52 protein-coding genes, 3 tRNA genes and 1 pseudogene (1 of these 56 only partly in view) are annotated in these 55,932 nt (G+C 63.0%); 29 read left to right on the forward strand and 27 right to left on the reverse strand.

Features of this window, described 5'->3' with window-relative positions:
* The 3 genes and pseudogenes from C1A35_RS36400 to C1A35_RS17990 all read right to left on the reverse strand — a co-directional run.
* A pseudogene (locus C1A35_RS36400) lies at positions 1–77 on the reverse strand (GTP-binding protein); the annotation flags it as partial.
* Between the two features lie 277 nt (positions 78–354).
* Positions 355–428 (reverse strand) — tRNA-Gly (locus C1A35_RS17985).
* A gap of 23 nt (positions 429–451) precedes the next feature.
* A tRNA-Tyr gene (locus C1A35_RS17990) sits at positions 452–536 on the reverse strand.
* Between the two features lie 217 nt (positions 537–753).
* Here C1A35_RS17990 and C1A35_RS17995 point away from each other — a divergent pair.
* Positions 754–1,629 (forward strand): TrmH family RNA methyltransferase, encoded by an 876-nt coding sequence (locus tag C1A35_RS17995; protein WP_104665895.1) that lies wholly within the window; start codon positions 754–756, stop codon positions 1,627–1,629.
* Between the two features lie 59 nt (positions 1,630–1,688).
* Here the strand turns inward: C1A35_RS17995 and C1A35_RS18000 are convergent, their stop codons facing one another.
* On the reverse strand, positions 1,689–1,949 hold the full coding sequence (locus tag C1A35_RS18000; RefSeq protein ID WP_440271540.1) for a hypothetical protein: 261 nt from the start codon (positions 1,947–1,949) through the stop codon (positions 1,689–1,691).
* A 134-nt stretch (positions 1,950–2,083) separates the two neighbouring features.
* Positions 2,084–2,704 carry an FMN-dependent NADH-azoreductase gene (locus C1A35_RS18005; protein WP_104665657.1) on the reverse strand — a complete coding sequence of 207 codons (621 nt, stop codon included), beginning with the start codon at positions 2,702–2,704 and terminating at the stop codon, positions 2,084–2,086.
* A 136-nt stretch (positions 2,705–2,840) separates the two neighbouring features.
* Here C1A35_RS18005 and C1A35_RS18010 point away from each other — a divergent pair, with 136 nt between their 5' ends.
* Positions 2,841–3,782 (forward strand): LysR family transcriptional regulator, encoded by a 942-nt coding sequence (locus tag C1A35_RS18010; protein ID WP_104665658.1) that lies wholly within the window; start codon positions 2,841–2,843, stop codon positions 3,780–3,782.
* A 184-nt stretch (positions 3,783–3,966) separates the two neighbouring features.
* On the opposite strand, the gene C1A35_RS18015 is transcribed toward C1A35_RS18010, so the two are convergent.
* Complete coding sequence (locus C1A35_RS18015; protein WP_199772967.1) at positions 3,967–4,446, reverse strand: hypothetical protein; 480 nt, start codon at positions 4,444–4,446, stop codon at positions 3,967–3,969.
* A gap of 24 nt (positions 4,447–4,470) precedes the next feature.
* Here C1A35_RS18015 and C1A35_RS18020 point away from each other — a divergent pair, with 24 nt between their 5' ends.
* Positions 4,471–4,791 carry a hypothetical protein gene (locus C1A35_RS18020; protein WP_199772968.1) on the forward strand — a complete coding sequence of 107 codons (321 nt, stop codon included), beginning with the start codon at positions 4,471–4,473 and terminating at the stop codon, positions 4,789–4,791.
* A 126-nt stretch (positions 4,792–4,917) separates the two neighbouring features.
* Here the strand turns inward: C1A35_RS18020 and C1A35_RS18025 are convergent.
* A tRNA-Thr gene (locus C1A35_RS18025) sits at positions 4,918–4,993 on the reverse strand.
* Positions 4,994–5,149: 156 nt separating this feature from the next.
* Between C1A35_RS18025 and C1A35_RS18030 the strand changes: the two genes are divergently transcribed.
* Together C1A35_RS18030 and C1A35_RS18035 are read left to right on the forward strand one after the other, a co-directional pair.
* A complete protein-coding gene (locus tag C1A35_RS18030) occupies positions 5,150–5,923 on the forward strand; it encodes an NAD kinase (RefSeq protein WP_104665659.1) in 774 nt (257 codons plus the stop codon).
* 99 nt (positions 5,924–6,022) lie between these two features.
* Positions 6,023–6,511, forward strand: coding sequence for a hypothetical protein (locus tag C1A35_RS18035; protein ID WP_104665660.1), 489 nt, complete (start codon positions 6,023–6,025; stop codon positions 6,509–6,511).
* A gap of 66 nt (positions 6,512–6,577) precedes the next feature.
* Here C1A35_RS18035 and prfB read toward each other — a convergent pair.
* The 3 genes from prfB to C1A35_RS18050 form a co-directional block, all read right to left on the reverse strand.
* Positions 6,578–7,709 (reverse strand): peptide chain release factor 2 gene (gene prfB / locus C1A35_RS18040; protein WP_104665661.1). Its coding sequence is split into 2 segments (ribosomal slippage): positions 6,578–7,639 and positions 7,641–7,709, totalling 1,131 coding nucleotides; the frame shifts between segments, so codons are not numbered across the junction.
* A gap of 96 nt (positions 7,710–7,805) precedes the next feature.
* Positions 7,806–10,259, reverse strand: coding sequence for a penicillin-binding protein 1A (locus C1A35_RS18045; RefSeq protein WP_104665662.1), 2,454 nt, complete (start codon positions 10,257–10,259; stop codon positions 7,806–7,808).
* A gap of 338 nt (positions 10,260–10,597) precedes the next feature.
* The gene (locus C1A35_RS18050; protein ID WP_104665663.1) at positions 10,598–11,839 is read right to left on the reverse strand and encodes an N-acetylmuramoyl-L-alanine amidase; all 1,242 of its coding nucleotides are present in this window, start codon (positions 11,837–11,839) and stop codon (positions 10,598–10,600) included.
* Positions 11,840–12,587: 748 nt separating this feature from the next.
* On the opposite strand from C1A35_RS18050, the gene C1A35_RS18060 reads away from it, so the two are divergent.
* The gene (locus C1A35_RS18060) at positions 12,588–15,386 is read left to right on the forward strand and encodes an Rne/Rng family ribonuclease (protein WP_104665664.1); all 2,799 of its coding nucleotides are present in this window, start codon (positions 12,588–12,590) and stop codon (positions 15,384–15,386) included.
* A gap of 116 nt (positions 15,387–15,502) precedes the next feature.
* Here C1A35_RS18060 and C1A35_RS18065 read toward each other — a convergent pair whose 3' ends face one another.
* The gene (locus tag C1A35_RS18065) at positions 15,503–16,660 is read right to left on the reverse strand and encodes a pyridoxal phosphate-dependent aminotransferase (RefSeq protein WP_104665665.1); all 1,158 of its coding nucleotides are present in this window, start codon (positions 16,658–16,660) and stop codon (positions 15,503–15,505) included.
* 233 nt (positions 16,661–16,893) lie between these two features.
* Between C1A35_RS18065 and C1A35_RS18070 the strand changes: the two genes are divergently transcribed.
* From C1A35_RS18070 to aat, 5 genes are all read left to right on the forward strand, one after another.
* Positions 16,894–17,661 (forward strand): DsbA family protein, encoded by a 768-nt coding sequence (locus C1A35_RS18070; protein WP_104665666.1) that lies wholly within the window; start codon positions 16,894–16,896, stop codon positions 17,659–17,661.
* 106 nt (positions 17,662–17,767) lie between these two features.
* Positions 17,768–18,214 carry a type II 3-dehydroquinate dehydratase gene (aroQ, locus tag C1A35_RS18075; RefSeq protein WP_104665667.1) on the forward strand — a complete coding sequence of 149 codons (447 nt, stop codon included), beginning with the start codon at positions 17,768–17,770 and terminating at the stop codon, positions 18,212–18,214.
* A gap of 26 nt (positions 18,215–18,240) precedes the next feature.
* On the forward strand, positions 18,241–18,720 hold the full coding sequence (accB, locus tag C1A35_RS18080; RefSeq protein WP_104665668.1) for an acetyl-CoA carboxylase biotin carboxyl carrier protein: 480 nt from the start codon (positions 18,241–18,243) through the stop codon (positions 18,718–18,720).
* Positions 18,721–18,732: 12 nt separating this feature from the next.
* A complete protein-coding gene (gene accC, locus C1A35_RS18085; RefSeq protein ID WP_104665669.1) occupies positions 18,733–20,076 on the forward strand; it encodes an acetyl-CoA carboxylase biotin carboxylase subunit in 1,344 nt (447 codons plus the stop codon).
* A gap of 10 nt (positions 20,077–20,086) precedes the next feature.
* A complete protein-coding gene (gene aat, locus C1A35_RS18090; RefSeq protein ID WP_104665670.1) occupies positions 20,087–20,701 on the forward strand; it encodes a leucyl/phenylalanyl-tRNA--protein transferase in 615 nt (204 codons plus the stop codon).
* A 49-nt stretch (positions 20,702–20,750) separates the two neighbouring features.
* Here the strand turns inward: aat and C1A35_RS18095 are convergent, their stop codons facing one another.
* The 5 genes from C1A35_RS18095 to gatB all read right to left on the reverse strand — a co-directional run bounded on the left by C1A35_RS18095 (position 20,751) and on the right by gatB (position 24,537).
* Positions 20,751–21,203 carry a DUF2155 domain-containing protein gene (locus C1A35_RS18095; protein WP_034795441.1) on the reverse strand — a complete coding sequence of 151 codons (453 nt, stop codon included), beginning with the start codon at positions 21,201–21,203 and terminating at the stop codon, positions 20,751–20,753.
* A gap of 124 nt (positions 21,204–21,327) precedes the next feature.
* Entirely contained in the window at positions 21,328–21,723 is a 396-nt protein-coding gene (locus C1A35_RS18100; protein ID WP_104665671.1) for an NADH:ubiquinone oxidoreductase subunit NDUFA12, read from the reverse strand.
* Between the two features lie 108 nt (positions 21,724–21,831).
* Positions 21,832–22,302, reverse strand: a complete 471-nt coding sequence (locus C1A35_RS18105) for a GNAT family N-acetyltransferase (protein ID WP_104665899.1) — start codon at positions 22,300–22,302, stop codon at positions 21,832–21,834.
* 229 nt (positions 22,303–22,531) lie between these two features.
* Positions 22,532–23,032 (reverse strand): GNAT family N-acetyltransferase, encoded by a 501-nt coding sequence (locus C1A35_RS18110; protein WP_104665672.1) that lies wholly within the window; start codon positions 23,030–23,032, stop codon positions 22,532–22,534.
* Between the two features lie 2 nt (positions 23,033–23,034).
* A complete protein-coding gene (gene gatB, locus C1A35_RS18115; RefSeq protein WP_104665900.1) occupies positions 23,035–24,537 on the reverse strand; it encodes an Asp-tRNA(Asn)/Glu-tRNA(Gln) amidotransferase subunit GatB in 1,503 nt (500 codons plus the stop codon).
* A gap of 159 nt (positions 24,538–24,696) precedes the next feature.
* On the opposite strand from gatB, the gene C1A35_RS18120 reads away from it, so the two are divergent.
* Both C1A35_RS18120 and C1A35_RS18125 read left to right on the forward strand, forming a co-directional pair.
* The gene (locus tag C1A35_RS18120; protein ID WP_104665673.1) at positions 24,697–24,975 is read left to right on the forward strand and encodes a DUF1294 domain-containing protein; all 279 of its coding nucleotides are present in this window, start codon (positions 24,697–24,699) and stop codon (positions 24,973–24,975) included.
* 206 nt (positions 24,976–25,181) lie between these two features.
* Positions 25,182–25,436 carry a YjhX family toxin gene (locus tag C1A35_RS18125; RefSeq protein WP_104665674.1) on the forward strand — a complete coding sequence of 85 codons (255 nt, stop codon included), beginning with the start codon at positions 25,182–25,184 and terminating at the stop codon, positions 25,434–25,436.
* Positions 25,437–25,523: 87 nt separating this feature from the next.
* On the opposite strand, the gene C1A35_RS18130 is transcribed toward C1A35_RS18125, so the two are convergent.
* The 5 genes from C1A35_RS18130 to C1A35_RS18150 all read right to left on the reverse strand — a co-directional run bounded on the left by C1A35_RS18130 (position 25,524) and on the right by C1A35_RS18150 (position 30,294).
* A complete protein-coding gene (locus C1A35_RS18130) occupies positions 25,524–26,960 on the reverse strand; it encodes a GGDEF domain-containing protein (RefSeq protein WP_104665675.1) in 1,437 nt (478 codons plus the stop codon).
* A gap of 125 nt (positions 26,961–27,085) precedes the next feature.
* Entirely contained in the window at positions 27,086–27,577 is a 492-nt protein-coding gene (locus C1A35_RS18135) for a GNAT family N-acetyltransferase (protein WP_104665676.1), read from the reverse strand.
* An 82-nt stretch (positions 27,578–27,659) separates the two neighbouring features.
* The gene (gatA, locus tag C1A35_RS18140) at positions 27,660–29,141 is read right to left on the reverse strand and encodes an Asp-tRNA(Asn)/Glu-tRNA(Gln) amidotransferase subunit GatA (protein WP_104665677.1); all 1,482 of its coding nucleotides are present in this window, start codon (positions 29,139–29,141) and stop codon (positions 27,660–27,662) included.
* A 50-nt stretch (positions 29,142–29,191) separates the two neighbouring features.
* Positions 29,192–29,479 (reverse strand): Asp-tRNA(Asn)/Glu-tRNA(Gln) amidotransferase subunit GatC, encoded by a 288-nt coding sequence (gene gatC / locus C1A35_RS18145; protein WP_077961532.1) that lies wholly within the window; start codon positions 29,477–29,479, stop codon positions 29,192–29,194.
* Between the two features lie 110 nt (positions 29,480–29,589).
* A complete protein-coding gene (locus tag C1A35_RS18150; protein ID WP_104665678.1) occupies positions 29,590–30,294 on the reverse strand; it encodes a metal-dependent hydrolase in 705 nt (234 codons plus the stop codon).
* A gap of 81 nt (positions 30,295–30,375) precedes the next feature.
* Between C1A35_RS18150 and ruvX the strand changes: the two genes are divergently transcribed.
* Positions 30,376–30,861: a Holliday junction resolvase RuvX gene (ruvX, locus tag C1A35_RS18155; RefSeq protein ID WP_104665679.1), complete on the forward strand. Its 486-nt coding sequence runs from the start codon at positions 30,376–30,378 to the stop codon at positions 30,859–30,861.
* Here the strand turns inward: ruvX and C1A35_RS18160 are convergent.
* On the reverse strand, positions 30,807–31,148 hold the full coding sequence (locus C1A35_RS18160; RefSeq protein ID WP_104665680.1) for a DUF6105 family protein: 342 nt from the start codon (positions 31,146–31,148) through the stop codon (positions 30,807–30,809). The genes ruvX and C1A35_RS18160 overlap by 55 nt on opposite strands.
* The gene (locus C1A35_RS36405) at positions 31,145–31,285 is read right to left on the reverse strand and encodes a hypothetical protein (RefSeq protein WP_089045732.1); all 141 of its coding nucleotides are present in this window, start codon (positions 31,283–31,285) and stop codon (positions 31,145–31,147) included. Before C1A35_RS36405 ends, C1A35_RS18160 begins: the two co-directional genes overlap by 4 nt.
* Positions 31,286–31,525: 240 nt before the next feature.
* Here C1A35_RS36405 and C1A35_RS18165 point away from each other — a divergent pair, with 240 nt between their 5' ends.
* Positions 31,526–32,461 carry an AEC family transporter gene (locus C1A35_RS18165; protein ID WP_104665681.1) on the forward strand — a complete coding sequence of 312 codons (936 nt, stop codon included), beginning with the start codon at positions 31,526–31,528 and terminating at the stop codon, positions 32,459–32,461.
* Between the two features lie 41 nt (positions 32,462–32,502).
* Here C1A35_RS18165 and C1A35_RS18170 read toward each other — a convergent pair whose 3' ends face one another.
* Positions 32,503–34,155 carry an acyl-CoA dehydrogenase family protein gene (locus C1A35_RS18170; RefSeq protein ID WP_104665682.1) on the reverse strand — a complete coding sequence of 551 codons (1,653 nt, stop codon included), beginning with the start codon at positions 34,153–34,155 and terminating at the stop codon, positions 32,503–32,505.
* Between the two features lie 157 nt (positions 34,156–34,312).
* Between C1A35_RS18170 and C1A35_RS18175 the strand changes: the two genes are divergently transcribed.
* From C1A35_RS18175 to rpmG, 10 genes are all read left to right on the forward strand, one after another.
* Positions 34,313–35,254 carry an aspartate carbamoyltransferase catalytic subunit gene (locus C1A35_RS18175; RefSeq protein WP_104665683.1) on the forward strand — a complete coding sequence of 314 codons (942 nt, stop codon included), beginning with the start codon at positions 34,313–34,315 and terminating at the stop codon, positions 35,252–35,254.
* Positions 35,251–36,543, forward strand: a complete 1,293-nt coding sequence (locus tag C1A35_RS18180) for a dihydroorotase (RefSeq protein WP_104665684.1) — start codon at positions 35,251–35,253, stop codon at positions 36,541–36,543. Before C1A35_RS18175 ends, C1A35_RS18180 begins: the two co-directional genes overlap by 4 nt.
* Before the next feature lie 29 nt (positions 36,544–36,572).
* Complete coding sequence (plsY, locus tag C1A35_RS18185) at positions 36,573–37,184, forward strand: glycerol-3-phosphate 1-O-acyltransferase PlsY (protein WP_104665685.1); 612 nt, start codon at positions 36,573–36,575, stop codon at positions 37,182–37,184.
* Positions 37,184–38,332 carry a DNA-processing protein DprA gene (dprA, locus tag C1A35_RS18190; RefSeq protein WP_104665686.1) on the forward strand — a complete coding sequence of 383 codons (1,149 nt, stop codon included), beginning with the start codon at positions 37,184–37,186 and terminating at the stop codon, positions 38,330–38,332. Before plsY ends, dprA begins: the two co-directional genes overlap by 1 nt.
* 227 nt (positions 38,333–38,559) lie before the next feature.
* Positions 38,560–41,229 (forward strand): type I DNA topoisomerase, encoded by a 2,670-nt coding sequence (topA, locus tag C1A35_RS18195; RefSeq protein ID WP_104665687.1) that lies wholly within the window; start codon positions 38,560–38,562, stop codon positions 41,227–41,229.
* Positions 41,230–41,231: 2 nt separating this feature from the next.
* Complete coding sequence (rnr, locus tag C1A35_RS18200; RefSeq protein WP_104665688.1) at positions 41,232–43,604, forward strand: ribonuclease R; 2,373 nt, start codon at positions 41,232–41,234, stop codon at positions 43,602–43,604.
* Between the two features lie 25 nt (positions 43,605–43,629).
* Positions 43,630–44,085 (forward strand): DUF983 domain-containing protein, encoded by a 456-nt coding sequence (locus C1A35_RS18205; protein ID WP_104665689.1) that lies wholly within the window; start codon positions 43,630–43,632, stop codon positions 44,083–44,085.
* Positions 44,082–44,786, forward strand: a complete 705-nt coding sequence (locus C1A35_RS18210; protein ID WP_104665690.1) for an NUDIX hydrolase — start codon at positions 44,082–44,084, stop codon at positions 44,784–44,786. The genes C1A35_RS18205 and C1A35_RS18210 overlap by 4 nt, the downstream gene beginning before the upstream one ends.
* A gap of 13 nt (positions 44,787–44,799) precedes the next feature.
* Positions 44,800–45,984, forward strand: a complete 1,185-nt coding sequence (locus C1A35_RS18215) for an MFS transporter (protein WP_104665691.1) — start codon at positions 44,800–44,802, stop codon at positions 45,982–45,984.
* Positions 45,985–46,077: 93 nt separating this feature from the next.
* Positions 46,078–46,245, forward strand: coding sequence for a 50S ribosomal protein L33 (rpmG, locus tag C1A35_RS18220; RefSeq protein ID WP_034795357.1), 168 nt, complete (start codon positions 46,078–46,080; stop codon positions 46,243–46,245).
* A 563-nt stretch (positions 46,246–46,808) separates the two neighbouring features.
* Here the strand turns inward: rpmG and C1A35_RS18225 are convergent.
* Both C1A35_RS18225 and C1A35_RS18230 read right to left on the reverse strand, forming a co-directional pair.
* A complete protein-coding gene (locus C1A35_RS18225) occupies positions 46,809–48,176 on the reverse strand; it encodes a PleD family two-component system response regulator (protein WP_104665692.1) in 1,368 nt (455 codons plus the stop codon).
* A 17-nt stretch (positions 48,177–48,193) separates the two neighbouring features.
* Positions 48,194–48,565 carry a response regulator gene (locus C1A35_RS18230; protein ID WP_003537642.1) on the reverse strand — a complete coding sequence of 124 codons (372 nt, stop codon included), beginning with the start codon at positions 48,563–48,565 and terminating at the stop codon, positions 48,194–48,196.
* Positions 48,566–48,721: 156 nt separating this feature from the next.
* On the opposite strand from C1A35_RS18230, the gene C1A35_RS18235 reads away from it, so the two are divergent.
* The 4 genes from C1A35_RS18235 to C1A35_RS18250 all read left to right on the forward strand — a co-directional run bounded on the left by C1A35_RS18235 (position 48,722) and on the right by C1A35_RS18250 (position 52,461).
* Positions 48,722–48,991, forward strand: a complete 270-nt coding sequence (locus C1A35_RS18235) for a DUF3572 domain-containing protein (RefSeq protein WP_104665693.1) — start codon at positions 48,722–48,724, stop codon at positions 48,989–48,991.
* Positions 48,992–48,993: 2 nt separating this feature from the next.
* Positions 48,994–49,635: a hypothetical protein gene (locus tag C1A35_RS18240; RefSeq protein ID WP_104665694.1), complete on the forward strand. Its 642-nt coding sequence runs from the start codon at positions 48,994–48,996 to the stop codon at positions 49,633–49,635.
* A gap of 168 nt (positions 49,636–49,803) precedes the next feature.
* Positions 49,804–51,096, forward strand: coding sequence for a DNA polymerase IV (locus C1A35_RS18245; RefSeq protein ID WP_104665695.1), 1,293 nt, complete (start codon positions 49,804–49,806; stop codon positions 51,094–51,096).
* 135 nt (positions 51,097–51,231) lie between these two features.
* Positions 51,232–52,461, forward strand: coding sequence for a L,D-transpeptidase family protein (locus C1A35_RS18250; protein ID WP_104665696.1), 1,230 nt, complete (start codon positions 51,232–51,234; stop codon positions 52,459–52,461).
* 107 nt (positions 52,462–52,568) lie between these two features.
* On the opposite strand, the gene dnaE is transcribed toward C1A35_RS18250, so the two are convergent.
* Positions 52,569–55,932, reverse strand: the 3' portion of a protein-coding gene (dnaE, locus tag C1A35_RS18255) for a DNA polymerase III subunit alpha (protein ID WP_104665697.1). 134 nt of this gene lie beyond the right edge of the window; the window shows 3,364 of its 3,498 coding nt (coding positions 135–3,498); its start codon lies beyond the right edge, outside the window; its stop codon occupies positions 52,569–52,571.

Raw genomic sequence — 55,932 nt, forward strand, 5'->3', positions numbered from 1 at the left:
GTCTTGCCATGGTCAACGTGGCCAATCGTGCCAATGTTAACGTGCGGCTTGTTGCGCTCAAATTTGCTCTTTGCCATGGGTACGTTTCCTGTGGTCAAGTATGAATAATGATCAGCCGGCAGGGCCGGTTTGTGGAGCCGTTTAAGGGTTTCAGGGGATTTGCGCAAGACTTAATTGCGCGCGCCCGGACCGGCCGCCGCTGGCCTTTTCCTGCCGATATATAAGTCGCGCCACGCGCCGCTGCAAGAACGGGCAGAATCGACTTGCGATTCGCCTGCGCGCCAAGACAATCAAATGCTTAGCGCGGAGCGTTGACCGATTGCTTTAATCTGATAGGGAGAAGAAAGCCGCTGCTGGAGCGGGTAGCGGGAATCGAACCCGCGTATTCAGCTTGGAAGGCTGCTGCTCTACCATTGAGCTATACCCGCGGGCCTTCGATCCAGAAGCAGAATGGTGGAGGGAGTTGGATTTGAACCAACGTAGGCTGAGCCAACGGATTTACAGTCCGTCCCCTTTAACCACTCGGGCATCCCTCCATTATTCTGTCGGGATCTTTCGACCAAGCAATTGAGATCGTGAGACAACCAGCGACTTGTCGTTGCCGCTCTCGATCTGTGGCCGGGTATATGACTGCCCCGTTTCGTCCTGTCAACACGGCTTGGTGCAAAAATTCCGATTTTCTCCACAGCCGCAATTTTACGCCTCGTGCGGAAAAGCGTTTCGCCGGACATGCAACCTCTCTATAAGACGCGCATGAGCAAAGATCGCACCGGCGACAAGAGCGCCAAGGACACCCATTACGCCAACCTGCGGCGCGCGCACCGCGACGCCAAGCGCGAACGCGGCGAAATCCCGACACCGAAGCAGGACAAACGCCGCAAGGCGCCCGCCGACTGGAAGGCTCCACAGTTGGCGCCCGAGCAGGTGCTGCTCTATGGCCTGCACACCGTGCGGGCGGCACTCGACAATCCGGCGCGCCAGATCATTCGGCTCAGCGTCACGCAGAATGCGGCGGCAAGGTTGGAACTCGGCGAGCTTTCTGCCCTTCCCTTCCCGGTCGAAACCGTTTCGCCGCAGGATCTGGACAAGGTTCTCGGACCCGATGCGATCCACCAGGGCGTCATGCTCGAAACGCGGCCGCTGCCGCATCGCAGGCTCGAAGCGCTACGCGACTGCCCGCTGATTCTGGTGCTCGATCAAGTAACCGACCCGCACAATGTCGGCGCGATCATGCGCTCGGCGGTCGCCTTCGACGCCGGAGCGTTGATCACCACCATGCGCCACAGCCCGACCGAATCGGGCGTGCTTGCCAAGTCGGCTTCCGGCGCGCTGGAAATGATCCCCTACATCCAGATCACCAACCTTGCCGATACGATCGAGGAACTGCATCGGCTGGGCTTCCAGTCGATCGGGCTCGATTCGGAAGGACCGCAGCCGCTGGAAGGAACGTTCAGCGGCGAGAAGATCGCGCTCGTTCTCGGCTCCGAGGGCAAGGGGCTGCGGCAAAAGACCCGGACGATCGTGAACGACCTTGCCCGGCTCGACATGCCCGGCGCGATCAAGTCGCTGAACGTGTCGAACGCGGCGGCGATCGCCATGTATGCGGCACGCCAGCATCTGAAGCGCTGATCGCGCCACGAAGCCCTCTCTCGGCAATGAGCCCGGCGTGCTCACGATCGGGATTTTGCTCAGCGTACGGTGAGCGCCGCGCCGCTGCGCGCCGCCGTCGGGCAGCCGTCACTCAGCTTCTTCCAGGTGGAGACATTGAGGTTCATTTCGCAGCGCGCCATATAGACGTTGCCGTCGACCCTTAGGCAGGCGATCTGTCCGAGCTGATATTTCGAACCGTCGCGGTTTCGGCACGTGCAATTGTGCGCGCGCGCAAGGTCGGCGGCGAGCAACGCAGCCACCGTGGCGATCATGCCCAACAGAAGTGTCCGCCGGTTCATCATGACTGCATTATAAAGCAGATTGTGAAATCCCAAAACGGACAATGCCGGCTGCATTCGCAACCGGCACCGTCCGCACGCAGGGCGTTAAGCCCCTCCACCGGATCACCTCGGTGACCCGCTGAACTTATGTACTAGCTCGCCAGGCGAAGGACGCTGCCATCCGCGATGGTCTTTTCGGCCTCGGCGATCGCGAACTGCTTGGAGTCGGCGCTGAGGTTGAGGCCTTCGGCACGAACGAATTCGACATCGGTGACGCCGAGGAAACCGAAGACCGTCTTCAGGTAGGATTCCTGGTGATCCATGACGGCAGCCGGACCGGCGGAGTAATGGCCGCCACGGGTCGAGGCGACGATGATCTTCTTGTCCTTGGCAAGGCCTTCCGGACCGTTCTCGGTGTAGCGGAACGTCTTGCCGGAGACGGCGATGCGGTCGATCCAGGCCTTCAGCTGGCTCGGGATGCCGAAGTTGTACATCGGGGCGCCGATGATGACCGTGTCAGCTGCCAGGAATTCTTCGAGCATGTCGCGGCCGAGCTTGACGTCGGCGGCAAGGGCAGCGTCTACACCTTCGAGATCGGCAGGAGCCATGATCTGGGCGCCGGTCAGGTGCGGGAGCGAGCTGGCGGCGAGATCGCGATAGGTCACGGTGGCATCCGGGCGGTCAGCCTTGACCTGAGCAGCGAGAGCGGCCGTCAGGCGGCGGGAAACCGAGTGATCGCCAAGGATACCGGAATCGATATGAAGAACGTTCATGGGAACACCTTTGTGTTTGCGTTGCGGTGATCCACATATGAGGGGAAAACAATGACCCGATAAGCCAGCGGATATTTGACATACTGTTTCCAGAGGGAAACAATCGGGCAAACATCCGGACCTCGGAGACAGGACAATGCAGGATCTGAACGATCTCGGCCTTTTTGCCGCCGTCGTGCGAAACAACGGCTTCAGCGCCGCCGCGCGCGACCTCAATATACCAAAATCCAAGCTGAGCAAACATGTGGCCCGCCTCGAGGAGCAACTCGGCGTAAGACTGCTGGAGCGCTCGACCCGCAAGCTGCGCGTCACCGACATCGGTCGGGTATTCTATGAACATTGCCAGGCGCTGCTTGACGGCGTAGCCGCCGCCGAAGCCGAAATTGCCGCCGTTCGCGCCGAACCATCTGGCACGGTCAGGCTCGCCTGCCCGCTCGGCTTCACCCCCATGCTCGCCGATATCCTGCCGGCATTTCACCGCCGCTACCCCGGCGTACGCCTGCTGATCACCGCCACCAACCGCCGCATCGATCTGATCGAGGAGCGTGTCGACGTGGCGCTGCGTGCCCGCGGCCAGCTCGATACCGACAACCAATTGATCATCCGCAAGTTCGGCGAGGTGCGCGAGCGGCTTGCCGCCAGCCCGACCTTCCTTGCCCGCTCGGGCGAGATCACCATCGACAACCTCAGCCAGCAGGCGACGCTGTCGATGAACGAACAGCACCCGACCGACGTCTGGAGGTTGGTTTCGGCCGATGGCAACACGACGGAAATCTCCCACCGTCCGATCGTCGGCTGCAGCGACTTCCTGATTCTCGAACGCGCGGCGATTGAAGGCATGGGGGTTGCGCTTTTGCCCGATCATATCTGCGAGCGCGCCTTCCGCGCCGGTGTCCTGGCACCGGTGCTGCCGGAATGGACCTCGAACGACGTCGTCGTCCATCTCGTCTTCCCGTCGCGTCAAGGCATGCTGCCGGCGACCCGGGCGCTGATCGACTATCTCGCCGAAAACCTGCTCAACGCCCTGCAGAAATGCCGGGAGGTTCCGGTTCGCCTGGGGCCGTCATTCGAGATCTGATGCCGCAGCACTGCGACTTTTCCGGTCAGCAGCGGCAGGCCATCAGCACGATAAGCCAGAACTGAACCGAATCACCGTTCAATCGAGATCCGACGAAGGTCCGGCTGCGCTTTGCCGACCCGCGGAGAGAAAGGCCGGCTACGCCGCCCCTTGAATCCGTCCTCGGGCGGGCGGCTCCGCACGTTTATCGACGGCAGAGCCCCTCGCCGATTGCAAGCTCCGCAAAGGACTTGGCCGCGGCATCATAGCGATAGGCGATCGTCTGCGCAGTGCAGGCATCCTCGTATCGCGCGCAAGCCTCCATCGAAACGCAGAGATAGCCGTAAATGCCCCAGACCTTTGCGGGAGGCCGATCGTAAATGCCGTCGTAGATCGTTTGCGTCCGATCGGTGCCGTCGCGCCATTGCACCACGATCTCCGAACGAAAGTGATCATACCCGATGCTGCTGTACCCGACGGAATAGTGGACCGCTCCCACACCGGGGACGTCGGTGGCGCCTGAACTCACTTCGGCCCAATCGGATCCGTCCTGAGAACCGGCGGAACCGGCGACAAGCGCGACGAGACCGCAAAGCAGAGCGGCAACCGATCTGATCGGCAGCAACTGCGGGCACTCGCACAAGGTGCTTGTAGACGTTGCGGAGGAGAAGCGTTTGATCGCCATGACCTTTCTTCGGAAACAGAATGCTTGTTCGGGCCCGCCGACCTCGCGTGGCAATCGGGGCTGGCCGGAACCAGGAGTTGTCTATATGCCAGCAATATGAGGACTCTTGGAACCCTGATCGTCTCTGCCATCCTGGCATTCGTTGTCAGCCTGCTCGTCGCGGGGCTGTTTCTGCCCGTCTACGGCATTTTCCAGGGCGGATCGTACAACTGCCTGAAGGACGGCATTCAGGAATGTACTTCGATGATACCCCTCAGCGCGCTGATCTACGGGCCGCTGTTTTCCATCATCGGGACCCTGGTCGGCACGCCTGTATTTATGGTGATCTTAGCGATGCGTGATTGACTGGATGATTTGCACCGATGGGCGCATCGGCGGCGAGGCAAACCCGCGAGTTGCCCCGGCAGCTCAAATCCCGGCGCGAGAAACACTCGCCAAAAACACGGCAAAATCAATGTAAAGGAAGTGAAATGGTGCCCCCAGAGAGACTCGAACTCCCGACCTACTGATTACAAATCAGCCGCTCTACCAACTGAGCTATAAGGGCACTTGCTTCGGTCGGAGTTACCATAATCTCGTGCGGTGTAAAGCAAAATTGCGAATTCTCCCAATTTTTCAGATGCGTTCGGTTGCACGCCATGCCAGAAACGATGATGAGAGATCGCCGTAAGCGGCAAGCAACGCATCGAACGGACTAGAGTTCATGGCCCGAACGTTCAATTCCTTCGCCTTCCTCGCCTCGTCTGCAGAGGAGGCGCAAAAGGCTGCGGCTGATCTCAAGGCGATCTATGGCGACCATGACCCGGCAAAGGCCGATGTGATCGTCGCCCTCGGCGGCGACGGCTTCATGCTGCAGACGCTGCATCAGACCATGAACAGCGGCAAGCTGGTCTATGGCATGAACCGTGGCTCAGTCGGGTTCCTGATGAACCGCTACAGCACCGAGAACCTGGCAGACCGGATCTGCCAGGCGGTCGAGAACGCATTCCATCCGCTGGAGATGCAGACGACCGACGTCTATGGCGAAAGCTTCACGGCACTTGCCATCAACGAAGTCTATCTCTTCCGCCAATCCTACCAGGCCGCAAAGCTGCGCGTCCTGATCGACGGAAAGACAAGACTCGAGGAACTGACCTGCGACGGGTTGCTGGTCGCCACCCCCGCCGGATCCACCGCCTACAATCTCTCCGCCCACGGGCCGATCCTGCCGCTTGAGGCACCGCTTCTCGCCTTGACGCCGGTCAGCGCCTTCCGTCCACGCCGTTGGCGCGGAGCGCTCTTGCCGAACCATGTGACCGTCGAGATCGAGATCCTCGAGGCCGACAAGCGGCCGGTCAATGCGGTGGCGGACCATCAGGAGGTCAAGTCGGTGGTGAAGGTTCGGATCGCCGAATCGGAAAACATGACGGCGCGCATTCTGTCCGATCCCGATCATTCCTGGTCGGACCGCATCCTGGCCGAGCAGTTTTCGAACTGAGCGCAGGTCTCGGCGCGACCTATGTTATCATCCACCCGGCCAGGTTTCCGCCACCCGCAGCAAACGGCAGCCGAGCCGCCGCCTCAAGGACGACGCCCAATGCACAGACCCGCCCTCCTCGCGCTGCTCCTGTTTTTCAGCAGTGCCGGCGCCAAGGCTCAGGACGCCAACATCGTGCCGCCTGAGGCGACCTTCGTGACGAGCACCGGCTACTGGGAGGAAAGCGGGGAGCCGCTTTCATCACTCGATCCTAACGCAGCCACAGAAAAGCCGGGCGATGCCCGGCGCGGCTACTACAAGCTGATCGCGCTCCGCCAGGCTGACGGAACCGCCCAGATCCATCTGCAGCAGGTCGAAGCCACATCGGCCGGACCCGTGGTGATTTCGTCGGCAGAACTCGAAGAGTTCTCCGCGCTCAAGGCCTATGTCACCGACATCCGTCCCGAGACCTCGACCGGCGTTACCGCACAGCCGGGCATGTTTGCGACCGTCTATCTGAAGACCGACCCGGCCGCGCGCGAGCCTGAAAGCTGGACCGTGCTCATCGATGATCTCGGCGACATCAAGATCGAGCGCGCCTCCAACTGAACGAAGAAAGGGCCGGATGCGAACACCCGGCCCTTCGAATTTCCAGTTCCTCAGACCGCCGCGGCCTCAGTTCAGATCATCGACGACGGCATCCGCGCCACCGCTGACGCGGTGCGCAAGCGCTGCTTCCATGAACTCGTTGAGTTCGCCGTCGAGAACGTCGCCCGGTGCCGTGCTTTCGACGCCCGTTCTGAGATCCTTGACCAGCTGGTAGGGCTGCAGGACGTAGGAACGGATCTGATGGCCCCAGCCGATGTCGGTCTTCGACGCGGCTTCGGCACTCGCGGCATCTTCCCGCTTTTTCAGCTCCGCTTCGTAAAGGCGGGCGCGCAGCATGTCCCAGGCCTTTGCCCGGTTCTTGTGCTGCGAGCGTTCCTGCTGGCACTGCACGACGATGCCCGAGGGGATGTGCGTGATGCGCACCGCCGAGTCCGTCGTGTTGACGTGCTGGCCGCCGGCGCCCGACGACCGGTAGGTGTCGATGCGGCAGTCGCTCTCGTTGATGTCGATCTGGATCGAATCGTCGACGACCGGATAGACCCAGATAGAGGAGAACGAGGTGTGACGGCGCGCATTGCTGTCATAGGGCGAAATGCGAACAAGGCGATGCACGCCCGATTCGGTCTTCAACCAGCCATAGGCATTGTGGCCCTTGACGAGCAACGTCGCGGACTTGATGCCGGCCTCTTCGCCGTCCTGGATTTCCAGAAGCTCGACCTTGTATCCCTGGCGCTCGGACCAGCGGGTGTACATGCGCAGAAGCATGTTGGCCCAGTCTTGGCTTTCCGTGCCGCCGGCGCCCGAATGCACTTCGAGATAGGTGTCGTTCTGATCGGCCTCGCCCGAGAGCATGGCCTCGACCTGCTTCTTGGCCGCTTCCGCCTGCAGATCGCGCAGCGCCTGTTCGGCATCGGCGATGATCGCCGCGTCGCCCTCTTCCTCACCGAGTTCGATGAGTTCGATGTTGTCGTTGAGCTGTTGCTCGAAACGGCGAAGGCCGTTGATGCCGTCGTCAAGCTGCTGGCGCTCGCGCATCAGCTTCTGTGCTTCCGAAGCATCGTTCCACAAGGTCGGATCTTCCGCCTTGTTGTTCAACCAGTCCAGTCGTCTTACCGCCTGATCCCAGTCAAAGATGCCTCCTCAGCAGGCTTATGGCCTGCTTGATTTCGTCGACAATATTCTCGATTTCGCTGCGCATGATCCTGCTTCTTGTGAACCCGATATGAAGGTGAGCGTCAAATAGCGATGCCCGCCGCTGATGTAAAGGCGGCGGGCATCGCGAGAAGGGAAAGGCTTAGAACAGGCCGTTGGAACCGGAGGTCACCGCCTGGTTTGCCTGCGGCGAGTTCTTCAGGATCTCTTCCGGCGGCACGTACTGATCGAGACCGCCGATGACCGAGAAGGTGTCGGCCGGCCCGGTGCCAGGCTTGAAGGCCTCGATGATCGTGTCCGGCTCGCCTTCCTGGGCGGCCATGCCGGTCTTGCGGTTGACGGCGACCATGCTCATGCCTTCGGGGACGACGAACTTGCTCGGGCGCGTGCCCTTCACTGCTTCAGTCATGAAGTCGTTGAAAATCGGCACCGCAAGGCTGCCGCCGGTCGCGCCGCGGCCGAGCGGGGCCGGGTTGTCGAAGCCGAGGTAGAGGCCAGCGACCATGTCCGGCGTGTAGCCGACGAACCAGGCATCCTTTTCGTCGTTGGTGGTGCCGGTCTTGCCGGCGACCGGGCGATCAAGCTTGATCTTGCCGGCAGCGGTGCCGCGCAGCACCACGCCCTCCATCATCGACGTGATCTGGAAGGAGGTCATCGGATCGAGAACCTGCTCGCGATTGTCGGTCAGAACCGGCTCTTCCTGGCTTTGCCAATCGCCGGCGTTGCAGTTGTCGCAGGTGCGGTCCTCGTGACGGAAGATCGTCTTGCCGTAACGGTCCTGAATGCGGTCGATCAGCGACGGCTTGATCTGCTTGCCGCCGTTGGCGAGCACCGAATAGGCCGAGACCATGCGCAGCACCGTCGTCTCGCCCGAGCCCAGCGACATCGCCAGGAGCGGCGGCATCTTGTCGTAGATGCCGAAGCGCTCGGCATATTCCGCAACAAGGTTCATGCCCATGTCGTTGGCAAGGCGGACGGTCATCAGGTTGCGCGACTTTTCGATGCCGAGGCGCAGCGTCGACGGACCGGCTGAGCCGCCGCCGTAGTTTTCCGGGCGCCAGACCTGGCCGCCCGCGACGATTTCGATCGGCGCGTCGAGAATGACCGATGCCGGCGTATAACCGTTGTCGAGTGCGGCGGCGTAGACGAAGGGCTTGAAGGACGAGCCCGGCTGGCGCATCGCCTGCGTCGCGCGGTTGAATTCCGACTGGCCATAGGAGAAGCCGCCGACCATCGCCAGCACGCGGCCGGTCTGCGGGTCCATGGCGACGAGGCCGCCTTGAACCTTAGGCGGCTGGCGCAGGCGGTACTCGCCCTTTTCGGCGAGCGGCTCGACATAGACGACGTCGCCGGCGCCGAAGACGCCTTCCGGGGACTTCGCCGACTTGCGGTCGCCGGTGGCGGAACGATAGGCCCACTGCATGTTCTTGGCGGAGATGTGCCCGGTGACGCGCTCGGCGACGATCTTGCCCGAGGCTTCCTTCTCCGGCTGGATGCCGATCTCGGCGCCTTGCGCGTCGACGGAGAGAACGACGGCGAGCTTCCATTCGGGCACGTCGCTGAAGGAAACGACGGCACCCAGCGGCTCGCCCCAGTCGCCACCGATCTCGATCGACTTGACCGGACCGTGGAAGCCGCGGCGCTCGTCGTAGCTCAGGAGACCCGCCTGCAGCGCCTTGCGCGCGGCGATCTGCAGGCGCGGATCGAGCGATGTGCGGACCGACAGGCCGCCCTCATAGAGCGCGTTGTCGCCGTATTTCTGGATGATCTGCCGGCGGACTTCCTCGGCGAAGAAGTCGGATGCGAAGAGATGCGCCCCGCCACGGCGCGGGTTGACGCCGAGCGGCTGCTTCTTGGCCTCTTCGCCGTCAGCCTTGGTGACGTAGCCGTTCTCGACCATGCGGTCGATCACCCAGTTGCGGCGCTCGAGCGCCGCTTCGGTCTTGCGGAACGGATGGTAGTTGGCCGGGCCCTTCGGAAGGGCCGCGAGATAGGCGGTCTCGGCAATGGTAAGCTCGGTGACCGACTTGTCGAAATAGGTGAGCGCCGCGCCGGCGATGCCGTAGGAGTTCAGGCCAAAGAAGATCTCGTTGAGGTAGAGTTCGAGAATGCGATCCTTGCTGTAGGCCTGCTCGATGCGGAAGGAGAGGATCGCTTCCTTGACCTTGCGGTCGATCGTCTGGTCGGACGAGAGCAGGAAGTTCTTCGCCACCTGCTGCGTGATCGTCGATGCGCCGACCGGGCGACGGCCGGAACCGAAATTCTGCAGGTTCACCGCGATGGCGCGCGCCAGGCCGGTGATGTCGACGCCCGGATGCTGGTAGAAGTTCTTGTCTTCCGCCGAGATGAAGGCCGCCTTGACGCGGTCGGGAATGGCCTGGATCGGCAGATAAAGGCGCCGCTCGCGAGCGTATTCCGCCATCAGCGCGCCGTTGCCGGCGTGGAAGCGCGTGGTCACCGGCGGCGAGTACTTCGCCAGCACCTCATAGTCCGGCAGGTCCTTGGTGACGACACCAAGATAGAGCGCCACGGCTCCGGCCACACCAAGCAGCAGAAACGCGCCAATCCCGAAGAAATATCCAATCAGCCTGATCATCAGTCAGATACCGGTACCTTAATTATCGTCCAATTGCCGAACCGCCCGACTGACAGTCCATACTCAGTCCTGCCGGCCTGCATGGCGACGGCCCGGCCAAACTCTTTCGCAAGAAATCGCCTGGCATCGCAGCGCCCCGCCAGCCCGGCTCCTCATATGGCGGGGAACTCCGGGCTTCAACTCGTTTCTCAACAAATCCGGGCGCAATTCCGGTTACGTCCCGGATTGTGCGTAAAATAGGGCTGTTTTTCGATAATCACGTGCGCATCCCGTTGAAAACCATAGCGCTGTTACCGGGGCGACACAAATCACTTCGTCGCCGCGCCTGCCTTCAAGCGTCATCCGCCGCTGGCGACCGCCTGCTCTCGGTAGCGCTGAACCGCAACCGCAAGGCGCTCGGAAACCTTCTTGCGCCATTCCGGATCGAGCAGCAGCTTCTCGTCCTCCTTGTTCGACAGGAAGCCCAGTTCGAGCAGGATCGACGGCACGTCCGGTGCCTGCAGCACCCGGAAGCCGGCGAAACGGTGCGGATTGTTGATGAGATTGATCTGGCCCTCGAAGGACGAGACGACGGCACGCGCCATGTTGACGGAGAAGGCCTGGGTTTCGCGGCGCGTCAGATCGATCAAAATGTCGGCCACTTCCGCCGGCTCGCTCTGCAGCGGCACGCCGGCGATTTCGTCGGACAGGTTTTCGCGGGCGGCGAGGCTTGCGGCCAGATGGTCGGATGCCTTGTCGGATATCGTGTAGACGGTCGCGCCGCGGATGTCCTTCTGGCGGAGCGCGTCCGCATGCAGCGAGATGAAGAGATGGGCGCCCTTGTTGCGGGCGATCTGCACGCGCTGGGGCAGCGAGAGGAAGACGTCCTTGTCGCGGGTGAGAAAAGCCTCGATCCCGGCACCCTTGTTCAGGGCCTCGACGAGGTCCTTCGCGAAGGCAAGCGTGACGTGCTTTTCCTCCGTCTTCGTTTCGCTGGCGAGCGCACCGGTATCGATGCCGCCATGGCCCGCATCGATTGCTATGATGAACGGGCCGCCATCCCTGGTGGGAGCGACGGCAACAGGCCTGTCGGTCTTGGCGGCGGCAACCGATCCGGTCCACTGCTGTTCGCCGAGAAGCGCATCGAAGCGCGCCTGGTCGACGCGCTCGGCATCGAGCACCAGCCGGTAGCCCTTGCCCCCCTCTTCCGCGATCACTTCCGCATGGGTTACCGCGACGGGTCCTTTGGCAGAAAGGACGATGCGGGAACTGCCCGCTCCCATGCCGCCGTAGCGGATGGCATCAAACAGGCCGCGCGGCTCAAGGCTGTCCGTCTTCAGGCCGAAGGCCGTCTCCGGCAGGTCGACCACGACCCGTACTGGGTCGGAGACGTAGTGAAGGGAAAAATCGGGCTTGCGGTCGAACTCGACAACGACGCGCGTCCGCGCATCGTCTCCCGCAACGCGCGCGCCGAAGGCCAGCAATGGACCCTGATCGGCTGCCTGAGCAGCGGGAACGGCCATAAGCAGGCCGCCAGCCAGAAGCGACGCCCCGAGCAGGCGCCTGTTCAGGCGCAACAACGACAACAGCGAACCACGCATACAAACCGCCAAAGGCCTCACCTTGGGCTCTCCGCCACTTTCTCAGAAAACCAACCAGCAGCCGACGCACAGCCACTGGACGCACAGGTTGATCAATGAACCCTCATGGTTAACCAATGCTTGACAATGATCATCTTCGCCTGCCCGCCGGCACAATCGATTTACCGTTTATCGACCTACTGCACGTGGACAAGCGAATCGATCATTATTGTGGCGGCACGGGCTTTTCCCTTGCCAATGTGACATAGAAAACATAAAAGCGTCACAAGGAGAAAGTGTTGACGGGATAGAACAGTCGACCGGGCAGCCGGAGCTTCTCCAAAGCTTGGCGCTAGGGTGCGATCGAACCGGATTGACCGGTTAACAGTTCGCATTTCCGCGGTCGCAAGGTGTTCATCCGCCGTCGCTGCATTTCCTCCCCGTACACTGGATCGCAAATTTCCGGCGGTGGCCGGAGTTCTTGATGGTGATTTTTCACCGACGCCCGCAAGCGGGCGCATTCATCGGGTCTTCATGAGACCTTGGACATTGGCATTCTTGTTTGGTCATTGATGTTGACTCAGCAGTATCGGTCAGAAGTAGCGCGGCCCCGGGACAGACATGTTCCGGCTGTCGTCTGGCTGCTGCACCATCGCCTGCGCCAAACAGGAACTTTCATATCCGGCGCACCTTCCGACGTGTTTGGCAGTCTTCCCAAGGAAGCAGGTCTGTCTCCCGTTCCGCTGGCGCGCCGAGGAGCACAGCTTAGATGGCAGAGAAAATGCTTATCGATGCGTCTCATTCCGAAGAGACGCGCGTCGTTGTCGTTCGCGGGAACCGCATAGAAGAGTTCGACTTCGAGTCGGAACACAAAAAGCAGATCCGCGGCAATATCTATCTGGCGAAGGTCACCCGGGTGGAGCCCTCGCTCCAGGCCGCCTTCGTCGATTACGGCGGCAACCGCCACGGGTTCCTGGCTTTCGCCGAAATCCACCCCGACTACTACCAGATCCCGCTCGCCGACCGTCAGGCGCTCTTGAAGGCCGAGGCCGAAGAAGCGCGCCGCGATGACGACATCGAGCATGTCGAGACCGCCCCCGCTCCGGCAAGCGAACTTTCCGTTCCCGTCGACCTTGAGGTCGTAGCGGAGACCACGGAGACAGAAGTCGAGACGCCCCTCGTAGAGGCCGTCGCCGTCGAAGAGGAAGCGCCGGCCGAAAAGCCGAAGGCGAAGCCGAAGCGCGTCCGCAAGACCAAGGCGAAGGCCGCGGAAGAAGCGGCAGCCGCCTCCCCCGAGGGCGACGAGAGCAATGGCGGCGAAATGGCTGCCATGGTCGACACCGACGCGATTTCCGAGGATGTCGACAGCCGCCGCCGCCATGACGACGACGATGACGACGACGACAGCCACGACGGCGAAAAGGAAATCATCGAATCCGTCGGCGCCGAAGACGCGATGGAAGAGGTTCCGGATCGCCAGGTCCGCAAGCCGCGCAAGCAGTACCGCATCCAGGAAGTGATCAAGCGCCGCCAGATCCTGCTCGTTCAGGTCGCCAAGGAAGAGCGCGGCAACAAGGGCGCGGCACTCACTACATACCTGTCGCTCGCCGGTCGCTACTCGGTGCTGATGCCGAACACCGCGCGCGGCGGCGGCATCTCCCGCAAGATCACCAACCTGCAGGACCGCAAGCGCCTGAAGGAAATCGCCCGCGGCCTCGAAGTACCGCAGGGCATGGGCGTGATCCTGCGCACCGCCGGTGCCAACCGCACCAAGGTCGAGATCAAGCGCGACTTCGAATATCTGATGCGCCTGTGGGAAAACGTCCGCACGCTGACGCTGAACTCCACGGCCCCCTGCCTTGTCTATGAGGAAGGCAGCCTGATCAAGCGCTCGATCCGCGATCTCTACAACAAGGACATCAGCGAGATCATCGTTTCCGGTGAGGAAGGCTACAAGGAAGCCAAGGGCTTCATGAAGATGCTGATGCCGAGCCACGCCAAGGTGGTTCAGCCTTACCGCGACGTGCATCCGATCTTCTCGCGCTCCGGCATCGAAGCGCAGCTCGACCGCATGCTGCAGCCGCAAGTAACGCTGAAGTCCGGTGGCTATATCATCATCAACCAGACCGAAGCCCTGGTTTCGATCGACGTCAACTCCGGCCGTTCGACGCGCGAGCACTCGATCGAAGACACCGCACTCCAGACGAACCTGGAAGCGGCGGAAGAAGTGGCACGCCAGCTGCGCCTGCGCGACCTTGCCGGCCTCGTCGTCATCGACTTCATCGACATGGAAGAGAAGCGCAACAACCGCTCCGTCGAGAAGAAGCTGAAGGACTGCCTGAAGAACGACCGCGCCCGCATCCAGGTCGGCCGCATCTCGCATTTCGGCCTGCTCGAAATGTCGCGCCAGCGCATTCGGGCCTCGGTGCTCGAATCGACGATGCAGACCTGCCCGCATTGCAACGGCACGGGTCACGTTCGCTCGCAGTCCTCCGTCGCCCTGCATGTGCTGCGCGGCATCGAGGAATACCTGCTCAAGAACACGACGCACGACATCACCGTGCGCACGATCCCGGATATCGCGCTCTACCTGCTCAACCAGAAGCGCGGCACGATCATGGACTACGAAGCCCGTTTCGGCGTCTCGATCATCATCGAGGCTGACGCCCATGTCGGCGCGCAGCACTTCGCGATCGATCGCGGCGAGCCGGTCGAAAACCCGGTCAAGATCGAACAGTTGCTGCATTTCGAGCCGGAAGAGGAAGAAGACGACGTCGTGATCGAAGAGGATCTCGACGAGGAAGAAGCAGAAGAAATCGCCGGCGAGCAGCGCCAGGAACAGCCGAAGGCCGCCGCGCAGTCGGACGACCAGAGCGGCCGCAAGCGCAAGCGCCGTCGCCGCCGTCGCGGCAAGGGTGGCCAGCAGGCCGAGGGTGGCGCTCTCCAGGTCTCCGAATCGGCAGGTGATGCCGAAGACGGTTCCGATGAGGACGAAGGAGACGACGAGGGCGTAGACGCCGAAGCCACGACCGCCGATGGCGATCAGAAGCGCAAGCGCCGCCGCCGCGGCAAGCGCGGTGGCCGCCGCAATCGTCCGGAAGGCGAAGGTGAAGGCCAACTCGATGCCGATGGCGATGCGGAAGCCGGCGACGATGGCGCAGAAGAAGCCGAAGCCGTAGAGGCCCCGGCCGCTGCAGCCGAGGTCGAAGTGGCTGTCGCCGTCGCGGAAACGGCTGTGGTTGCCGAGGAAGCCGAAGTGGCGGACGTAAAGCCCGCCAAGCCGAAGCGCACCCGCAAGAAGGCCGTCAAGGCTGAAGAACCGGCGGTGAGTGTCGACGAAGTTGCCCAGGCAGCGATCGAAGACCAGCCCGCGGTTGCCGACACGGCCATCGAAGCAGTGGAAGAGGCAGCGACCGATCTTGCCGAAGCCAAGCCGGTGCGCGCGAACCGCGACCTCTCGAAGATCGCTTCCGAACCGGTGGTGACGTCGAGCGCGACGAAGCCCGAAGAGGAAGAGCCTGGCAAGCCGAAAAAGGGCGGCTGGTGGCAGCGCCGCGGCTTCTTCTAAGAAGCCGCGCGGCAAGCGCCAAAGTCTGAAAACACGAAAGGCCCGGGGCGATCCGGGCCTTTTCCTTTGAGCGGATGACAAAAGGGACTTTTCCCCCTGCCCGTTTGTTCAGACGGTCACGCGAGCCAGCGCGCGACCCTGTCCATGGCCTCGACCATGTCGGCCTCGGCGCCGGCATAGGAAAAGCGCATGGTGCGATGTCCCTCCAGCGGATCGAAATCGAAGCCCGGGGTTGCCGCAACGTTGATCTCGGCGAGCATCCGTTTGGCAAAGGCCATGCTGTCATTGGTGAAGCGGCTGACGTCGGCATAGGCGTAGAAGGCGCCATCCATCGGCGAGGCGATGGAGAAGCCGATTTCCGGCAAGCGCTTCAGAAGCATGTCCCGATTGGCCGCATAGGCCGCCTTGTAGCGGTCGAGTTCCTCATGCGCGTCGAGTGCTGCTTCGGCGGCGATCTGCGACAGTTCCGGTGGCGAGATGTAAAGGCTCTGGGCGATGCGCTCGAAGCCACGGACCTTGTCGGCCGGCAGCACCATCCAGCCGATCCGCCAGCCGGTCATGCAATAGTATTTCGAGAAGGAGTTGATGACGATCACCTCGTCGGTGACCTCCAGCGCGCTTGCCTCCTCGCCGGCAAAGGTCAGCCCGTGATAAATCTCGTCGGAGATGAAGGCGATCTTCTCTGCCCGGCAATAGTCGGCCAGGGCCTTCAGTCCCGCCCTGCACGTCACCGTGCCGGTCGGGTTGGCCGGGCTCGCCAGCAATACACCCTTCAGCGGCCGGCCTAATTTCGCAGCGGCGCGCGAAAGACTTTCCGGCGTCAGCGTGAAACCGGTCTCGGCGTTGGCCTCAACCTCGACGACCGTCAGGCCGAGCGCCGCCAGAATGTTGCGATAGGCCGGATAGCCCGGCCGCGCGATCGCGACGCAGTCGCCGGGATCGAAGAGGGCCAGGAAAGCAAGGTTGAAGCCGGCAGACGATCCGGTGGTGACCGCGACCCGCTGCGGATCAAGGGCGATGCCGTGCCGTTTCCCGTAGTGGCGGGCGATGGCGGTGCGCAACGAGAGCGTGCCGAGCGCGTCCGTGTAGCCGAGCCGGCCATGCTCAAGCGCCTTGCGCGCCGCTTCCAGCGCCGCCTTCGGCGCGGGATGCGCCGGCTGGCCGACGGCCATCGAAATGACGGGATGGCCGGCATCCCGGCGGCGGGTCGCCTCGGCCAGCACGTCCATCGCGTGGAAGGGCTCGACGGCACTGCGTTTAGACAAATCTACCAACGGAAAATCCTCGATGTGCGGCGGTTACCCAGCCCTTTGCCCGATGAAAATGACCTTCACAAGTCCGCGAGTGCCGTATTTCCGCCGATTTTGCCGTTTCGTTTCCGCGGCACCCACCCTATGCTGCCGGCATATTGCGGATACGAGGAATCCTGTTGTCATCAAGAACAGTCGGTTGACCCGGCGACACGAGATGGACGACACACGGGACACGCAAGGACAACGAGGTAGAAATGAATTTCAGCACCAAGATGATTGCCGCCGGAACGCTCGCAGCGCTCGTGGCCGGGGTCAGCCTGCCGCAGAGCGCACTCGCGCTCGACGCGAAGCAGAAGGAAGAAATCGGCGCCTTCATCAAGGAATACCTGATCGCCAATCCCGAGATCATGCTCGAAGTGCAGGAGGCGCTGACGACGAAACAGCGCGCCAAGCAGCAGGAAGCGGCGGAAAGCGCGATCACCGAAAACAAGACGGCGATCTTCAACTCCGACTACGACATGGTGCTCGGCAACCCCAAGGGCGACGTCACCGTCGTCGAGTTCTACGACTACAATTGCGGCTACTGCAAACGCGCCCTTTCCGACATGGACGATATCCTCGCCAAGGACAAGAACGTCCGCTTCGTGCTGAAGGAACTGCCGATTCTCGGTCCGGATTCGCTGGCCGCCCACAAGGTGAGCGCCGCCTTCCGCCTGGTCGCGCCGGAGAAGTACGGCGACTTCCACCGCGCGCTGCTCGGCGGAGAAGACCGCGCCACGGAGGAGACAGCGCTTGCGGTCGCCGCCAAGCTCGGCGTTTCCGAGAAGGATCTGCGCGCCAAGATGGAAAAGGAACCGCATGACGCAGCCGTGCGCGAGGCCTACAGCCTTGCCAACGAGCTCGGCATCACCGGCACCCCCTCTTACGTCATCGGCAACGAGGCCGTCTTCGGGGCTGTCGGCTCCGAAGAGATCGAGGGCAAGGTCGCCAATATGCGCGAATGCGGCAAGACCGCCTGCTGACAACGCTTCCCATGACTGTGGACAAATCCCGCGGGGGCCCAAAGGGCTTTTCCTCGCGGGACCATCAGTCTATAGGTAACCCTCCATGACCGGACCGGAACCCCTTATGCCATCGACTATTTTCGTGCTGAACGGCCCCAACCTGAATGCGCTGGGCAAGCGCGAACCGGGTATTTATGGCGGCCAGACGCTGGCCGACATCGAGGCCATGTGCAAGACGGAAGGCAAGACGCTCGGCTTCGACGTCGATTTCCGCCAGTCGAACCATGAAGGAACGCTGGTCGATTGGCTGCACGAAGCTGGCAGCGTTGCCGCCGGCGTGGCGATCAACCCGGCCGCCTATGGCCACACGTCGATCGCACTTCACGACGCCATCCGTGCCATCGGCATTCCGGTCGTCGAACTGCACCTTTCAAACATCCATGCGCGCGAGGAATTCCGCCACAAGTCGATGATCGCGCCGGCTGTCAAAGGCGTTATCTGCGGTTTCGGCGCACAGAGTTACATTCTTGCGCTGCATGCGCTAAAGAACCTGACAAATCCGTCGAAATAAGAAGAACATTAAGAGGCTCATATTCCATGGCTGACAAGAAACCAGGCATCGACCAGGCGCTGATCCGCGATCTCGCCAACATTCTCAAGGACACCGATCTGACCGAGATCGAGGTCGAGCAGGACGACCTGCGCATTCGCGTCTCGCGCAACGGCACGCCGGTTGCGATGCCGATGGCCATGCCGCAGATGCCGGCCTACCAGATGCCGGCCGCAGCTGCCGCTCCGGCCAACGCCGTCGCCGCGCCTGCTGCCGAGAACGGCCGCGCGTCGAAGAACGCCGTAACCGCACCGATGGTCGGTACCGCCTATCTTTCGCCGGCGCCGGGCGCCCGCCCCTTCGTTGAAGTCGGCGCCACGGTCAAGGAAGGCCAGACGATCCTGATCATCGAAGCCATGAAGACCATGAACCAGATCCCGGCGCCGCGCTCGGGCAAGGTCACCGAAATCTTCGTCCAGGACGCAGCCCCCGTCGAATATGGCGAACCGCTGATCGTAATCGAATAAGGCGGCGCGGCGATGATCTCGAAAATTCTCATTGCCAATCGCGGCGAAATCGCCCTTCGCGTGCTTCGTGCCTGCAAGGAACTCGGCATCGCCACGGTCGCTGTGCACTCCACGGCCGACGCCGACGCCATGCATGTGCGGCTCGCCGACGAGAGCGTCTGCATCGGCCCGCCGCCCTCGCGCGATAGCTATCTGAACATTCACCAGATCGTCGCCGCCTGCGAAATCACCGGTGCCGACGCCGTGCATCCGGGCTACGGCTTCCTGTCGGAAAACGCCAAGTTCGCCGACATCCTCGATGCACACGACATCACCTTCATCGGCCCGACGGCGGAACACATCCGCATCATGGGCGACAAGATCACCGCCAAGAAGACGGCGCAGGAACTCGGCATCCCGGTCGTTCCGGGCTCCGACGGCGAAGTGAAGCCCGAAAACGCGCTCGAAGTCGCCCGCAAGATCGGCTTCCCGGTGCTCATCAAGGCGACCGCCGGCGGCGGCGGCCGCGGCATGAAGGTCGCCCGCTCCGAGGCCGACCTCGAGGAAGCCGTATCGACTGCCCGCGCCGAAGCGCTTGCCGCCTTCGGCAACGACGCGGTCTACATGGAAAAGTACCTCGGCAAGCCGCGCCACATCGAGATCCAGATCGTCGGCGACGGTGCCGGCAATGCGGTGCATCTCGGTGAGCGCGATTGCTCGCTGCAGCGCCGTCACCAGAAGGTCTGGGAAGAAGCAAACTCCCCGGCGCTCAACGTCGACCAGCGCATGAAGATCGGCCAGATCTGCGCCGACGCCATGAAGAAGCTGAAGTATCGCGGCGCCGGCACGATCGAGTTCCTCTACGAGAACGGCGAGTTCTATTTCATCGAAATGAACACCCGTCTGCAGGTCGAGCATCCGATCACCGAAGCGATCACCGGCATCGACCTCGTGCACGAGCAGATCCGCGTCGCCTCCGGCGGCGGTCTGTCGGTCAAGCAGGAAGACATCGTGTTTTCCGGCCACGCCATCGAGTGCCGCATCAATGCCGAAGATCCGCGCACCTTCGTCCCCTCCCCGGGCACGATTACGCACTTCCATGCGCCGGGCGGCCTCGGCGTACGCGTCGATTCGGGTGCCTATCAGGGCTACCGGATCCCGCCTTACTACGACAGCCTGATCGGCAAGCTGATCGTGCACGGCCGCACCCGCGTCGAGTGCATGATGCGCCTGCGGCGCGTGCTTGACGAATTTGTCATCGACGGCATCAAGACGACGCTTCCGCTGTTCCAGGACCTGATCAATAATCAGGACATTGCCAACGGCGACTACGACATCCACTGGCTGGAGAAGCATCTGGCCGCCACGTCCGAGTAAGGACCAGACGTTGAAAGGGACGCGCAGCAAGCAGCCCGATATTACACCGGACATGCTGCTGCGCGCCTATTCGATCGGCCTCTTCCCGATGGCCGATTCGGCCGATGACCCGGAGCTCTTCTGGGTCGAGCCGGAAATCCGCGGGGTCATCCCGCTTGCAGGCTTCCATGTCTCGCGGAGCCTTGCCAAGACCATCCGCCGAAACCGCTTCGACATACGCTTCAACACCGCCTTCGAAGCGGTCATGGACGGTTGTGCGGCCCCTGCTCCCGATCGTCCGACGACCTGGATCAACAACAAGATCCGCACACTCTACGCGACGCTGCACGCGATGGGTTATGCGCACAGCGTGGAGGCCTGGGAAGGCGATCAACTGGTCGGGGGGCTCTATGGCGTTTCGCTCGGCTCCGCCTTCTTCGGCGAAAGCATGTTCTCCAGGCGCACCGACGCCTCGAAGATCTGCCTCGTGCACTTGGTCGAGCGGCTGAAGGCGCGCGGCTTCGAACTGCTCGATACCCAGTTCACGACCGAGCACCTGAAGTCGTTCGGCGCCGTCGACGTACCGAAGGCGGAGTACGAGGTCATGCTGGCGGACGCGATGTCGTCGCCGGACCTCGCCTTCTAACCAGGCCGGTTTCTTATTTCCTTGAGATAATGGGAATACGTCCCGCCGCTCAGCGCTTCTGCGCGGTGTCTGGCGGCGGCAGGTCCGAGGTCGCCTTGCAGGATTGCAGCCAGACGTCATAGACCGGGTGCTCGACGGCATTCAGGCCCGGGCTGTCGGCAAACATCCAGCCGGTGAAGATGCGGCGAATCTTGCGGTCGAGCGTGATTTCCTCGACCTCGACGAAGGTCGTGATCTTCTGCGCTTCCGTATCGTCACGGCTGTAGCAGACGCGCGGCGTGACCTGAAGGGCGCCGAATTGCACGGTTTCGCCAATGTAGACGTCGAAAGTGGTGATCCGGCCGGTGATCTTGTCGATGCCGGAGAAGACGGCAACGGCGTTCGAGAGGCGGGCTGCGTCAACGGCTTCCGCAGATGCGACCAGCGGCAAGGCGGCAAGCAGGGACAAGCCCAAGCGCCGTGTTCCTTGGCCGATTGCCTTGCGCAGATCAGAACCTGCCATTGTCGCCTGTCTCCCGCGTACCCTGTTCTTCATCGATGGATATCAGGCGCTAACCATCAAATGTGGCCGCGCCATGATCGAGGAACCTATCCGCGGTCCGTCGTCGTCACTGAGAACAGATTATTCAGGAGCCCGGCGTCCAGGCGTCGTAGTCGCCGGTCACGCGCGGACGCTTTCCGGTGGCAGCGATCGAACCCTGGGGACGATAAGCGTTGGCCGTTCCGGTCGGATTGGCGCGATGCGGCTTCTGCCATTCGCGCGGCGTGTACTTTTCATCGGCCGGCGAAACGTCGGTCCGGTGATGCATCCAGCCGTGCCAGCCGGCCGGAATGGCGGAGGCTTCGGCATAGCCGTTGTAGATCACCCAGCGGCGGGTGCGGCCTTCGGAGTCCTTGCCGCCCTGATAATAGACATTGCCGAGCTCGTCCTGACCGACGCGCTGGCCGTGGCGCCACGTGTGAAAGCGCGTTCCGATCGTCTGTTCGTTCCACCAGGTGAAAATCTGCAGCAGGAGCTTCATCGATGCCGTCCTTGACCGGCCGTTGGGAAGGCGGCCAGATACCAATACAATGTCCCCGCTTATGCCCCGCCGCTCATGGCTTGTCCAGTGATTCCGAGGCAAAGGCCGTCATTTCAACGGCATGCGAAAGCCGAAATGGCTGCGTGTGAAGCCCAGCCGCTCGTAGAAGCGGTGCGCGTCGGTGCGCACGGCGTTGGAGCTGAGCTGCACCTTCTTGGCGCCCCTCTCCCGCGCCTCGGCGATCGCATGGCGCATCATGCGTTCGCCAATCCGGCGGCCGCGCATATCCTCGCGGGTCTGGACCGCTTCGACAATCAGGCTGGAGCTGCCGCGCCCCGACAGCGATGTGTGCAGCGCCGTCTGAAACGTACCGACGATCTCGCCTGAGAGCACCGCCACATAGAGCGTCTGCAGCGGCGAGAGAGCGATCTTCTCGAAAGCGGCGACATAGTCGCCAAAGGCCTCCGGATCGGTCGTGTCGCCATGGCCGCCGAGCGGATCCCCGGCAAAGATCGCTACGATCGCGGCAAGGTCTTCGCGTTCGGCTTTGCGGATCAGGAGATCTATTGTCGCGTCCATGGTTTCCCCGCTGACATCGTTCGTCGGCTGCGCATCAAACACCGAGAGGTGACGGCGCGATGACGGCGTCGCACCTTCCGAGGTTATCCACAGACATGCAAGACTTCAGGCAACCGAGCCACTCGCCCAAAGCCCGCCGCGTGAAAAAGGTACACACGCCGGGCTTTAAGCTCTCGTACCTACGCATGCCGCTGCCACGGAACCGCGACACACTTTTGCACGACATGCGTCAGCCGAGGAGCGGTTTTTCCAGAACGATGGCCGGCAGGCCGGACTGATCGTCGCCGCAGTTGCTCACCTGGCCGACCTCGGCAAAACCATGCGCCCGATAGAAGGTGAGCGCGTGCAGGTTCTGCGGCTCGACTTCGACACGCATCCGTTCGGCGTCCGGGAAGCAGGTTTCGAGTTCGGCGAAAATATCGCGTCCGACGCCCTGCCGCTGAAACTTCGGAAGGACATAGAGCTGATGCAGCACGACCGTCTTGGCCTGCGTATCAGACATCGCCGCATAGCCCATGCCGCCGAGCTGCCGCCCATCGTCGGCCACCAGGAACTCGGCATTCTTGCGCGCGAGCCGGGCTTTGAGCGCCGGCAGGGAATGCCAGCGCTCCGTCAGTTCGTTGACCTTCTCGACACCGTAGAAGGTGTCATAGGTCGCGTGCCACGTCTCGATCAGCAGGGCGCGAACCTTGTCCAGATCGCGCTCGCTTGCCGTGCGCACGAAGAACATCGTTACTCCTCGATGCCAAGCTTGGCCTTCACCAGCGCCTGTACGGCCTGCGGGTTGGCCTTGCCGCCGGTCGCCTTCATCACCTGGCCGACGAACCAGCCGGCAAGCGAAGGCTTGGCCTGAACCTTGGCAACCTGATCCGGGTTGGCGGCGATGATCTCGTCGACGGCCTTCTCGATGGCGCCGGTGTCGGTCACCTGCTTCATGCCGCGGGATTCGACGATCTCGGCCGGGTCGCCGCCCTCGTTCCAGATGATCTCGAAGAGATCCTTGGCGATCTTGCCGGAGATGGTTTCGGCCCTGATGAGGTCGATGATGCCGCCGAGCTGGGCCGGGGAAACCGGAGTCTCTTCAATGGCTTTGCCGGCCTTGTTCAAGGCGCCCAGCAGGTCGTTGATGACCCAGTTGGCGGCAATCTTGCCGTCGCGGCCTTCGGCAACCGCTTCGAAATAGTCGGCGATCGACTTTTCGGAGACGAGCACCGAGGCGTCATAGACCGAGAGACCGAGGTCGCGCACGAAGCGGTCCTTCTTGTCGTCGGGCAGTTCCGGAAGGGTCGCCTTCAGCGCCTCGACGAAAGCGTCGTCGAATTCGAGCGGCAGCAGATCCGGATCCGGGAAATAGCGATAGTCGTGCGCATCTTCCTTGGAGCGCATCGAACGGGTCTCGCCCTTGTTCGGATCGAACAGGCGGGTCTCCTGGTCGATGCTGCCACCGTCCTCGAGGATGCCGATCTGGCGGCGTGCCTCATACTCGATCGCTTGGCCAATGAAGCGGATCGAATTGACGTTCTTGATTTCGCAACGCGTGCCGAAGCCCTCGCCCGGACGACGCACGGAAACGTTGACGTCGGCGCGCATGGAGCCTTCGTCCATGTTGCCGTCGCAGGTGCCGAGGTAGCGCACGATCGAGCGCAGCTTCGTCATATAGGCCTTGGCCTCGTCCGAGGAGCGCATGTCCGGCTTGGAGACAATCTCCATCAGCGCGACGCCCGAGCGGTTGAGGTCGACATAGGACATCGACGGATGCTGGTCGTGCATCGACTTGCCGGCGTCCTGTTCCAGATGCAGACGCTCGATGCCGATCTCGACATCCTCGAACTGGCCCTGGCGGTCGGGGCCGATCGAGATGATGATCTTGCCTTCGCCGACAATCGGATCCTTGAACTGGGAAATCTGGTAGCCCTGCGGCAGGTCCGGGTAGAAATAGTTCTTGCGGTCGAAGATCGAGCGGTTGTTGATCTGGGCCTTAAGGCCGAGACCGGTGCGCACCGCCTGCTTCACGCATTCCTCGTTGATGACAGGCAGCATGCCGGGCATGGCGGCATCGACCAGCGAAACGTTGGCGTTCGGTGCGTTGCCGAACTCCGTCGATGCGCCCGAGAACAGCTTCGAATTGGAGAGCACCTGGGCATGGACTTCCATGCCGATGATGACTTCCCAGTCGCCGGTGGCGCCGGGGATGAAGCGTTTCGGATCAGGGGTGCGGACGTCGACGATGCTCATATCATGCTCTTCTTTGAAGCCTGAATTCTTGGTTTCTCGGTAGAACAATTGGTCCGCCGGTGCAAGTTGTTCGGCGGCTCAGAGGCGCCATCTGCAATCTCATGCGAACCGCATGCGTCTCTTAACCACCGTTTAGCGCCTATCGGCAAGACTTCGCTCATGTCCATCGGCCCTGCCCTCCTCGCGTTCGCAATTCTCGTCAACCTGACTGCCTTCGGGCTGTTCTGGTACGACAAGCGAGCGGCGCGCTTCGGCCGGCGGCGCATCAGCGAACGGACCCTGCTGACGGTCGCCTTTTTCGGCGGCAGCCCGGGAGCGATGACGGCGCGCCATATCTTCCGGCACAAGACGCGCAAGGAACCCTTTCGTACGCACCTCGCGCTGATCATCGTCTTTCAGGTGGCACTGGCCGCCATCGGCACCTTGGCGTTGCAGTGACACCTTGACGCGCGGGCGACGGTCTTTTAGGAAGTCACCGTTCTATTGGAGTTTTTATGTTCCGTTCTTCGCCTGAGTCCCGGTAAAGCCCGTCCGCGTAATCCCCTTTGATTGCGCGCACGGGCCGGAAACGTCACCCCGCTATCCAAAGATTTGCGGAACGTTTTCCTGCGTTCTTCCGAACGCTATTCCGGAACATTCAGACAATGGACATCTCGCGCGCAGAACAGCGCATTCTTCACCATTTGGCCCAGGGCGGCCGCATCGAAATCACCCGCGAAGACAAGGCGATCACCGAGATCCGGTGCTTCACCCGCGATGGCTGGGTCTATCCCGGCTTTGACCTTGGGCTTTTCCGCAAGCTGAAGCGCAAGAAGGCGATCGCGTCTTCCGGCGGCAAGCCCTACCGGATCACGGAACATGGCTTGCGGCTGGTTCGATCGGAACTCAACAATCGTTGAGGGGCAGCGACGCCGATACCGGGCATTTTCATGCCCGGTATCGGCTCTTCACGTTAGGTGAATGCCAAGGCCTTGGTTGACCGCACGTCATGCGTGGACCGGCAGGGCACAGCGAACGCGATCGCGGCCAGCATCCTTTGCCTGGTAAAGGGCTCGATCCGCAGCCAGGAGCAGCCGGTCTAGCCCGGCTTCGCCGGTTGAAACCTCGGCGGCTCCGATGCTGATCGTCACCGAGAGTTTGCCATCCTGCTCCAGGTCGAGCTCCAGCGCACGCACCGCCTCGAGCAACCGCTCGGCGACCTTGAGCGCGTCGGCAGGGGACTGCCGGGCAAGCACGACGGCGAATTCCTCGCCGCCGAGCCGGCCAAAGAGATCATCGCTGCGGAGCGTTGCGCGCACCGTGCGGGCGACCGCGGTCAGCACCCGGTCTCCCACGGCATGGCCGTAGGTATCGTTGATCGCCTTGAAGCGATCGATATCGAGCATCATCACGACCGTACCGCTTCGGCGCGCAGCGGGTGCCGCCACCAGCGCAGCGGCCCGGGACATGAACGCGGAGCGCGCCAGGCATTGCGTGAGAAAATCGTAGTCGACCGCATGGGACAAACGCCCGATCAGGGCCCGCCGAGCAGCGTCGACGCTGGCAACTGTCAGGGGACAGAGCGCCAGAAGCGTCGTCCCCAGCCGCGTCGATGTGAGCGTCGCCTCGGCAAAGGCGCTGACACCGAGATGCAGCGCTCCTGATGCCACGGCGATCTGCGTCAGCACGCCGACGATCGCTGTCAACACCGTCACGGAAAACAACCCATAGGTCAGGGCGCACCACAGAAGTGCCGGCACCGGAAAGGCGAAGGCGCCGGGCCCGCCGATCACAAGCGCCGCGGCGCACGAGACGAGCAAGGCAACCAGCGGCCAGGGGCTGCCTGCCCTTGCGGAAGCCGCGATCGACGCGGCGCCAGCGCGCGAACCATCGCTGAAGATCGGCGCTGCCAGGAAGACGGGCAGGATAACCACGTAATTGACAAGTTCAGTCGTCAGCCAGGCGACAAAAGCCTCCGACAGCGGCGCGCCGAACGCAACGTGCACGGCAGCGGCCCCCACGATGGCAGCACCGATCGCAGCGAGCGAGGCGTTGACAAACATGTGAAGCACCGACAGCGCCCGGCGCAGATGCCGATGTTCGCTGGAAAGCCTCGCGAAAAGCGCGTAGCCGATGATGACGCCGACCATGTTGGCGGCATTCAGCGAGATCGCCTGCGTCAGGTCCGATCCTGTAGCGACATCGGCGAGCACATAGGCCAAGGCGGCTGAAGACCAACCGGCCGGGGACGCCAGCGCAGGATTTCTGACGAGAAGGCCAAGAAGGATGGCGTTGGCCGGCCAGATTGAAGCGAGCATGCCGACCGGACGGCTCAGGATGCCGAGCACGCAGGCGACGAAAACGATCAGCCCCAGGCCGGCAATCCAAAACGAGTGATGGAAGGGCTTCAGAACCAACGGCCGTGCGGCCGTCCTCTCCAGCATTTGCAACAAGCGTTCCCCCGCGGTGCCACCGCACTTTCATAGCCCATAATATTTCATGGGCCTAATGAATGAGGTATGAATGCGCCAGCACCATTTCTGGATGACAGCCATTCGGCAGCTGCAGATCAGGCTTCGCCCTCTCCTCCGAGAACTTTTCTCAGACCGACAAACTCCACGTCGCTGTCGAGTTGCGGCGCATAGGCGGTCGAAAGCCAACTCACCCCGTATCCGCCGTTGCGGAAGAAGCGCACGGCCCGCTCGTTGCGCGCGTGGGTCTTGGTCGTCACGCTATCGAAGCCGTCCTTGACGATGCGGGCCTCGATTTCACCGAGCAAGAGGCCGCCAAACCCTCGCCCCTGTGCGGACGGCTCGATCCACAGATCGGATATCGCATTGTCGAAGTTTTCCCGCGCGGTCCAGCCGCGAATGTCACCTTCGGCTTCGAGGAGCAGTACGGAAAGCCATTGATCGGAAAGAAAACGGTGAAATGCGGTCTCAGCCACCTGCCGCATCTTGTCGCTATCGGCGAGGCCGGCAATGGCGGATTGCCAGGCACCAAGACCGATTGCGGTCAAACGGTCGACGTCGTCGGCTCGGGCATGGCGGATGACGGGCATGACGCGGGCTCCTTCCGCGACAACGATGACTGGCCTTCAAAATGAAGAATGGCGGCGCCTCACCGGCACCGCCATCGAAATCTTACCACCACTTGGCGGGGGTGAACCGGCCGGCGGCCTGCTCGATGATATGCGCCGTCTTGAACAGCGTCTCTTCCTCGAACGGCTTGCCGATCAATTGCAGGCCAAGCGGCAGGCCCTTGTGGTCGAGGCCGCCCGGAACGGCGATGCCCGGCAGGCCGGCCATATTGACCGTCACCGTGAAGATGTCGTTGAGGTACATCTTTACCGGATCGGATGCGAGATCCTCGTCGGCGATGCCGAAGGCGGACGACGGCGTCGCCGGCGTCAGGATAGCGTCGACGCCGGCATGGAACGCCAGTTCGAAATCGCGCTTGATCAGCGTGCGGACCTTCTGCGCCTGCAGGTAGTAGGCATCGTAGTAACCGGCCGAAAGCACGTAGGTGCCGATCATGATGCGGCGCTTGACCTCGTCGCCGAAACCGGCGGCGCGGGTCTTTTCGTACATGTCGACGATGTCCTTGCCGTCGACGCGCAGGCCGTAGCGAACGCCGTCATAGCGGGCAAGGTTCGAAGACGCCTCGGCCGGAGCGACGATGTAGTAGGCCGGCAGCGCATACTTCGTGTGCGGCAGGGTGATGTCGACGATCTCGGCACCGGCTTCCTTCAGCCAGGCGATGCCCTGCTGCCAGAGCGCCTCGATCTCCTCCGGCATGCCATCGACGCGGTATTCGCGCGGGATGCCGATCTTCATGCCCTTGATCGACTTGCCGATTGAGGCTTCGTAGTCCGGCACCGGCAGATCGACCGAGGTCGTGTCCTTTGCATCGACGCTCGCCATCGACTTCAGGAGGATCGCGGCATCGCGCACGTCACGGGCGATCGGGCCCGCCTGATCGAGCGACGAGGCGAAAGCGACGGTGCCCCAGCGCGAGCAGCGGCCATAGGTCGGCTTGATGCCGACGGTTCCGGTGAAGGCTGCAGGCTGACGGATCGAGCCGCCGGTATCGGTGGCGGTCGCTCCGGCGCACAGATGCGCGGCAACGGCTGCGGCGGAACCACCGGACGAGCCACCCGGCACGAGATCCAGATTGGAGCCCTTGGCGCGCCACGGGTTCTTGACCGCGCCGTAATAGGAGGTCTCGTTCGAGGAGCCCATGGCGAACTCATCCATGTTCAGCTTGCCGAGCATGACCGCGCCATCGTTCCAGAGGTTCTGGGTAACAGTCGATTCGTAGCGCGGCTCAAAGCCGTCGAGGATGTGGCTGCAGGCCTGGGTGTGCACACCTTCGGTGGCGAAGAGGTCCTTGATGCCGAGCGGGATACCTTCGAGCGCACCGGCCTTGCCGGCTGCGATACGCGCATCCGAGGCCTTGGCCATCTCTCGTGCCTTTTCGGGCGTGACGGCGATGTAGGCGTTGATCGCCTCATTGGCGGCATCGATCGCGCCGATATAGGCGTCGGTCAGTTCGACGGCGGTGATTTCCTTGGCGGCGAGCTTCGCGCGGGCTTCGGCAATCGTCAGGCTGGTAAGGTCGGTCATGGTGAATTCGGGCTTTCGCGATCGGGAAGGTCGGGGCGGCAGGCGGGAGGTTACTCGACCACCTTCGGAACGAGGAAGAAGTTGCGATCCGAATTCGGCGCGTTGGCGACGATGTCGTCGGCCTTGTTGCCGTCGGATACAGCGTCGATGCGCTTCTTCATCTCCATCGGCGTGACCGAGGTCATCGGCTCGACGCCATCGACATTGACTTCGGAGAGCTGCTCGACGAAGCCGAGGATGCCATTGAGCTCACCCATCATCCGCTCGGCTTCCTCTTCGCTGACGGCGATACGGGCAAGGCGCGCGACGCGCTTCACGGTGGCAAGGTCTACGGACATGATCGTCTCCGGTATCTGGAACTTCCCCCGCTATAATGGCGCGCGGCGAGGCACGCAACGGGGGAATTGCCGGAGAGCCGGGCCCTTTCGTCAAAAGGCCCGGCGCGACATCAGACTGTAACGACACCACCGACGTGCGGCGTCTCGACCTTGGTCGATGCGCTGTCCATGCCGGCAACGAAGGTTTCCGGCGTCTGGTCGATGATCGGGAACGAGCCATAGTGGCAGGGGATCGCGGTTGCGAACTTGAAGAAGCGCTGGCAGGCGAGTGCTGCGACGGCCCCACCCATGGTGAACCGGTCGCCGATCGGGACGATGCCAATCTCCGGCTGGTGCAGCTCGTTGATCAGCGCCATGTCGGAAAAGATGTCCGTGTCGCCCATGTGATAGAGCGTCGGCTCGTCCGCGAAATGCAGCACCAGGCCGTTGGCATTGCCGAGCGAGTGGGAGACGCCGTCTTCGGTCAGTTGCGCCGAGGAATGAAGCGCATTGACAAAGGTTGTCGAGAAGGAGCCCAGATGGATGGTGCCGCCGGTGTTTCCCATCTCCAACGCCCTGACACCATGCCGCCCAAGCCAGGCAGCAAGGTCGGCATTGGCAACCACGGTCGCACCGGTCTCCTTGGCGATCGCGATCGTATCGCCGACATGGTCGCCATGGCCATGGGTCAGAAGAATGTGGGTGAGCCCGGCCGTTGCATCCCTGCGGTCCTCGTCACGGAAAGCGGGATTGCCGGTAAAGAAGGGGTCGATGAGGATTTTGGACTTTGCCGTTTCGATGTGAAAGGCGGCGTGACCGAGCCATTTGATCTTCATGACGATCTCCCTGATGATTTGCTTGTCCGAACAGCATATGGATCAGACAACTCTCGGCGCAAAGATCGAATCGACACAGACATGGCAATTCTCACCATCGAAGAGCTGGCCACCCAGCTGCAGCAGAACCAGGCGATCGCCGGCCTCGACCTCGGCACGAAAACGATCGGGCTCTCGGTCTCCGATCTCGGCCGCCGTTTCGCCACCCCGCGCGAGGTGATCCGCCGGGTCAAGTTCGGCGTGGACGCGGATGCCCTGCTATCTGCAGCGGAAAAAGAGAAAGTTGCCGCCTTCGTCATCGGCCTGCCGGTCAACATGGACGGCAGCGAAGGGCCGCGCTGTCAGGCGACGCGCGCCTTCGTGCGCAACATGGAGCAGAAAACGCCCCTGCCCTTCGTCTTCTGGGACGAAAGACTTTCGACCGTCGCGGCCGAGCGGGTGCTGATCGAAATGGATGTTTCGCGAAAGAAGCGGGCCGAACGCATCGATTCGGCCGCCGCGTCCTTCATTCTTCAGGGCGCGCTCGACAGGCTGGCGTCGCTGGCACGAGACGGCCTCTCGGACTGAGGGGCCACGGCGCCGAAGCGGCGACGATACCAGGCCGCGATCTGGCGGCGCTTGCGAAAGCCGATGATGGCGAAAACGATCAGGCTGTCGACGACGATCGCGCGCGCGACCAGCGGCGGGATCGATTCCGGCGGAATGCCGAGAACGTTGCCGTAGATCTGGAAGACCAGATCATGCGTTTGGCGTGTCAGCATGAAGAAGCCGAAGCTCATGTCGTAGTACGAAAGACCGTACCAGCCGATCAGCAGAAGGACCGGGCCGGCCCACAGGATCAGAAACCACTTCATGCGGCTCCCCTTTCCGAGATCTGCCGAAAGACAACTGGGTAAATCGCGCGGTCAGCCAGCACGACGGCCACAAGAACCATCGCGGGAACTGCGATATCTAGCGCCAGTCCGGCAAAAAACATCATCATGATGATCATAAGACCAGTTCTCACCGAACCGCTCCATTCCGGATTCGATTGAATGCAGGACCAATGTCCGCCCTCACGGGGGGCTGCGCAATGTAAACCATTTGTTAAGGTTAATTTTCACAGGGCAAGTCCGGTCGCAGCCCCTGGGAGGCGTGAGACTTCCGTTTGATCGCCGCCTCGTGCCACTAGCGCATTCCGGTCGGCCATGATTTGAGGTAGCGATAGACGTCCCGCACGCAGGCCTCCCCCATGACCGTTGTCTTTGAAAGTATCCTTCCCGTCTTCCTCCTGGTCCTGCTCGGCGCCTGGCTCAAGCGTTCGACGTTCGTCGACCAGAACCTCTGGCTCGGACTTGAGCAATTCGGCTATTTCATCCTGTTCCCTGCCCTCTTGTTCTCGACCCTGGCTGAGGCGGATTTTGCCGGATTGCAGGCCGACGCGACCGCCGTCGCCACGATCGGCAGCGTCAGCCTGATGTCGATCTTTGTGCTCTTGCTTTGGCCGATCCTCCGGGACCGGCAGGTGTCCGCAGCGTCCTTCACGTCGGTTTTCCAGACGGCAACGCGGTGGAATGGGTTCATGGCGCTTGCGATCGCCCACAAGCTCTACGGCTCGCTCGGCCTGACGCTGACCGCGCTCTTGATGACGCTCCTGATCATCCCGACCAATCTCTACAATATCGCCGCGCTCGTCTGGTTCGCAGGCGGCAGCCGCGACTTTCGCCGCTTCTTCATGCGCATCGCCACAAACCCGATCATCGTGTCTTCGGTGCTTGGAATTTTCGTCAACCTGATCGGACTGAAGGTATACAGCCCGCTAATGGCCACCATCGAGATGCTGGCGAGCGCGTCGCTCAGCCTCGGGCTGGTGATGGTCGGTGCGGGCCTGCGGGCATCCGATGCGTTGAAGCCCAGCGGGACGGCGTTGCTCGCGGTCTTCCTCAAGCTGATCGTCATGCCGGTCTTCATGGTGAGCGCGAGTTACCTGCTCGGCATCCGCGGCGACGCGTTGCTCATCATCGCGCTTGGCGCGGCGGTACCGACGGCGATGAACGGCTACTTGCTCGCCAAGCAGATGAACGGCGACGCCGACCTCTATGCGGCAGTCGCCACCGTCCAGACGGTGGTGTCGTTCTTCACGATCCCGCTGGTGCTCTACCTGACGGCTTACGTCTCAACGCTCTGACAGATCAGGGGCCGACGACTACGCCGCAGGGGGCTGACGACTTAGGTCGCAGGGGGATAGAGAAGGTCGAGGATGTAGGCCGAATCGAAGCGGGAATCGAGCATGCCGTAGGTCGAGCGCCATCCTGCGGCCAGGCGTGATTCCAGAAACGCATCGGCGATGCGCCCGGCACCAAGCCGGTAGAGCTCGGCAGCAGCGGCAGCAAGCGCCAGCTGCTCGACCAGCATGCGTGCAGCCCCCTCGTCGCGTTCGCACAGCGACATGGCCGCGCGCAGCACGTCGATCGTCTTGCGGCCCGAGGGACCGAGATCGCGGGCGAGAACCACGAAGAGCTGCTCGAACAGATCCTTGCCCTTGGCAAGCACCCGCAGCACGTCCAGCGCCATGACGTTGCCGGAGCCTTCCCAGATGGCGTTGACTGGCGCTTCGCGGTAGTGGCGCGCCAGAGCCCGCTCTTCCACGTAGCCGTTGCCGCCCAGGCACTCCATCGCCTCATAGATCAGTGCCGGCGCGATCTTGCAGACCCAGTATTTCGCAACCGGCGTCATGATCCGGGCGTAGGCCGCATCTTCCGCGCTGTTGCGCGCCCTGTCGAAGGCCTCCGCCAGGCGGAAGGAAAGTGCGCTTGCCGCGGCAACGTCGAGCGCCATGTCGGCAAGCACGCGGGTCATCATCGGCTGGCTGACGAGCGGCTTGCCAAAGGCTTTGCGGCCACGCGTGTGGTGCACCGCCTCGGCGAGCGAGGCGCGCATCATGCCGGCAGACGCCAGCGCACAGTCGAGCCGCGTCAGCGTCACCATGTCGAGGATCGTGCGGATGCCGGCATCCGGCGCACCAAGGATGAAGCCGAACGTATCGGAGAACTCGACCTCGGAGGACGCGTTGGACCGATTGCCGAGCTTGTCCTTCAGCCGCTGGAAACGCAGTCCGTTGGCGCTGCCGTCTTCCAGAAGTCTGGGCACGAGGAAGCAGGCGAGCCCCTCGCGGGTCTGTGCCAGCATGACGAAGGCGTCGCTCATCGGCGCCGACATGAACCACTTGTGGCCGTTGAGCCGATAGATGCCCTCGCCCACCCGCTCGGCCGTCGAGGTGTTGGCGCGCACGTCGGTGCCGCCCTGCTTCTCGGTCATGCCCATGCCGACGGTAACCGCCGACTTCTGCATCCACGGACGGTTGGTGGAATCGTACTTGCGCGACAGGATCTTCGGCGCCCACTCCTTCTGCACGGCCGGCGATGCGGTGATCGCGGCAAGCGAGGCGCTCGTCATCGTCAGCGGGCAAAGATGGCCGCATTCGAGCTGGGCCGTCAGATAGAAGCGGATCGCGCGCGTCTTGTGCGACTGATTGCGCTCCTCAATGAGGTTCTCCCAGGCGGATGCATGCAGGCCGGACGACATCGAGCGGCGCATCAGCGCATGCCAGGCCGGATGGAACTCGACGACATCGAGACGCTCGCCGCGGGGGCCGTGGGTCTTCAGCTTCGGCGGGCCTTCGTTCGCCATGCGCGCCAGTTCCTGCGCCTCGGGCGACGTGACATAGCGGCCGAGCACGTCGAACTCGTCGCGCAGCGCCTTGCTCATGCCCGAGGTGATATCCACCACGAGCGGGTCGGAGCGATAGGCGTTGACACCGGACCAGGGCTTGGGCTGGTTCAGCTCGGCGAGTTTCTGTTCAGTCCGGTTCATCTGATTCATGGGCCGGTTCTAGCGCAAGTTTCCCGGCCACGGAACGGGGCGCGAGAAAGATAGGATCGCCGTTGCAAGTTTTCTGCGGACGGAACCGCGCAAGCCTTGCCGTGCCGGGGACCAGGTCTTATAGAGCGACGCAATTTAAAGAGCGCAAGGGCGGCCCATGATCACTTTCCCGCATCGCCACCTGCTCGGCATCAAGGGGCTCACGGAGCAGGATATCACCTATCTGCTCGACCGCGCCGATGAAGCCGTCCAAATCTCCCGTCAAAGAGAGAAGAAGACCTCGACATTGCGGGGGCTGACGCAGATCAACCTCTTCTTCGAGGCCTCGACCCGCACGCAGTCTTCGTTCGAGCTTGCCGGCAAGCGGCTCGGCGCCGACGTCATGAACATGTCGGTCGGCAACTCGTCGGTAAAGAAGGGCGAAACGCTGATCGACACGGCGATGACGCTGAATGCCATGCATCCGGACGTGCTGGTGGTGCGCCATTCCTCGGCCGGTGCCGCAGCCCTTCTCGCGCAGAAGGTCTCCTGCTCCGTCGTCAACGCCGGCGACGGCCAGCACGAGCACCCGACCCAGGCGCTGCTCGATGCGCTCACCATCCGCCGTGCCAAGGGCAAGCTCTCGCGCATCATCGTCGCAATCTGCGGCGACGTGCTGCATTCGCGCGTGGCGCGTTCCAACATCCTGCTCCTGAACCAGATGGGTGCGCGGGTGCGCGTCGTTGCACCGGCAACGCTGCTTCCTTCGGGCATCGCCGACATGGGCGTTGAGGTCTATCATTCGATGGCCGAGGGCCTGAAGGGTGCTGATGTCGTCATGATGCTGCGCCTCCAGCGTGAGCGCATGGCCGGCTCCTTCGTGCCGTCGGTGCGCGAATACTTCCACTATTTCGGGCTCGACGCGAAAAAGCTGAAGGCGGCGAAGGACGATGCGCTCGTCATGCATCCCGGGCCGATGAACCGCGGCGTCGAAATCGCCTCGGAGATCGCCGACGGCCCGCAGAGCGTGATCGAACAGCAGGTCGAGATGGGCGTTGCCGTGCGCATGGCGGTGATGGAAACGCTGCTTCTCTCGCAGAACCAGGGGCCGCGCCTATGACCAGACCACTCGTTCTGAAGAACCTTCGCATCGTCGATCCCTCGCGAAACCTCGATGAGGTCGGCACTGTTATCGTTGGCAACGACGGCCGCATTCTTGCAGCCGGCGCCGATGCGCAGAACCAGGGTGTGCCGGACGGTGCCTTCGTCAAGGACTGCGCCGGTCTGACAGCCGTTCCGGGCCTCGTCGATGCCCGCGTCTTCGTCGGCGAACCGGGCAGCGAACACCGCGAAACCTTCGAGTCCGCATCGCGCGCTGCCGCCGCCGGTGGCGTCACCACCTTCATCGCCATGCCGGAAACCGACCCTGTTATCGACGACATCGCGCTCGTCGAATACGTAAAGAAGACGGCGCGCGACAAAGCGCTCGTCAACGTGCATCCGGCCGCAGCGCTCACCAAAGGCCTCGACGGCGAGGAAATGACGGAATTCGGCCTGCTGCGTGAGGCGGGTGCCGTCTGCTTCACCAATGGTCGCCGCTCGATCCATGACACCCTGGTCTTGCGCCGGGCCATGACCTATGCGCGCGAATTCGGCGCCGTCATCTCCCTTGAGACGCGCGACAAGTATCTCGGTGCCAACGGCGTCATGCACGAGGGCCTGCTCGCGAGCTGGCTCGGCCTCTCCGGTATCCCGCGCGAGGCCGAGATCATTCCACTCGAGCGCGACCTGCGGATCGCCGGACTGACGCGAGCCGCCTATCATGCCGCCCAGATCTCGGTTCCCGAGTCGGCCGCGGCGATCCGTACCGCGCGCGAGCGCGGCGCCAACGTCACCTGCGGCGTGTCGATCAACAATCTCGCGCTCAACGAGAACGACATCGGCGAATACCGGACCTTCTTCAAGCTTTCGCCGCCGCTGCGCAGCGAGGACGACCGGGTCGGCATGGCGGAGGCACTGGCCGACGGCACGATCGACATCATCGTCTCCTCGCACGATCCGCAGGACGTCGATACCAAGCGCCTGCCGTTTGCCGACGCGGCCGACGGGGCGATCGGCCTCGAGACGCTGGCAGCCGCTGCCCTTCGCCTGCACCATAGCGGCCAGGTGCCGCTGATGCGCCTGATCGACGCGATGTCGACGCGGCCCGCAACGATCTTCGGCCTTGATGCAGGCACGCTGAAGCCCGGCGCCAAGGCCGATATCGCCGTTCTCGATCTCGACGAACCCTGGGTGCTTTACGAGGAAGCGATCGTTTCGCGCTCCAAGAACACGCCGTTTGAAAATGCACGCTTTACCGGACGGGTCGTACAAACCTATGTTGCCGGCAAGCTCGTGCATTCTGCATAAGCCGCCAAGGTCGCGCGGGAGGGGAACCGGTGGATCTAATGTCCTGGCAGCTCGGGCTGCCCTTTACGCTCCTGAGCCTTGGTTTCGGCTATCTGCTCGGCTCGATCCCGTTCGGGCTGATCCTGACCCGCATGGCCGGGCTCGGCGACGTGCGCAACATCGGCTCGGGCAACATCGGCGCGACCAATGTGCTTCGCACCGGTAACAAGAAGCTTGCGGCCGCCACCCTGTTGCTTGACGCGCTGAAGGGCACGGCGGCAGCCGCGATCGCCTCCTATTGGGGCGTGGAAGCAGGCATCGCTGCCGGCTTTGCCGCCTTCATCGGCCATCTCTATCCGGTCTGGCTCGGCTTCAAGGGCGGCAAGGGCGTCGCCACCTACATCGGCGTCCTGCTCGGCCTTGCCCCCGCCATGGTACTCGCCTTTGCGGCCATCTGGCTCGGCATGGCGAAAATCAGCCGCTACTCCTCATTGTCCGCTCTGGTTGCAACGGCTATCATTCCGGTTCTACTTTACGCGGTAGACGACAGTAGGGTCGCTCTTCTCTTTGCGGCGATGACTGTCATCACCTGGGTGAAGCATCGCGCCAATATTCAGCGGCTGCTTGCCGGCACGGAAAGCAGGATAGGAGACAAGGGATAATGTCTGAGGCCAGCGCAGGACGAACCGGAGTGGCGCTGACCGAACGACAGAAGATATCCTGGCTCCGGCTGATCCGCAGCGACAATGTCGGCCCCATCGCCTTCCGCGACCTGATCAACCATTTCGGCACCGCTGAAAACGCGCTCGATGCACTGCCTGAGCTGTCGCGGCGCGGCGGCACGAAGCAGAGCTATCGCGTCGCATCGGTCGGCGAGGCCGAGCGCGAACTGGAAGCCGCCCGACGCCACGGCGCCGTCTTCGTCGGCATCGGCGAAGCAGCCTACCCCCCGGCACTCAGGCAGATAGACGGTGCTCCCCCTCTCCTTGCCGTGAAAGGCGATCTCGGCGCGGCTGCCCGCCCGTCGCTCGGCATCGTCGGTTCGCGCAACGCTTCGGTCAGCGGCGCGAAGTTTGCGGCGATGATTGCGCGCGATGCCGGTCGCGCCGGTTATGTCGTGACCTCGGGCCTGGCGCGCGGCATCGATACGGCCGCCCATCGCGCGAGCCTTGAAACCGGCACGATCGCGGCCCTTGCCGGTGGCCTCGACAAGCCCTACCCACCCGAAAACATCGGCCTGCTCGAAGAGATCACGTCCGGTCGGGGCCTTGCGATCAGCGAAATGCCGTTCGGCTGGGAGCCGCGGGCGCGCGACTTTCCGCGCCGCAATCGGCTGATCGCCGGCGTCAGCCTCGGCGTTGCGATCGTCGAGGCGGCGCACCGCTCTGGCTCGCTCATCACCGCGCGCTATGCCGCCGATTTCGGCCGGCTCGTTTTCGCGGTTCCCGGCTCGCCGCTCGATCCGCGCTGCCATGGCACCAACGATCTCCTGAAACAGGGCGCGATCGTCACGACCGCACCGGACGACGTGATCGAGGCGCTGGCGCCGCTCAGCCAGCTGGAGCTTCCGCTGCCGGGCGCGCGGGAACCGGATGGTGAGGCGCAGGTTGGCGCTCCTGCCAGCGCGAACGACAGCGACCGCGCCGCGGTCAACACCGCCCTCGGCCCGACACCGGTCGAAATCGACGATATCGTCCGCCACACCGGTCTGTCGCCCGCACAGGTCTATCTGCTCCTGCTGGAACTCGACCTTGCCGGCCGGCTGCATCGCCATGCCGGCGGATTGGTGTCCGCGGCGGCGCCGGAGTGATCGTCGGCCAACGAACCGACCTGAGTGCGACGGCGGCAGCACCCGTTTCTCATGGCAGAAACAGCCCGATGCTGCATGAGTTGCATAGTCCGCTCTCGTCGTTATTTTGGGTGGGCCCTCTTGACCCCGCACGAATCCCTGTCCATTTCGGGGCGTCAATACAAGGCGAAGCACGGCGCAAACGGCGCTGACGCCCGAACCAGGACCGGTTGTCTCAGAAAATGACGATGAATGTTGTAGTGGTGGAGTCGCCTTCCAAGGCAAAGACGATCAACAAGTACCTCGGGCCCGGCTACAAGGTGCTGGCTTCGTTCGGCCATGTGCGCGATCTGCCGGCCAAGGACGGTTCGGTCCGCCCGGACGAAGATTTCGAAATGTCCTGGGAGGTCGATGGCGCCTCGGCGAAACGCATGAAGGACATCGCCGACGCGGTCAAATCCTCCGACGGCCTCATTCTGGCAACCGACCCGGATCGCGAAGGTGAAGCGATTTCCTGGCACGTGCTCGACCTTCTGAAGAAAAAGAAGGTGCTCGGCGACAAGCCGGTGAAGCGCGTGGCCTTCAACGCCATCACCAAGAAGGCGGTTCTCGAAGCGATAGCCCATCCGCGTGACATCGACATCTCGCTGGTCGACGCCTACCTCGCGCGCCGCGCACTCGACTATCTCGTCGGCTTCAATCTGTCGCCGGTGCTCTGGCGCAAGCTGCCGGGCGCCCGCTCGGCCGGCCGCGTCCAGTCGGTGACCCTTCGCCTCGTCTGCGACCGCGAATCCGAGATCGAACGCTTCGTCTCCGAGGAATACTGGAACATCTCGGCGCTCCTGAAGACGCCGCGCGGCGACGAGTTCGAAGCCCGCCTCGTCGCGGCCGACGGCAAGCGCCTTGCGCCGAAGGCAGTCGGCAACGGCGAGGAAGCCAACCGGCTGAAGACCCTGCTCGAAGGTGCGGCCTATGTGGTCGACAGCATCGAAGCCAAACCGGTCAAGCGCAACCCGTCACCGCCCTTCACCACCTCGACGCTGCAGCAGGCCGCCTCCTCCAAGCTCGGCTTCTCGGCCTCGCGCACCATGCAGGTCGCGCAGAAGCTCTATGAAGGCGTCGACATCGGCGGCGAAACCGTCGGTCTGATCACCTATATGCGTACCGATGGCGTTCAGATGGCGCCCGAAGCGATCGAAGCGTCGCGCAAGGCGATCGCCAGCCAGTTCGGCGACCGTTACCTGCCGGAAAAGCCACGTTTCTACTCCACCAAGGCAAAGAACGCCCAGGAAGCGCACGAAGCGATCCGCCCGACCGATTTCAACCGGACGCCGGACCAGGTTCGCAAATTCCTCGACGGCGACATGCTGCGGCTCTACGACCTCGTCTGGAAGCGCGGCATCGCCAGCCAAATGGCATCGGCCGAGATCGAGCGCACGACGGCGGAAATCACCGCTGACAACGCCGGCAAGACCGCCGGCCTGCGTGCTGTCGGCTCCGTCATCCGCTTCGACGGCTTCATTGCCGCCTATACCGACGCGAAGGAGGACGGCGAGCAGGCGGACGATGGTGACGAGGATGGTCGCCTGCCGGAGATCAACGCGCGCGAAAATCTCGCCAAGCAGAAGATCAACGCCTCGCAGCACTTCACCGAGCCGCCGCCGCGCTACTCGGAAGCAAGCCTGATCAAGAAGATGGAAGAGCTCGGCATCGGCCGCCCCTCCACCTATGCCGCGACGGTCACGACCCTGCTCGACCGCGACTACATCACCAACGACAAGCGCAAGCTCATCCCTCAGGCCAAGGGCCGCCTGGTGACGGCGTTCCTGGAAAGCTTCTTCACCCGCTATGTCGGCTACGACTTCACCGCATCGCTCGAAGAAAAGCTCGACCAGGTCTCGGCCGGCGAGGTCAACTGGAAGGACGTGCTTCGCGACTTCTGGAAGGACTTCTTCGCGCAGATCGAAGAGACCAAGGAACTGCGTGTCACCAACGTGCTCGATGCGCTGAACGAGGAACTGGCACCGCTGGTCTTCCCGAAGCGCGAAGACGGCGGCGACCCCCGGACCTGCCAGGTCTGCGGCACCGGCAAACTGTCGCTGAAGCTCGGCAAGTACGGCGCCTTCGTCGGCTGCTCGAACTATCCGGAGTGCAACTTCACCCGCCAGCTTTCCTCCGACAGCAACGGCGACCAGGAAGCGGCGGTCTCCAACGAGCCGCAGGCGCTCGGCAAGGACCCGCATACCGGCGAGGAAATCACGCTCCGGAGCGGTCGTTTCGGCCCCTACGTCCAGCGCGGTGACGGCAAGGAAGCCAAGCGCTCGAGCCTGCCGAAGGGCTGGACGCCATCGACGATCGACCACGAGAAGGCGGTGGCACTCTTGTCGCTGCCGCGCGACATCGGCGCTCATCCCGAAAGCGGCAAGATGATCTCGACCGGCCTTGGCCGCTACGGACCGTTCGTGCTGCATGACGGCACCTACGCCAACCTCGAATCGATCGAAGATGTCTTCTCGATCGGCCTCAATCGCGCCGTGTCGGTTCTCGCTGACAAGCAATCCAAGGCCGGTGCCGGCCGCGGCCGCACCGCGGCTGCGTCGCTCAAGGAGCTCGGCGATCATCCGGATGGTGGTGCCATCACCGTTCGTGACGGCCGCTATGGCCCCTATGTCAACTGGGGCAAGGTCAACGCCACCCTGCCGAAGGGCAAGGATCCGCAGTCGGTCACGGTCGAGGAAGCGCTGGTGCTGATCTCGGAGCGTGCCGCCAAGGGCGGAACGACGAAGGGCAAGGCAACCAAGGCCAAGACGACCAAGGCAGCGGCGAAGTCCGAGGATGGCGCCAAGGCGACCAAGGCTAAGGCCAAGGCGCCCGCCAAAAGCAAAACCAAGACGGCCGCCAAGGCCAAGAAGGACTGATCTTGACCAGAATACCGCGCGACCCGACCGAACAGTCCGGCAAGAGAAGCCTGGGCAAGAAGCCTGCTCGCGCGGCCAAGGGTGGATCGGCCCAGCCAAGCGAACCCATCATTCACGGCGCGGTTCCGCCGCGCGACGTGCTGATGCGCTTCATCGCCGAAAATCCCGATCGCGCCTCCAAGCGTGAGATCGCCAAGGCGTTCGGGCTGAAGGGCGAGACCCGCGTCGAGCTCAAGGCGCTGCTGAAGTTGCTCGAAGTCGACGGCCTGGTCGAGAAGAAGCGCAAGTCGCTGGTGCGCCCCGGGGCCCTGCCGCCTGTGACCGTGCTCGACATCACCATCCGTGATGTCGACGGCGAACTGATCGGCCGCCCGGCCGAATGGCTCGACGATGACGGCGTCGCACCGGCGGTGCTGATCAAGCAGTCGGCCGTCGCCAAGGGTAAGGGCAAGGTTCCGGTCGGCGGTCTCGGCGATCGCGTGCTTGCCAAGATCTTCCCGGCCAAGGAACGGGGCGGTCCGGCCTATACGGCGCGCATCATCAAGGTGCTGGACAAGCGCAAGGATGCCGTGCTCGGCGTCTTCCGCTCGACGCCCGGTGGCGGTGGCCGCCTGATGCCGATCGACAAGCGCGGCGAGGAAGTGCTGGTCGATCCGGAGTTCACCGGCAACGCTGTGGACGGCGATCTGGTCGAGGTGCAGCTGTCGCGGCTCGGCCGCTACGGCCTGCCGCGCGCCCAGGTGCAGAACGTCATCGGTTCGGTCGCCTCGGAAAAGGCGATCTCGATGATCGCCATCCATGCGCATGGCATTCCCCACGTTTTCCCGGAACGGGTAATCGAGGAGGCGAACGCCGCCGGCCCCGCCACCATGGCGCACCGCGAGGACTGGCGCACGCTGCCGCTGATCACCATCGATCCGGCCGACGCCAAGGACCATGACGATGCCGTTCATGCGGAACCGGATCCGTCCGAGGACAATCCCGGCGGCGTCATCGTCACGGTGGCGATCGCCGACGTTTCCTATTACGTGCGGCCGAAAGCCGCGCTCGACCTCGAGGCGCTGAAGCGCGGCAACTCGGTCTATTTCCCCGACCGGGTGGTCCCGATGCTGCCAGAACGGATCTCCAACGATCTCTGCTCGCTGAAGGAGGGCGTCGACCGCCCGGCGCTCGCCGTGCGCATGCGCTTTTCCAAGGAAGGCCGCAAGGCCGGCCACACCTTCCACCGCATCATGATGAAGAGTGCGGCCAAGCTCTCCTATCAGCAGGCACAGGCAGCGATCGACGGCAATCCCGATGACAAGACCGGGCCGATCCTCGAAACGATCCTGAAGCCGCTCTGGGACGCCTACCGCATCCTCACGCGCGGGCGCGACCGGCGCCAGCCGCTTGAGCTCAACATGCCCGAGCGCAAGATCATCCTGAAGCCGGACGGCACGGTCGACCGTGTGTTCGTTCCCGAACGCCTCGACGCCCACAAGCTGATCGAGGAGATGATGATCCAGGCGAACGTTGCGGCTGCCGAGACGCTGGAACAGAAGCGCCAGGTCCTGATCTACCGCGTGCACGACCAGCCGTCGCTTGCCAAGCAGGAAAGCCTGCGCGAATTCCTGGCCACCCTCGACATATCGCTCGTCAAGGGCGGCAGCATGCGCTCAAACCATTTCAACGGCATCCTCGCCAAGGCCGAAGGCAAGCCCTTCGAGACCATGGTCAACGAGATGGTGCTGCGCTCGCAAAGCCAGGCGATCTACAGCCCTGAGAACATCGGGCACTTCGGCCTGAACCTGATGAAGTACGCGCACTTCACCTCGCCGATCCGCCGTTATGCCGACCTCATCGTGCACCGGGCCCTGGTCGCCTCGCTCGGTCTCGGCGAAGGTGGACTGACGCCACAGGAAGAGGGCGTTCTCGACGATATCGCCGCTGAGATCTCAACCTTCGAGCGCCGCGCCATGGCGGCCGAACGCGACACCGTCGACCGGCTGATCGCGCATCATCTGAACGGTCGCGTCGGTGAGGAATTCGACGGCCGCGTCTCCGGCGTCACCAAGGCGGGACTCTTTGTCACCCTGCCCGCCTATGGTGCCGATGGCTTCGTTCCTATATCTACGCTCGGACGCGACTACTTCATCTATGATGAGGCGCACCAGGCGCTTTCCGGCGAGAAGACCGGGCTCGGCTATCGCCTCGGCGATCCCGTACGCGTCAAGCTCGTCGAGGCCGTACCGCTTGCGGGCGCGCTCCGGTTCGAGATGCAGAGCGAAGGACGCAAGATGCCGACGGCGACGCGCTCCTTCCACAAATCCGGCCGGCGTGACCGTACCGGCGCGCGCAAGAAGCCGGGAACTCGGCCGCCCAGAGGCAGGCGCTAGGCTCCCTTAAGGCAGAGGAATTGGCATGAAAGCAGCAGCAGGCGAAACACTTCATCTGGGCGGTTCCGAAAGCGGCGAGCGCTCCGTTGGGCTTTCGATGAGGCGCGGCTTTCTCGGCCGTTGTCCGGCCTGCGGCAGCGGCAAGCTGTTTCGCAGCTACCTCAAGTCGGTCGATGCATGCGCGGCCTGCGGCGAGCGCATGGATCATCATCGCGCCGACGATTTTCCGCCCTACATCGTCGTCACGATCGTCGGCCACCTGGTGCTTGGTGGCTACATGGCGACCGACCTCATCCTGCCGCTCAACAGCTGGCAGCATCTCGCCATCTGGGCACCGATTACCGTCATCAGCTCGCTGGCGCTGCTGCAGCCGGTCAAGGGCGCCGTCATCGGCCTGCAATGGGCGCTGAAGATGCACGGCTTCGGCGGACACGAGGACGCGCCCGAGGATGTCCTGCCGCCGCGAGACGAACGGGCATGACGCAAGAGCGGGAGACGGGCAGCGAGGCCAAGCAACCGCGTCCCGCGACCCTGCGCCCACGGGATGCCGCATCGATCATGCTGCTCGATCGGGTTGGCGGCCGCGTGCGCGTGCTGATGGGGCGGCGCCACAGCGCGCACGCCTTCATGCCCGATCTCTACGTCTTCCCCGGCGGACGCCGCGACACCGGCGATCACCGAATTGGCTTTGGTTCCGATCTCCATCCCTCCGTCCTTCGGGCGCTCAAGGTCGCCGGCACGCGGGGGCTGTCGGATGCCCGAGCGCGCGCACTCGCGCTCGCCGCCCTGCGTGAGCTCTACGAGGAAGCCGGCATTGCCATTGGCGCGCGCCATCCTTCGGCCGCAGCGCCTGTTCCCTTCCTTCCCGATCTTGCAAAGTTGCGCTATATGGCTCGGGCCATCACCCCTCCAGGCAACACGAGGCGGTTCGATACGCGCTTCTTCGCCCTGTTTGCCGACGAGGCCGAAATCGATCCGACGCAGTTTCTGGACAGTCGGGAGCTTCAGGATTTGCAGTGGATCGATGTGAACGTTTCTCCGTCGCTACGGATACCTGACATCACCGCGGTCATCCTCGCGGACCTCAGGAACGGACTGGATGCCGATCCTTCGCTGCCCTGCGAACGACCGGTTCCACTCTATACCTCGCGCCATGGGCGCTTCGTGCGCACATTGCTCTAAGGACCTGCGTCAGATGTCACAGCCATCGCCCGGTACGGCTGCACCGGTTGAAGAAATTCACTGGCGGTCGCTGATCGCGGCCGTTGCCGCCATCAGCGCAGTCGGCATCGCGATCGGCCTCGGCCTGCCACTGCTTTCCATCATCATGGAGAAGCGCGGGATCTCCTCGACGCTGATCGGCTTGAACTCCGCCATGGCGGGACTGGCGTCGATGGTGGCCGCCCCCTTCACGACCAAGTTCGCCCACCGCCACGGCGTCGCGCCGACGATGCTCTGGGCGGTTCTCATTGCAGCCACCAGTGCTCTCGGCTTCTACTACATCACCAATTTCTGGCTCTGGTTTCCGCTCCGAATCGTCTTCCACGGAGCCATCACCGTCCTCTTCATTCTCTCCGAGTTCTGGATCAACGCCACGGCGCCACCGAGCAAGCGCGGCTTCGTGCTCGGCATCTACGGCACATTCCTGTCTCTCGGCTTCCTCACCGGACCGCTGCTGTTTTCGATCCTCGGCAGCGAAGGCATCCTGCCCTTCCTCGTCGGCGCCGGCGTGATCCTCCTGGCGTCCGTACCGATCTTCCTTGCGCGCGATGAAAGCCCTGTGATCGACGAGAAGCCAGAGCGGCATTTCCTGCGCTACGTCTTCCTGGTGCCGACAGCAACCGCAGCCGTGTTCATTTTCGGCGCGGTCGAATCAGGCGGGCTTTCGCTGTTCCTCGTCTTCGGGACGCGGGCGGGCTTCAGCGAATCGCAGGCCGCCCTGCTGCTGACGGTCATGGGGGTCGGCAATTTCATCTTCCAGATCCCGGTCGGCATGCTGTCGGATCGGGTAAAAGACAGGCGGACGCTGCTCTCGGCCATGACGCTGATCGGCCTGATAGGCGCGCTGTTCCTGCCGCTCCTGGTCGAGAGCTGGTTCCTGATGGCGATCGTTCTGCTGTTTTGGGGCGGCTGCGTCTCCGGCCTCTACACGGTCGGCCTCAGCCACCTGGGTTCACGGCTTCAGGGCGCGGATCTCGCTGCCGCAAACGCGGCCTTCGTGTTTTCCTATGCGGTCGGCACCGTTGCGGGGCCGCAAGCCATCGGCGCGGCGATGGATGCCACCGGCAACAACGGTTTTGCCTGGGCGATCGCCGGCTTTTTCGGTCTCTATGTCGCGCTTTCGGTGGTCAGGATCGTTTTGAAACCAAAACGGCCTTGACTTTTCGGCCGCGATTTGTAGTTTCGCGCCAACCTTGCCCGTGGCCCGCAACCGGTTGTCCACGGCTTTCATTGTTATAAAGGCAGGACGACCATGGCAAAAGCCACCACCATCAAGATCAAGCTGCTTTCGACAGCCGACACGGGTTTCTTCTACGTCACGACCAAGAACAGCCGTACGATGACGGAAAAGATGACCAAGACCAAGTACGACCCGGTCGTCAAGAAGCACGTTGAATTCAAGGAAACCAAGATCAAGTAAGATCGCAGGTTTTCGGGAGATAGAGGGCGCCGACCGCATGGTCTGGCGCCCTTTCATTTTGGTGCAGACGCAGGGTCGACCGGTGCCCAGATCGGCCAAGCCGCGGGAGACGGGAGGCCGGGATGCGCGGCCCCTCCCCCGAATCAAAACGCCGTCCCAAAGGCGGGACGGCGCGTCGGAAAGGGGGTCGGCTGGCCTCTGACTGCGGCACGAGGATTCCGCGGACGCCAAAAGCCAACCGACCGACCCCACGACCCAGGAGATGCGGCGGACCTGAGCATCATGGGGTAACGAATATCGCAGAAGGCTGATGCCCCCTCTTTCATGAGCATCACCTGAAAATGAAAAAAAATCAACGAATTCTTAATGCGCGAAGCGGTGCTGCTCGGCGCATGGTTAATTCTGTCTCAGACCAGGACAGGCACACCGCATGATCCCTGCCGCCACCCAAACTCCCCGGTAGCAACAGGTGACGGGAGAATACAACTTTGAATGCAGCCCGCAAGAGGCGGCCACAGAAATTCCTGAAGGCGGTTGGTGCTTGAAAGCCGGGTGGCTGCAGCTCAGGCGGCTGCGGCCACCACCCGGTTACGGCCCTCGTGCTTTGCCTGATAGAGCGCCGTGTCGGCGCGCTTCAGCAGCGCTTCGGCCGTATCGCTGCCGAGCCTGAGGCTGGCAATTCCCATGGAAGCGGTGATCTTCAGGGGGCCATCGGCCTGCGGGATCGGGAAAGGCAGGCTTTCGATAATGGTGCGCAGACGCTCGGCAACGCCGGCGGCCATTTCAGCCGACGTATCCGGCATCACCACGATGAACTCCTCCCCGCCGAAACGGCAGGCAAGGTCGGCTCCGCGCACGGTCGCGCGGATGCGGTTGGCAAACTCACGCAGCACCTCGTCGCCAACGTCATGACCGTAGGTGTCGTTGACCTGCTTGAAGCGGTCGATGTCGGTCATGCAGATGGACAAAGGCCGGCCGCGCGCTGCGGCCCGATCCATGAGCAGCTTCAGGTGCGTGTCGAAATAGCGCCGGTTGTGCAATCCGGTGAGGCCGTCGGTAACGGCGAGCTCGATGGTCTGCTGCACGCTCGACCGCAGCCTGTCATTGCAGTGCTTGCGCCGGATCTGGGTCATCGAGCGGGCGATCAGCTCGTTGGGGTCGACCGGTCGCATCAGGTAGTCCGTCACGCCGAGATCGAGCGCGCGCACGACCAGTTCGTCGCTGCCCTGCTCGGCGATCAGCAGGATCGGAATGAAGCGGGTGCGCTCCAGCGAGCGCAACTGCGAGCACAGCCGCAGCGGATCGTAGTCGTCAAAATTCGCGTTGACGATGACGAGGTCGAAATTGTTCTCCGCCGCCTCGAACAGGGCGGCCTGGGGATCGGAGATGACCGAAACATCGGCAATCGGCTTCAGCGCACGCTGCAGCCGCTCCTGTGACGAGCCGCGGCCATCGACGAGCAGGACATTGCCGGGCTCGTCGGGCCGATCCGCCCGGCCGACATCCTCCAGCCCGATCGTCTGCGCCGTCTGGGCGCGCAGGCGCAGCTCGTCGCTGACGTTCTTCAGCCGGACAAGGCTCTTTACCCGCGACATCAGCTGCAGATCGTTGACGGGCTTCGTCAGGAAATCATCGGCGCCGGCCTTCAGGCCGCGCACGCGGTCCGACGGCTGGTCGAGCGCGGTGACCATGACAACCGGGATATGCGCCGTCTTCGGGTTCGCCTTCAACCGCTCGCAGACCTCGAAACCGTCGAGACCGGGCATCATGATATCGAGCAGCACGAGATCGATGGGCGTCTTTTCGCACAGCGCCAGTGCGGCGTAGCCATCGTTGGCTGTCAGTACGTCGAAGTACTCGGCAAGCAGACGGGCTTCGAGCAACTTCACATTGGCCGGCACATCATCGACAACAAGAATACGCGCAGTCATATCAACTTTCCCGCCGCTCAGGCATCGCCCAGGTAGGTTTTGATCGTCTCGATGAACTTTGGTACGGAGATCGGCTTGGAGACATAGGCTTCGCATCCGCCCTGACGGATCCGCTCCTCGTCTCCCTTCATTGCAAAAGCTGTAACGGCGATGACCGGAATGACGTGCAGTTCGTCATCTTCCTTCAGCCACTTCGTCACTTCCAGACCGGAAACCTCCGGCAACTGAATGTCCATGAGAATGAGATCGGGCCGGTGCTTGCGCGCGAGCTCGAGCGCCTCCATGCCGTTGCGAGTCTGGATCGTCGCATAGCCGGAGGCCTCAATCAGGTCGCGGAAGAGCTTCATGTTCAGCTCGTTGTCCTCAACAATCATCACCTGTTTGGGCATGTCGATCCCTTGCTGTCCATCGTCACCTTGCAAGTCTCCTCAGGACAATTAACGTGCGGAGCCGACGACTCGACCCATTTCCTCAACGTCAGAGATATGCCTATTTGGTTGAAAAATAGGTAACTCCGCACGTAAAAACCATACGGGGACAAACCATTGAAGAGCGCCGACGAAATCGCCATCGACATTCTCTCCTGGCTTGCCGGCGAGCCTGAGCTTCTGTCCCGCTTTCTGGCGCTGACCGGTACGGACCCGACGGCGTTGCGCAACGCGATTGCCGAGCCCGGCTTCATGGGCGGGCTTGTCGCCTTTCTGATGGACCACGAGCCGACCCTGATGGCATTCTGCGAGGCGACCGGCACGGCACCAGAGGATGTGGTCCGCGCCCATACGGTGCTCTCCGGCCATGCAGGTTTCGAGGATTGAGGGTGGCAAACGCGTCGGCGGTTCATACCATTGCGCTGAGAAACCGGCCGCTGATCGTCAGCGACATCGATGATGTCGTGCTCGAATTCATCAATCCGTTCAAAGCGTTCCTTGAGAACTGCGGCCATGTCCTCTTGCCCCGGTCGTTCCGCCTGACCGGCAACATCATCACGCACGCGGACGAGCAGCCGGTCGCGGAGGCGGAAGTCAAGATGCTGCTCGACGCCTTCTATGGCACGCCGGACCGTTGGCAGACGCCCGCCTTCAAGGTCGTCGAGACCCTGGCCGGACTGTCGGAGGAAGCCGATATCGTCTTTCTGACCGCGATGCCGCCGCAGCACGCCCCGGTTCGCCGCGCGCTTCTCGATCAGCTTGGCTTGCCCTACCCGCTGCTGGCAACCGAAGAGGCGAAGGGCCCGATCGTCCAAAAACTGCACGGCAGCCGCACCGTCCCGCTCGTCTTCATCGACGACATGCTTCGCAACCTGCGATCGGTGAAGGACCACGCGCCGTCCTGCCTGCCGATCAACCTCATGGCCGACTCGGAGTTCAAGGCGCTCGCGCCGAAGCTCGACGCTGACATTCGCGCCGTTGCCGACTGGCCGGAGGCCGCCGCGGCCATTCGCGCGCACTTCCGCAGCTAGCCCGGTTCGGCTGCCCATCGGCGCAAATTCGCCCCATCCGGCACCACGCGCGCCTCGCTCGGCGATCCCCGTCAACGGCGGCAATTGCATTGTGGTTTCCAACCGCGCCTCCCTTGAGACTCGCTAGCGTAGAGCTTAAGGTCGCAATGTTCAATATTTGTTCCCGATATGCCCGACAGCGCTGCTCACTCTCCAGGCTTCTGCCGCGACTGCCTCAAGGAACAGGCAGCGTCGGTGCGGCGCTGTCTTGCCTGCGGCAGTCCGCGCATTCTGCGGCATGCGGAACTCTATGACCTGACGCTGGCGCATATCGACTGCGACGCCTTTTATGCCTCGATCGAAAAGCGCGACAACCCGGAGCTTGCCGACAAGCCCGTCATCATCGGCGGCGGCAAGCGCGGTGTCGTCTCCACCGCCTGTTATGTCGCCCGCATTCACGGGGTGCGCTCGGCCATGCCGATGTTCAAGGCGCTGGAGGCCTGCCCCCAGGCAGTGGTGATCAAGCCGAACATGGAAAAATACGCGCGTGTCGGCCGCGAGGTTCGCACGCTGATGCAGGAACTGACGCCACTGGTGCAGCCGCTGTCGATCGACGAAGCCTTTCTGGAGCTGAAAGGCACGGAGCGATTGCACCACGATCCGCCGGCCCGCACGCTTGCGCGTCTTGCCAGACGCATCGAGCAGGAGATCGGCATCACCGTGTCGGTCGGCCTCTCCTATTGCAAGTTCCTCGCCAAGGTGGCGTCCGACCTGCAAAAGCCGCGCGGCTTTTCCGTCATCGGCCAGGCCGAGGCGCTGGAGTTCCTGCGGGAGAAGCCGGTTACCCTGATCTGGGGCGTCGGCAAGGCCTTTGCCGCGACGCTGGAGCGCGACGGAGTGCGCATGATCGGGCAATTGCAGACGATGGAGGAAGGCGACCTGATGCGCCGCTACGGCACCATGGGACAGCGGCTCTTTCGCCTGTCGCGCGGGCTCGACGAGAGAGCGGTCGAAATCGACGGCGAGGCCAAGAGCGTTTCCGCCGAGACCACATTCAACGACGATATCGCGCGTTACGATGACCTGGTCACGCATCTGAGGCGCCTCAGCGAGCAGGTGGCCCACCGGCTGCGAAAGTCCGAACTTGCCGGCCAGACGGTCGTTCTCAAGCTCAAGACGGCCGACTTCAAGATCCGCACCCGCAACCGGCGCCTGGACAGCCCCACCCGCCTTGCCGACCGGATTTTCCGCATCGGTCTGCAGCTTCTAGAAAAGGAGGCGGACGGAACGAAGTACAGGCTGATCGGCATCGGCGTCAGCGATCTCTCCGCCCCGGATCTCGCCGACCCGCCCGACCTCGTCGATCCCGCGGCCACCCGACGCGCCGCCGCCGAAGACGCGATCAACAGGCTGCGCGACAAGTTCGGCAAGGCGAGCGTCGAGACCGGCTACACCTTCGGGACGCGAAAACGCGAGCCGTGACGCCACGGGAGACGCGCCAGCAATCACGTGCAGGGGCGATCACGCAAGCTTGATCGCCCCTGCACGGCATCTGGATGAATTCCTTAAAGATTGAAGTCTAGGCTTGTTCGCCAAGTCACGTGTTGGGTTGAGTGTATGGTATCGCGTTTCGCTCTCACCGCCAGCGTCGTCGCTCTGCTCCTGTCGCCGGCCACCGGCCTTGCGGGCAATCGCGGACCGCTGCAGATCATCGTCTCGAAGGACCAGCAATCGCTCGTCGTCTATGACGGCGACGCGGTGATCGCGACCTCGCCCGTCTCGACCGGAAAGGCCGGCCACACGACGCCATCGGGCATCTTCTCGATCCTGGAAAAGCGGCGCCATCACAAATCGAACATCTACTCGAATGCGCCGATGCCGTTCATGCAGCGGCTGACGTGGTCCGGTATCGCGCTGCACGGCTCCAATCACGTGCCCGAATACCCCGCCTCGCATGGCTGCGTGCGCCTGCCGAGCGCCTTTGCCGCCTCGCTCTACAAGATGACCGAGCGCGGCGTCCATGTGCTGATTTCGGACCGGCACATAGCGCCATCAGAGGTCAAGAGCGCCCTGCTCTTTCGCCCGGCCCCGATCGATCTCCAGCCACCGCTTTCAGACGTGCCGCTGAGGCCCGCGATCAGCCAGGCCGGCGATACACCGGTGGAAGTGGCGATGAGGGAGCCGACGGGCGGTGCCAATTCGGCCAGGTCCACGGAAGAGCCGATCCGCATCCTGATCACGCGCAGCGACGCCCGCGACACCATGCGCGAGGTTCAGACTTCCCTTGATTTCCTCGGCTACGCGCCCGGTGCGATCGACGGCCATGCGGGACCGGCGACGATTGCGGCGCTGCGCGCCTTCCAGGCAAGCGAAGGTCTCGACGGGGACGGCAAGCTGACGCCGGAATTGACCGACAGGCTGCTGCGCAAGGCCGGACGCACGCCGCCGCAAAACGGCAAGATCCTCGTGCGGCAAGGGTTCAAGCCGCTCTTTGAGGCCGGGATCACGATCGACAAGCCGGAAGAAGCGCTCGGGACGCATTTTCTCCAGTTCCGGCACAACGAAGAGGAAGGCGCCGAAGGCAAATGGTTCGGCGTCTCGCTTGAAAACCACCTGGCCGCCTCGACGAAAAAGCGGCTCGGCATCTCCATGGAGGCCGATCCTTTCGCCTATAACGGCATCCAGCGCACGCTTGCGCGCATGACGATATCTGACGATGTCCGCAAGCGCGTGGAAGGATTGCTCGCCGAGGGCTCGTCGCTCTCGATCGCCGATATGGAAAGCGGGCTTGAGACCGGCCAGGGCACCGATTTCATCACCATCACCCGGGCGCGGCCCGGCGACTGAACTTCGCAAGGCCGGCAAACAGCGCACGGCGCTTTCCGTCGGCGATCGCCTGGTTCCAAGCCTGGCCAGTCGCCGCTCCGCTGCAATTCAGCGGAGACCCGTCCGGATCAGACCAGCTCGACGTCGATGACGCCCGGCGCCGAGCGCAGTGCTGCAGCGATCTCCGGCGAAATCCGGAACTTCTCGCTCAGTTCCACCTCGATCTCGCGCTGGCCATTGTCCTTGATGACGATGAAGGAGACGAGGCCGTCGCCCCTCGTGTTCAAGTGCGAGGCGATCGACTTCAGCGGCCCGGAATCGCGCACATAGACGCGCAGCGCCTTCTGCAGTTGCAGCGATTCTTCTTCCAGCGAGCGCAGCGTCTGGATGCGCAGGCCGATGCCTTCCGGCCGTTCCTCGGCAGCCACCGTCATGACCAGCGATTTGCCGGGCTCCAGCAGATCTCGATACTGGTGCAGCATCTCGGAAAACAGCACCGCCTCGAACTGGCCGGACGAATCGGAAAAGGCAATGATGCCCATCTTGTTGCCGGTGCGCGTCTTGCGCTCCTGCTTCGAGGTTACCGTGCCTGCGAGCCTTCCGGCGGTCGCCCCCTTCTTCACCGCGCCAGCGAAATCGCCGAAGGTCTGCACACGCATCTTGGCAAGCAGCGCGTTGTAGGTGTCGAGCGGATGGGCGGAGAGATAGAAGCCGAGCACCTGGAACTCGCGGTGCAATTTCTCCGAAGCAAGCCAAGGCGTATAGGTCGGAAGCGCGATACGCTCGGGCCCGGTCGCGGCTCCGGCGCCGAACATGTCGCTCTGCCCGCTCGTCTTGTTTTCCTGGGCGCGCTGGGCAAATCCGAGGATGCGATCGAGGCCGCCAACCAGTTCCGCCCGGTCGTAGCCGAAGCAGTCGAAGGCGCCGGCGGCGATCAGGCTTTCAAAGACGCGGCGGTTGAGCAGCTTCGGATCGATCCGGAGGCAGAAGTCCTCAAGGCTTGCAAAGACCTTGTCGCCTCGGACCTCGACGATGTGCTCGACCGCCGATTCGCCCACGCCCTTGATCGCCGCGAGCGAATAGTAGATGCGGTTTTCGCCGGTCTGGAAGTGCCGGAACGAGGTTTGCACTGACGGGGCGATCACCTCGATGCCCAGGCGCTTGGCGTCCTGGCGGAAGTCGTTGACCTTTTCGGTGTTGGACATGTCGAGCGTCATGGACGCCGCCAGAAACTCGACCGGATAGTGCGCCTTCATGTAGGCGGTCTGGTAGGACACGATGGCATAGGCCGCCGCGTGCGACTTGTTGAAGCCGTAGTTGGCGAACTTGGCGAGCAGGTCGAAGATGAGGTCGGCCTGTGGTTTCGATACCTCGTTCTTGACGGCGCCGTCGACGAAACGGGCGCGCTGCTTGTCCATTTCCTCCTTGATCTTCTTACCCATGGCGCGGCGCAGAAGATCGGCTTCGCCGAGCGAATAGCCCGAGAGCACCTGGGCGATCTGCATCACCTGCTCCTGGTAGACGATAACGCCCTGCGTTTCCTTCAGCAGATGGTCGATCTTCGGATGGATCGACTCGACCTCCTCCTCGCCGTGCTTGCGGGCGTTGTAGACCGGAATGTTCTCCATCGGGCCCGGGCGGTAGAGCGCCACCAGCGCGATGATGTCCTCGATACAGTCGGGCCGCATGCCGATCAGCGCCTTGCGCATGCCGGCACTTTCCACCTGGAACACGCCGACCGTTTCGCCGCGCGACAGCATCTCGTAGGTCTTCGGATCGTCGAGCGGAATGCTTGCGAGATCGACCTCGATGCCGCGCCGCTTGACGAAGTCGACGGCGACTTTCAGCACCGTCAGCGTCTTCAGGCCGAGGAAGTCGAACTTGACGAGGCCCGCCTGCTCCACCCACTTCATGTTGAACTGGGTAACCGGCATGTCGGAGCGCGGATCGCGATACATCGGTACCAGCTGCGACAGCGGCCGGTCGCCGATCACGATGCCGGCGGCGTGGGTCGAGGCGTGGCGGTAGAGACCTTCGATCTTCTGGGCGATATCGAGAAGGCGGGCGACGACCGGCTCCTTCTCGGCCTCCTCCTGCAGGCGTGGTTCTTCCTCGATGGCCTTGGAGAGCGGTGTCGGATTGGCCGGATTGTTGGGCACCAGCTTGCAGATCTTGTCGACCTGGCCATAGGGCATTTCCAGGACGCGACCGACGTCGCGCAATGCGGCGCGCGCCTGCAGCGAACCGAAAGTGATGATCTGCGCCACCTGCTCGCGACCATACTTGCGCTGCACGTAGCGGATCACCTCTTCGCGCCGGTCCTGGCAGAAGTCGATGTCGAAGTCGGGCATCGAGACGCGCTCGGGATTGAGGAAGCGCTCGAACAGCAGCGAAAAGCGCATAGGATCGACGTCGGTGATCGTCAGCGCATAGGCGACGAGCGAACCTGCGCCCGAACCACGGCCCGGCCCGACGGGGATATCGTGCTGCTTGGCCCATTTGATGAAGTCGGCAACGATCAGGAAGTAGCCGGGGAACTTCATGCGCTCGATGACGCTGAGTTCGAAGGCCAGGCGCTCGCGGTATTCCTCTTCGGTGTAGCCGGGCGCCATGCCGAGTCTCGCGAGACGGTCTTCGAGGCCTTCCTCCGCCTGGCGACGCAGTTCGTCCGACTCGGCGCGCTCGGCCTCCTCCGGATCCGCCGTCGCACCGGTAAAACGCGGCAGGATCGGCCCGCGGGTCTTCAGCATGAAGGAGCAGCGCCGGGCAATCTCGAGCGTATTTTCCAGCGCCTCGGGCAGATCGGCAAACAGCGCCGCCATTTCCTTGCGGCTCTTCAGATAGTGGTCCGGCGTCAGCCGGAACCGGCTGTCGTCCGAAACCATAGCGTTGTGCGCGACCGCCATCAGCGCGTCATGCGCGTCATAGTCGGAGGGCGACGGGAAGAAGGCTTCATTGGTGGCAACAAGCGGAATGTCGAACTTGTAGGCTAGGTCAATGATCCGGCTCTCGTGCCGCCGGTCGTAGCCGCCATGGCGCTGCAGCTCGATGTAGAGCCGATCGCCGAAGAGATCGTGCAAGGCTTCGAGGCGGGTTTCGGCGAGCGCCGTCGAGCCGGCCTTCAAGGCGATATCCACCGGGCCGCCGGATGCGCCGGTCAGCGCGATCAAGCCTTCGGTGCCGCACTCGGCAAGCCAGGAGCGGGTGATGCGCGTCGCCTGACTGCTCTCGCCGCTGAGATAGGCGCGGCTGACGAGGTCTACGAGGCGCGTGTAGCCGTCATCCGTCGCAGCAATCAGCACGATCGACGGCAGCTTTACGAGCTGATGCCCATGGCCGCGCCGATCACCCTCGGTCTCGTCTTCCATGTCGATCGACAACTGGCAGCCGGTGATCGGCTGTAGCCCGTCACCGGCCGCCTTCTGCGAAAACTCGAGGGCGGCAAAGAGATTGTTGGTGTCGGCGATCCCGATCGCCGGCTGGTTGTCGGCG

It is taken from the genome of Ensifer adhaerens, assembly GCF_002940685.1.
In the GTDB taxonomy this organism is placed as follows: Bacteria; Pseudomonadota; Alphaproteobacteria; order Rhizobiales; family Rhizobiaceae; genus Ensifer; species Ensifer adhaerens_E.

Bases quoted from the DNA above. Each gene is read 5' to 3' on its own strand.
- C1A35_RS17995 (WP_104665895.1), top strand. From the start codon at position 754: ATGAGCAAAGATCGCACCGGCGACAAGAGCGCCAAGGACACCCATTAC.
- C1A35_RS18000 (WP_440271540.1), bottom strand. From the start codon at position 1,949: ATGAACCGGCGGACACTTCTGTTGGGCATGATCGCCACGGTGGCTGCG.
- C1A35_RS18005 (WP_104665657.1), bottom strand. From the start codon at position 2,704: ATGAACGTTCTTCATATCGATTCCGGTATCCTTGGCGATCACTCGGTT.
- C1A35_RS18010 (WP_104665658.1), top strand. From the start codon at position 2,841: ATGCAGGATCTGAACGATCTCGGCCTTTTTGCCGCCGTCGTGCGAAAC.
- C1A35_RS18015 (WP_199772967.1), bottom strand. From the start codon at position 4,446: ATGGCGATCAAACGCTTCTCCTCCGCAACGTCTACAAGCACCTTGTGC.
- C1A35_RS18030 (WP_104665659.1), top strand. From the start codon at position 5,150: ATGGCCCGAACGTTCAATTCCTTCGCCTTCCTCGCCTCGTCTGCAGAG.
- C1A35_RS18035 (WP_104665660.1), top strand. From the start codon at position 6,023: ATGCACAGACCCGCCCTCCTCGCGCTGCTCCTGTTTTTCAGCAGTGCC.
- C1A35_RS18045 (WP_104665662.1), bottom strand. From the start codon at position 10,259: ATGATCAGGCTGATTGGATATTTCTTCGGGATTGGCGCGTTTCTGCTG.
- C1A35_RS18050 (WP_104665663.1), bottom strand. From the start codon at position 11,839: ATGCGTGGTTCGCTGTTGTCGTTGTTGCGCCTGAACAGGCGCCTGCTC.
- C1A35_RS18060 (WP_104665664.1), top strand. From the start codon at position 12,588: ATGGCAGAGAAAATGCTTATCGATGCGTCTCATTCCGAAGAGACGCGC.
- C1A35_RS18070 (WP_104665666.1), top strand. From the start codon at position 16,894: ATGAATTTCAGCACCAAGATGATTGCCGCCGGAACGCTCGCAGCGCTC.
- aroQ (WP_104665667.1), top strand. From the start codon at position 17,768: ATGCCATCGACTATTTTCGTGCTGAACGGCCCCAACCTGAATGCGCTG.
- accB (WP_104665668.1), top strand. From the start codon at position 18,241: ATGGCTGACAAGAAACCAGGCATCGACCAGGCGCTGATCCGCGATCTC.
- accC (WP_104665669.1), top strand. From the start codon at position 18,733: ATGATCTCGAAAATTCTCATTGCCAATCGCGGCGAAATCGCCCTTCGC.
- C1A35_RS18095 (WP_034795441.1), bottom strand. From the start codon at position 21,203: ATGGCAGGTTCTGATCTGCGCAAGGCAATCGGCCAAGGAACACGGCGC.
- C1A35_RS18100 (WP_104665671.1), bottom strand. From the start codon at position 21,723: ATGAAGCTCCTGCTGCAGATTTTCACCTGGTGGAACGAACAGACGATC.
- C1A35_RS18105 (WP_104665899.1), bottom strand. From the start codon at position 22,302: ATGGACGCGACAATAGATCTCCTGATCCGCAAAGCCGAACGCGAAGAC.
- C1A35_RS18110 (WP_104665672.1), bottom strand. From the start codon at position 23,032: ATGTTCTTCGTGCGCACGGCAAGCGAGCGCGATCTGGACAAGGTTCGC.
- gatB (WP_104665900.1), bottom strand. From the start codon at position 24,537: ATGAGCATCGTCGACGTCCGCACCCCTGATCCGAAACGCTTCATCCCC.
- C1A35_RS18120 (WP_104665673.1), top strand. From the start codon at position 24,697: ATGTCCATCGGCCCTGCCCTCCTCGCGTTCGCAATTCTCGTCAACCTG.
- C1A35_RS18125 (WP_104665674.1), top strand. From the start codon at position 25,182: ATGGACATCTCGCGCGCAGAACAGCGCATTCTTCACCATTTGGCCCAG.
- C1A35_RS18130 (WP_104665675.1), bottom strand. From the start codon at position 26,960: ATGCTGGAGAGGACGGCCGCACGGCCGTTGGTTCTGAAGCCCTTCCAT.
- C1A35_RS18135 (WP_104665676.1), bottom strand. From the start codon at position 27,577: ATGCCCGTCATCCGCCATGCCCGAGCCGACGACGTCGACCGTTTGACC.
- gatA (WP_104665677.1), bottom strand. From the start codon at position 29,141: ATGACCGACCTTACCAGCCTGACGATTGCCGAAGCCCGCGCGAAGCTC.
- gatC (WP_077961532.1), bottom strand. From the start codon at position 29,479: ATGTCCGTAGACCTTGCCACCGTGAAGCGCGTCGCGCGCCTTGCCCGT.
- C1A35_RS18150 (WP_104665678.1), bottom strand. From the start codon at position 30,294: ATGAAGATCAAATGGCTCGGTCACGCCGCCTTTCACATCGAAACGGCA.
- ruvX (WP_104665679.1), top strand. From the start codon at position 30,376: ATGGCAATTCTCACCATCGAAGAGCTGGCCACCCAGCTGCAGCAGAAC.
- C1A35_RS18160 (WP_104665680.1), bottom strand. From the start codon at position 31,148: ATGAAGTGGTTTCTGATCCTGTGGGCCGGCCCGGTCCTTCTGCTGATC.
- C1A35_RS36405 (WP_089045732.1), bottom strand. From the start codon at position 31,285: ATGATCATCATGATGATGTTTTTTGCCGGACTGGCGCTAGATATCGCA.
- C1A35_RS18165 (WP_104665681.1), top strand. From the start codon at position 31,526: ATGACCGTTGTCTTTGAAAGTATCCTTCCCGTCTTCCTCCTGGTCCTG.
- C1A35_RS18170 (WP_104665682.1), bottom strand. From the start codon at position 34,155: ATGAATCAGATGAACCGGACTGAACAGAAACTCGCCGAGCTGAACCAG.
- C1A35_RS18175 (WP_104665683.1), top strand. From the start codon at position 34,313: ATGATCACTTTCCCGCATCGCCACCTGCTCGGCATCAAGGGGCTCACG.
- C1A35_RS18180 (WP_104665684.1), top strand. From the start codon at position 35,251: ATGACCAGACCACTCGTTCTGAAGAACCTTCGCATCGTCGATCCCTCG.
- dprA (WP_104665686.1), top strand. From the start codon at position 37,184: ATGTCTGAGGCCAGCGCAGGACGAACCGGAGTGGCGCTGACCGAACGA.
- topA (WP_104665687.1), top strand. From the start codon at position 38,560: ATGAATGTTGTAGTGGTGGAGTCGCCTTCCAAGGCAAAGACGATCAAC.
- C1A35_RS18205 (WP_104665689.1), top strand. From the start codon at position 43,630: ATGAAAGCAGCAGCAGGCGAAACACTTCATCTGGGCGGTTCCGAAAGC.
- C1A35_RS18210 (WP_104665690.1), top strand. From the start codon at position 44,082: ATGACGCAAGAGCGGGAGACGGGCAGCGAGGCCAAGCAACCGCGTCCC.
- C1A35_RS18215 (WP_104665691.1), top strand. From the start codon at position 44,800: ATGTCACAGCCATCGCCCGGTACGGCTGCACCGGTTGAAGAAATTCAC.
- rpmG (WP_034795357.1), top strand. From the start codon at position 46,078: ATGGCAAAAGCCACCACCATCAAGATCAAGCTGCTTTCGACAGCCGAC.
- C1A35_RS18225 (WP_104665692.1), bottom strand. From the start codon at position 48,176: ATGACTGCGCGTATTCTTGTTGTCGATGATGTGCCGGCCAATGTGAAG.
- C1A35_RS18230 (WP_003537642.1), bottom strand. From the start codon at position 48,565: ATGCCCAAACAGGTGATGATTGTTGAGGACAACGAGCTGAACATGAAG.
- C1A35_RS18245 (WP_104665695.1), top strand. From the start codon at position 49,804: ATGCCCGACAGCGCTGCTCACTCTCCAGGCTTCTGCCGCGACTGCCTC.
- C1A35_RS18250 (WP_104665696.1), top strand. From the start codon at position 51,232: ATGGTATCGCGTTTCGCTCTCACCGCCAGCGTCGTCGCTCTGCTCCTG.